Source organism: Bordetella sp. FB-8 (assembly GCF_000382185.1).
Taxonomy (GTDB): Bacteria; Pseudomonadota; Gammaproteobacteria; order Burkholderiales; family Burkholderiaceae_B; genus Bordetella.
Genome location: NZ_KB907784.1, coordinates 1960892 through 2017025, shown reverse-complemented (window position 1 = coordinate 2017025; position 56134 = coordinate 1960892). Strand labels below are relative to the sequence as shown.

Annotated in this window: 53 protein-coding genes and 1 pseudogene (2 of these 54 cut by a window edge); 30 read left to right on the top strand and 24 right to left on the bottom strand. The window is 62.7% G+C overall.

All coding sequences use genetic code 11. The annotated features are described in order from the left end of the window. The 3 genes and pseudogenes from H143_RS0109660 to H143_RS23260 form a co-directional block, all read right to left on the bottom strand. Nucleotides 1-1101: the 5' portion of an alpha/beta fold hydrolase gene (locus H143_RS0109660; RefSeq protein ID WP_019938039.1), read on the bottom strand. The gene continues 57 nt to the left of window position 1, outside the view; the window shows 1101 of its 1158 coding nt (coding positions 1-1101); it begins with the start codon at nt 1099-1101; its stop codon lies beyond the left edge, outside the window. 21 nt (nt 1102-1122) lie between these two features. Next, nucleotides 1123-3600 carry a plasma-membrane proton-efflux P-type ATPase gene (locus tag H143_RS0109655; RefSeq protein WP_019938038.1) on the bottom strand — a complete coding sequence of 826 codons (2478 nt, stop codon included), beginning with the start codon at nt 3598-3600 and terminating at the stop codon, nt 1123-1125. Between the two features lie 94 nt (nt 3601-3694). Further along, a pseudogene (locus H143_RS23260) lies at nt 3695-3898 on the bottom strand (SDR family oxidoreductase); the annotation flags it as partial. Nucleotides 3899-4211: 313 nt separating this feature from the next. Here H143_RS23260 and H143_RS0109645 point away from each other — a divergent pair. The 4 genes from H143_RS0109645 to H143_RS0109630 all read left to right on the top strand — a co-directional run bounded on the left by H143_RS0109645 (nt 4212) and on the right by H143_RS0109630 (nt 6355). Further along, entirely contained in the window at nt 4212-5054 is an 843-nt protein-coding gene (locus H143_RS0109645; RefSeq protein WP_026349893.1) for a PA4780 family RIO1-like protein kinase, read from the top strand. A gap of 99 nt (nt 5055-5153) precedes the next feature. Beyond that, nucleotides 5154-5735, top strand: coding sequence for an RNA polymerase sigma factor (locus H143_RS0109640; RefSeq protein WP_019938035.1), 582 nt, complete (start codon nt 5154-5156; stop codon nt 5733-5735). A 12-nt stretch (nt 5736-5747) separates the two neighbouring features. Further along, nucleotides 5748-6056, top strand: coding sequence for a hypothetical protein (locus H143_RS0109635; protein ID WP_026349892.1), 309 nt, complete (start codon nt 5748-5750; stop codon nt 6054-6056). Between the two features lie 2 nt (nt 6057-6058). Next, on the top strand, nt 6059-6355 hold the full coding sequence (locus tag H143_RS0109630; protein ID WP_026349891.1) for a 4Fe-4S dicluster domain-containing protein: 297 nt from the start codon (nt 6059-6061) through the stop codon (nt 6353-6355). A gap of 179 nt (nt 6356-6534) precedes the next feature. On the opposite strand, the gene H143_RS0109625 is transcribed toward H143_RS0109630, so the two are convergent. Further along, entirely contained in the window at nt 6535-7503 is a 969-nt protein-coding gene (locus H143_RS0109625) for a LysR family transcriptional regulator (protein ID WP_019938032.1), read from the bottom strand. Between the two features lie 81 nt (nt 7504-7584). Between H143_RS0109625 and H143_RS20355 the strand changes: the two genes are divergently transcribed. The 7 genes from H143_RS20355 (at nt 7585) to H143_RS0109590 (ending at nt 15788) form a co-directional block, all read left to right on the top strand. Then, nucleotides 7585-7917: a hypothetical protein gene (locus tag H143_RS20355; RefSeq protein ID WP_019938031.1), complete on the top strand. Its 333-nt coding sequence runs from the start codon at nt 7585-7587 to the stop codon at nt 7915-7917. Nucleotides 7918-7922: 5 nt separating this feature from the next. Then, nucleotides 7923-8870: an alpha/beta fold hydrolase gene (locus tag H143_RS0109615; protein WP_019938030.1), complete on the top strand. Its 948-nt coding sequence runs from the start codon at nt 7923-7925 to the stop codon at nt 8868-8870. Between the two features lie 33 nt (nt 8871-8903). Then, complete coding sequence (locus H143_RS0109610) at nt 8904-10184, top strand: CitMHS family transporter (RefSeq protein WP_019938029.1); 1281 nt, start codon at nt 8904-8906, stop codon at nt 10182-10184. A 566-nt stretch (nt 10185-10750) separates the two neighbouring features. Next, nucleotides 10751-11038 (top strand): co-chaperone GroES, encoded by a 288-nt coding sequence (locus tag H143_RS0109605; RefSeq protein WP_019938028.1) that lies wholly within the window; start codon nt 10751-10753, stop codon nt 11036-11038. Nucleotides 11039-11076: 38 nt separating this feature from the next. Beyond that, a complete protein-coding gene (gene groL / locus H143_RS0109600; protein ID WP_019938027.1) occupies nt 11077-12720 on the top strand; it encodes a chaperonin GroEL in 1644 nt (547 codons plus the stop codon). A 355-nt stretch (nt 12721-13075) separates the two neighbouring features. After that, entirely contained in the window at nt 13076-14101 is a 1026-nt protein-coding gene (locus H143_RS0109595; RefSeq protein WP_051094475.1) for an ABC transporter substrate-binding protein, read from the top strand. 4 nt (nt 14102-14105) lie between these two features. Next, nucleotides 14106-15788, top strand: a complete 1683-nt coding sequence (locus H143_RS0109590) for a GMC family oxidoreductase (protein ID WP_019938025.1) — start codon at nt 14106-14108, stop codon at nt 15786-15788. Nucleotides 15789-15845: 57 nt separating this feature from the next. On the opposite strand, the gene H143_RS0109585 is transcribed toward H143_RS0109590, so the two are convergent. The 6 genes from H143_RS0109585 to H143_RS0109560 all read right to left on the bottom strand — a co-directional run bounded on the left by H143_RS0109585 (nt 15846) and on the right by H143_RS0109560 (nt 22203). Further along, entirely contained in the window at nt 15846-17273 is a 1428-nt protein-coding gene (locus tag H143_RS0109585; protein ID WP_019938024.1) for an aldehyde dehydrogenase family protein, read from the bottom strand. Nucleotides 17274-17313: 40 nt separating this feature from the next. Next, nucleotides 17314-18117, bottom strand: a complete 804-nt coding sequence (locus H143_RS0109580) for an ABC transporter permease (RefSeq protein WP_019938023.1) — start codon at nt 18115-18117, stop codon at nt 17314-17316. Continuing rightward, nucleotides 18114-18983, bottom strand: coding sequence for an ABC transporter permease (locus H143_RS0109575; RefSeq protein WP_026349887.1), 870 nt, complete (start codon nt 18981-18983; stop codon nt 18114-18116). The genes H143_RS0109580 and H143_RS0109575 overlap by 4 nt, the downstream gene beginning before the upstream one ends. Before the next feature lie 20 nt (nt 18984-19003). Then, nucleotides 19004-20338: an FAD-binding oxidoreductase gene (locus H143_RS0109570; RefSeq protein ID WP_026349886.1), complete on the bottom strand. Its 1335-nt coding sequence runs from the start codon at nt 20336-20338 to the stop codon at nt 19004-19006. 2 nt (nt 20339-20340) lie between these two features. Continuing rightward, nucleotides 20341-21051: an HAD-IA family hydrolase gene (locus H143_RS0109565; RefSeq protein ID WP_019938020.1), complete on the bottom strand. Its 711-nt coding sequence runs from the start codon at nt 21049-21051 to the stop codon at nt 20341-20343. A gap of 75 nt (nt 21052-21126) precedes the next feature. Then, nucleotides 21127-22203: an ABC transporter ATP-binding protein gene (locus tag H143_RS0109560; RefSeq protein WP_019938019.1), complete on the bottom strand. Its 1077-nt coding sequence runs from the start codon at nt 22201-22203 to the stop codon at nt 21127-21129. 105 nt (nt 22204-22308) lie between these two features. Here H143_RS0109560 and H143_RS0109555 point away from each other — a divergent pair, with 105 nt between their 5' ends. Genes H143_RS0109555 through pyrF form a run of 4 tightly spaced genes read left to right on the top strand, consistent with a single transcriptional unit; the run spans nt 22309 to nt 26441 of the window. Continuing rightward, nucleotides 22309-23283: a LysR family transcriptional regulator gene (locus tag H143_RS0109555; protein WP_019938018.1), complete on the top strand. Its 975-nt coding sequence runs from the start codon at nt 22309-22311 to the stop codon at nt 23281-23283. 25 nt (nt 23284-23308) lie between these two features. Next, nucleotides 23309-24223: a YihY/virulence factor BrkB family protein gene (locus tag H143_RS20350; protein WP_033365449.1), complete on the top strand. Its 915-nt coding sequence runs from the start codon at nt 23309-23311 to the stop codon at nt 24221-24223. Nucleotides 24224-24278: 55 nt separating this feature from the next. Next, a complete protein-coding gene (locus H143_RS0109545; RefSeq protein ID WP_019938016.1) occupies nt 24279-25595 on the top strand; it encodes an NAD(P)/FAD-dependent oxidoreductase in 1317 nt (438 codons plus the stop codon). 27 nt (nt 25596-25622) lie between these two features. Next, nucleotides 25623-26441, top strand: coding sequence for an orotidine-5'-phosphate decarboxylase (gene pyrF, locus H143_RS0109540; protein WP_019938015.1), 819 nt, complete (start codon nt 25623-25625; stop codon nt 26439-26441). Nucleotides 26442-26462: 21 nt separating this feature from the next. On the opposite strand, the gene H143_RS0109535 is transcribed toward pyrF, so the two are convergent. The 6 genes from H143_RS0109535 to ribBA all read right to left on the bottom strand — a co-directional run bounded on the left by H143_RS0109535 (nt 26463) and on the right by ribBA (nt 31046). Then, the gene (locus tag H143_RS0109535) at nt 26463-26999 is read right to left on the bottom strand and encodes a CinA family protein (RefSeq protein ID WP_019938014.1); all 537 of its coding nucleotides are present in this window, start codon (nt 26997-26999) and stop codon (nt 26463-26465) included. After that, complete coding sequence (locus tag H143_RS0109530; RefSeq protein WP_026349885.1) at nt 26996-27505, bottom strand: phosphatidylglycerophosphatase A; 510 nt, start codon at nt 27503-27505, stop codon at nt 26996-26998. The genes H143_RS0109535 and H143_RS0109530 overlap by 4 nt, the downstream gene beginning before the upstream one ends. 108 nt (nt 27506-27613) lie before the next feature. Further along, the gene (thiL, locus tag H143_RS0109525; RefSeq protein ID WP_019938012.1) at nt 27614-28573 is read right to left on the bottom strand and encodes a thiamine-phosphate kinase; all 960 of its coding nucleotides are present in this window, start codon (nt 28571-28573) and stop codon (nt 27614-27616) included. A gap of 305 nt (nt 28574-28878) precedes the next feature. Continuing rightward, nucleotides 28879-29376, bottom strand: coding sequence for a transcription antitermination factor NusB (gene nusB, locus H143_RS0109520; protein WP_019938011.1), 498 nt, complete (start codon nt 29374-29376; stop codon nt 28879-28881). Beyond that, on the bottom strand, nt 29351-29863 hold the full coding sequence (gene ribH, locus H143_RS0109515) for a 6,7-dimethyl-8-ribityllumazine synthase (protein WP_019938010.1): 513 nt from the start codon (nt 29861-29863) through the stop codon (nt 29351-29353). The genes nusB and ribH overlap by 26 nt, the downstream gene beginning before the upstream one ends. 16 nt (nt 29864-29879) lie before the next feature. Next, a complete protein-coding gene (gene ribBA, locus H143_RS0109510) occupies nt 29880-31046 on the bottom strand; it encodes a bifunctional 3,4-dihydroxy-2-butanone-4-phosphate synthase/GTP cyclohydrolase II (RefSeq protein WP_026349884.1) in 1167 nt (388 codons plus the stop codon). 200 nt (nt 31047-31246) lie between these two features. On the opposite strand from ribBA, the gene H143_RS0109505 reads away from it, so the two are divergent. Then, nucleotides 31247-32824: a CYTH and CHAD domain-containing protein gene (locus tag H143_RS0109505; protein WP_026349883.1), complete on the top strand. Its 1578-nt coding sequence runs from the start codon at nt 31247-31249 to the stop codon at nt 32822-32824. Nucleotides 32825-32869: 45 nt separating this feature from the next. Here H143_RS0109505 and ftsY read toward each other — a convergent pair whose 3' ends face one another. Beyond that, nucleotides 32870-33931 carry a signal recognition particle-docking protein FtsY gene (gene ftsY / locus H143_RS0109500; protein ID WP_019938007.1) on the bottom strand — a complete coding sequence of 354 codons (1062 nt, stop codon included), beginning with the start codon at nt 33929-33931 and terminating at the stop codon, nt 32870-32872. 192 nt (nt 33932-34123) lie between these two features. On the opposite strand from ftsY, the gene rsmD reads away from it, so the two are divergent. Further along, nucleotides 34124-34693 (top strand): 16S rRNA (guanine(966)-N(2))-methyltransferase RsmD, encoded by a 570-nt coding sequence (rsmD, locus tag H143_RS0109495; RefSeq protein ID WP_019938006.1) that lies wholly within the window; start codon nt 34124-34126, stop codon nt 34691-34693. Between the two features lie 85 nt (nt 34694-34778). Beyond that, nucleotides 34779-35276, top strand: a complete 498-nt coding sequence (coaD, locus tag H143_RS0109490; protein ID WP_019938005.1) for a pantetheine-phosphate adenylyltransferase — start codon at nt 34779-34781, stop codon at nt 35274-35276. Nucleotides 35277-35321: 45 nt separating this feature from the next. On the opposite strand, the gene H143_RS0109485 is transcribed toward coaD, so the two are convergent. Beyond that, complete coding sequence (locus H143_RS0109485) at nt 35322-35711, bottom strand: MOSC N-terminal beta barrel domain-containing protein (RefSeq protein WP_019938004.1); 390 nt, start codon at nt 35709-35711, stop codon at nt 35322-35324. Nucleotides 35712-35826: 115 nt separating this feature from the next. Here H143_RS0109485 and ltnD point away from each other — a divergent pair, with 115 nt between their 5' ends. The 5 genes from ltnD to denD all read left to right on the top strand — a co-directional run bounded on the left by ltnD (nt 35827) and on the right by denD (nt 40615). Further along, nucleotides 35827-36729 (top strand): L-threonate dehydrogenase, encoded by a 903-nt coding sequence (gene ltnD / locus H143_RS0109480; RefSeq protein WP_019938003.1) that lies wholly within the window; start codon nt 35827-35829, stop codon nt 36727-36729. 14 nt (nt 36730-36743) lie between these two features. After that, entirely contained in the window at nt 36744-38054 is a 1311-nt protein-coding gene (gene otnK / locus H143_RS0109475) for a 3-oxo-tetronate kinase (protein WP_019938002.1), read from the top strand. A gap of 30 nt (nt 38055-38084) precedes the next feature. Then, the gene (locus tag H143_RS0109470; RefSeq protein ID WP_019938001.1) at nt 38085-38735 is read left to right on the top strand and encodes an aldolase; all 651 of its coding nucleotides are present in this window, start codon (nt 38085-38087) and stop codon (nt 38733-38735) included. Nucleotides 38736-38783: 48 nt separating this feature from the next. Next, the gene (gene otnI / locus H143_RS0109465) at nt 38784-39578 is read left to right on the top strand and encodes a 2-oxo-tetronate isomerase (protein WP_019938000.1); all 795 of its coding nucleotides are present in this window, start codon (nt 38784-38786) and stop codon (nt 39576-39578) included. A 71-nt stretch (nt 39579-39649) separates the two neighbouring features. Continuing rightward, nucleotides 39650-40615: a D-erythronate dehydrogenase gene (gene denD, locus H143_RS0109460; RefSeq protein ID WP_019937999.1), complete on the top strand. Its 966-nt coding sequence runs from the start codon at nt 39650-39652 to the stop codon at nt 40613-40615. A gap of 145 nt (nt 40616-40760) precedes the next feature. Here the strand turns inward: denD and H143_RS0109455 are convergent, their stop codons facing one another. Next, nucleotides 40761-41585 (bottom strand): NADPH-dependent oxidoreductase, encoded by an 825-nt coding sequence (locus tag H143_RS0109455; RefSeq protein ID WP_019937998.1) that lies wholly within the window; start codon nt 41583-41585, stop codon nt 40761-40763. Between the two features lie 239 nt (nt 41586-41824). Between H143_RS0109455 and H143_RS0109450 the strand changes: the two genes are divergently transcribed. Next, entirely contained in the window at nt 41825-44035 is a 2211-nt protein-coding gene (locus tag H143_RS0109450; RefSeq protein WP_019937997.1) for a bifunctional diguanylate cyclase/phosphodiesterase, read from the top strand. 133 nt (nt 44036-44168) lie between these two features. Continuing rightward, nucleotides 44169-46538: a PAS domain-containing protein gene (locus tag H143_RS21595; RefSeq protein WP_019937996.1), complete on the top strand. Its 2370-nt coding sequence runs from the start codon at nt 44169-44171 to the stop codon at nt 46536-46538. Nucleotides 46539-46571: 33 nt separating this feature from the next. Here the strand turns inward: H143_RS21595 and H143_RS0109440 are convergent, their stop codons facing one another. Next, entirely contained in the window at nt 46572-47516 is a 945-nt protein-coding gene (locus H143_RS0109440; RefSeq protein WP_019937995.1) for a LysR family transcriptional regulator, read from the bottom strand. A gap of 102 nt (nt 47517-47618) precedes the next feature. On the opposite strand from H143_RS0109440, the gene H143_RS0109435 reads away from it, so the two are divergent. From H143_RS0109435 to H143_RS0109420, 4 genes are all read left to right on the top strand, one after another. Beyond that, entirely contained in the window at nt 47619-48950 is a 1332-nt protein-coding gene (locus H143_RS0109435; protein WP_019937994.1) for an arylsulfatase, read from the top strand. A 24-nt stretch (nt 48951-48974) separates the two neighbouring features. Continuing rightward, complete coding sequence (locus H143_RS0109430) at nt 48975-49934, top strand: tripartite tricarboxylate transporter substrate binding protein (RefSeq protein ID WP_019937993.1); 960 nt, start codon at nt 48975-48977, stop codon at nt 49932-49934. 51 nt (nt 49935-49985) lie between these two features. Further along, entirely contained in the window at nt 49986-50855 is an 870-nt protein-coding gene (locus H143_RS0109425) for an N-formylglutamate amidohydrolase (RefSeq protein ID WP_019937992.1), read from the top strand. A 174-nt stretch (nt 50856-51029) separates the two neighbouring features. Beyond that, nucleotides 51030-52154, top strand: coding sequence for a succinylglutamate desuccinylase/aspartoacylase family protein (locus H143_RS0109420; protein ID WP_019937991.1), 1125 nt, complete (start codon nt 51030-51032; stop codon nt 52152-52154). A 600-nt stretch (nt 52155-52754) separates the two neighbouring features. Here H143_RS0109420 and H143_RS0109415 read toward each other — a convergent pair. Next, nucleotides 52755-53069 (bottom strand): DNA-binding transcriptional regulator, encoded by a 315-nt coding sequence (locus tag H143_RS0109415; protein WP_019937990.1) that lies wholly within the window; start codon nt 53067-53069, stop codon nt 52755-52757. Beyond that, a complete protein-coding gene (locus H143_RS0109410) occupies nt 53066-53404 on the bottom strand; it encodes a hypothetical protein (protein ID WP_019937989.1) in 339 nt (112 codons plus the stop codon). The genes H143_RS0109415 and H143_RS0109410 overlap by 4 nt, the downstream gene beginning before the upstream one ends. A gap of 222 nt (nt 53405-53626) precedes the next feature. On the opposite strand from H143_RS0109410, the gene H143_RS0109405 reads away from it, so the two are divergent. Then, a complete protein-coding gene (locus tag H143_RS0109405; RefSeq protein ID WP_019937988.1) occupies nt 53627-54346 on the top strand; it encodes a hypothetical protein in 720 nt (239 codons plus the stop codon). Between the two features lie 149 nt (nt 54347-54495). Here H143_RS0109405 and H143_RS0109400 read toward each other — a convergent pair whose 3' ends face one another. Both H143_RS0109400 and H143_RS0109395 read right to left on the bottom strand, forming a co-directional pair. Continuing rightward, complete coding sequence (locus H143_RS0109400; RefSeq protein ID WP_019937987.1) at nt 54496-55722, bottom strand: IS256 family transposase; 1227 nt, start codon at nt 55720-55722, stop codon at nt 54496-54498. Nucleotides 55723-55854: 132 nt separating this feature from the next. Continuing rightward, nucleotides 55855-56134, bottom strand: the final stretch of a protein-coding gene (locus H143_RS0109395; protein WP_019937986.1) for a tyrosine-type recombinase/integrase. The gene runs 905 nt beyond the window's last position; only the last 280 of its 1185 coding nucleotides appear in the window; its start codon lies off the right edge, out of view; its stop codon occupies nt 55855-55857.

Sequence of the window (56134 nt, the reverse complement as noted above, 5' to 3'; positions counted from 1 at the left end):
CATGAACAAGCCTATGTGCCCTCCAGGCACCGTCTTCGAAACAACCCGATGCGCAGATGTCCCGACGTACTTACGTGTGTCCAGAACCTGCTCAGGCGTCGTAATATCGTCCGCGGCACCGGCGAGCAAATAAACCGGGCATTTTATGTCGCGCAGGCTGAGCTTGCGGCCAAGCCCGACGAACTCGCCTTTGACCAGCCGGTTTTCCTGAAATAGCTGCCTGATCGCCTGCAAATACCAACGCCCGGGCAAATCGATCGGATTTTCATACCAGCTCTCGAATGCCTCCTCCTTCGCAAGATACCCCGGGTCGTCGATATGCTCGTAAAGATCGATCTGGTCCTGCACATAATGCTCGACGGGGTGCATGTTCTTCCACCCTTGCAGCATGAATCGGCCTTCCATCAGACCGCTTCCCAGCGCCACGAGTTCCTCGTAAAACGACAAGGGAGATTCATGCACCAGGCGCCGGATCGGGCCGTTGCCGGCATCGGTATCAATCGGCGAGCCCGCAAGAACCAGCGCGTTGACCTTGTCGGGAAAACGCGATGCGATCATCGCCGAGGTCCATCCACCCTGGCACAGCCCCACGAGATTGACTCGCCCGCCCAGATCGTCGATTGCGACAACAAGTTCCGCAAGATAGTTGTCAATTTCCAGATCTTTCATGTCGATCGTCGCCGACTTCCAGTCGGTCAGCGCCACATGGCCGACACCGTTGGCCAGCAGCGTTTCGATAAGACTTTGTCCTGCCTGATAGTCGGCGATCATGGCCGTGTGGCCAGCGTATGGCGCATTCACCAATGTCGGAATGCCAGACCCTGGCGAGCCATAATCGCGCAACGTCATGGTGCGCAAATCCAGACGAACCTGGTTCGGCGTTGCGAGCTTGGGGCGCAACTGCCCGTGGATCTTGACCTCCTCGCCAATGAACTTGAGATTCTTTGCATAAAGCTCGCGCTCCTGGTCGATCAGCGCTTTGGCCATCACCATCGGCCAGAAGGCGGGCACGCTCAGAAGCGAGATCTCGGAAGACTTGACGGAGGATTTTTTTGGCATGACTGTGTACTTTCGATCGACGCGCCGGCACAGTGCCAGCATGAATATCTATGCAAGGCCCCGTCAGCGCAGCTTTGTCGAGTGGGGTGTCAAGCGTTGCTCCACGCGAGTCAAATGACGGGACTGAAGAGCCGCGCGATAGTCCAGGAGCTTGTACACCCCGATCTTGAGCGCACTCGCGATACCGAACGAGACCAGGGCATAAGCCCAAACAAGCAACGCATACCCCCAGCCGGTTGGCGCCATGAACCAGCCGTACACGACGACCAACGTACCGACGACCTGGGTCATTTCACAAGGCACGACAAGCTTCAGGCTTGGCCAGGGGCGTTGCCAGACCAGGCCTTTATTGCGCGTCAGATAGATCGTCATGTGGCCCGACACGAGCAATTTCAGAAAGATTAATGCCTGCACGAGCGGCAGCGGCAAGGCGAGGTAGTCGCGCACGATCCAGAACAGCACAAAGCTCTCAAGCACGCCGTAGATACCCAGCGCTGTGGCAATGGTCAATACCTTTGCCATGTCCCACCGTACGGGCCTCATCGCAAAGGGTGCATTGTCGTAAGCGATCATCATGATCGGCAAATCGTTGAGCAGCGCGAGCAGCACGACCATGATCGCCGTGACCGGATAGAAGTTAAAAAGCAGGATGCTTGCCGTCATGAAAAGCAGCAGGCGGATTGTTTCCGCGATGCGATAGATCGCATAACTGGTCATGCGCTCGAAGATCTGGCGCGCCTCCTTTATGGCCGTCGTGATCACCGACAAACCCGGCGCGGTCAACACCAGGTCCGCCGCAGCACGCGCCGCGTCGGTCGCCCCGCTTACCGCGATACCGACGTCAGCCTGCTTCAACGCCGGAGCGTCGTTCACGCCATCGCCGGTCATTCCGACTATGTGGCCGGCGCCTTGCAGCGCCCTGACGATCTTGAACTTGTGTTCCGGAAAAACACGCGCAAACCCGTCCGCGGCGACGATACGCTCAAGCTGTTCGCTCTCGTTTTCGTGCTCGAACACCGAATCGGCCACAACGATGTTCTGCCCCAGCTTGAGCTGGCCCGCTATCTCCTTTGCAATCGCTTCGTGGTCGCCCGTCACCATTTTGACGTCGACGCCCATTTCCCGGGCTATGGCGATTGTCTGTGCACAATCGTCACGCGGCGGATCGGACAAGGGAATCAGCCCCAAGTAACGCCATTCACCCGAGTCGTCGGTCTGGGCAACACCCAAGGTGCGAAAACCTCTGGACGCGGCCCGTTCGATGCTTGCCGCAATCGCGCGTCGTGCGTTGTCGGCGGGATGGCAAAGGTCGACGATGACCTGCGGTGCGCCCTTGGTGACCTTGAAGCGGCGGCCCTCGTATTCGACCTGCGCCTGGGCTCGTTTGGCGACCGGATCGAAGGGCTGAAAGCTTTCTATCGTGTACTGCTTCGTGGACATTGAGGATGGCATGCCGGCGAAGATGGCCGCGTCGATGGCGTCGGGCGCGTCGCGGCGCGAGGCGAGCGCCGCCGCCAACAAGACGGCCTCTGACTCGACTGCCTGAGCGGGCTCTATCTCCCCGAGCTTGAGTTCGTTCTTGGTCAGCGTGCCGGTTTTGTCGCTGCACAGCACGTCCATGCCGGCCATTTCTTCGATGGCGACCAGACGCGAGACAATCGCTTTCAATGCCGCAAGTCGTTCGGCACCGATCGCCATGGTCACCGAGAGCACCGCCGGCAATGCGACAGGAATGGAAGCGATGGTCAATATGAGTGCAAACTGAATGGTTTCAACCAACGGGTCGCGACGAAACAACGCGGCCAGTCCGATCACCAGCACCAAACCGATCGTCATCATGATCAGAAAGTTGCCAATGCGCAGCACTGCGCGCTGAAAGTGGGAGATGTTTCCGGCCTGCTCGACAAGGCTGGCGGTTTTTCCGAAATAGGTGTTCATTCCGGTTGCCGTCACCTCGCCGCTCATTTCGCCCTGCTTCGCGACGGATCCGGAATAGGCGTCGTCGCCGACTTTTTTGTCCACAGGCAGTGACTCGCCTGTCAACGCGGCCTGGTCGACACTCAGATAGGCGCCCCCCACAAGCTTCAGATCGGCCGGTATTACATTGCCGAGCTTGACAAGCACCAAGTCGCCTGGAACGAGCAAACGCGCCTGAACGTCCTTCCAGACGCCGTCGCGACGAACCCGCGCCTGCAGCGCGAGTCGCCGCTTGAGCAGGGCGATCGCATTGTCGGCTTTGAACTCCTGCCAAAACCCGACCCCCGCATTAACAAACAGCATCGCCAGGATGATTGCGAGATCAGCCCAATGCTGCAAAAAACCCGAGAGCAACGCGGCGATCTCGATCATCCACGGAATGGGTCCCCAAAAAAAGCGAGCGAGTCGTCCAAACAAGGTTACATGATGCTCGATGAGCACGTTTTCACCATATTGGGCAAGCCGCCTGGCCGCCTCGGCCTCGGTCAGCCCTTGGACTTGCGGGCCAATCGAAGTCTTGGTCTCGATCCCGTGCTCTTGCTGCGCCGCCTGTTCCTGCGTCATGTCAATTCCTCCCATGAGAGCCATTTCACCGCGCCCGGCCGGGACGCGATCCAGGATCAAAGCGATTCATCCCCAAGCCATCGACAGATTGCCGTCAGCCGGCTGAGTGGTAGCGACGGTCGATGAATTCGATATTGCCGGTCAAAGCGGCGGCCGTGTTGCGGTCAAGACATGCGGCAACATTGCCGACGTCCTCGATATCGGCCAGTTGGTGCCTCGGCGCGCGCTACCGCGTTCGTTCCAGCAGTTCGTCGAAGCGGCCGTTGCCCAACGCGGCATGTGTTTTCAGAGGCCCCGGGCGAAAGCGCGTGCCCTCATATGCGCCTGGCGGCCAGGAAACTATCGATCCATTTGACTATTCGGTAGTTGACCCAGGTCAAAGATATCCGGCGGGCGAGAGCCGATTGCCCATCTCTGTCGATTCCACCGTCGGATACGGCGGATATAGGGTCTATGCGTTCACGAAAGATCGCCCGGAATTCAATTGTTTGCAAGATAACGCGCATCAGGCCTTTCAGGTCTACGTGCACCTAGCCTCTATAATCGTGCATGAACTATTTTCCCCACCACTCCGGCCGTTCGTGCGCGAACCGGCCTTTGCCGGAAACCGCGTGAAGACGCCCAAGCGGCTCATGCCGCTGCTCCAGGAAGGTCTCATCGACGAAGTACTCGGTCAACTGATGAGCGGCAAAGAGGCCACGGTATACACAGTGCGCTGCGGCGAGTCCGTGCGTTGCGCCAAGGTCTACAAAGACGTAAAGCAGCGCAGCTTCCGGCAGGCCGCGTCGTATCTGGACGGCCGCAAGGTCAAAAACAGCCGCGAAGCGCGCGCCCTGGAAAAAGGCACCCGTTACGGCCGCCAGGTGCAGGAAAAACTCTGGCAGACGGCCGAGGTCGATGCCTTGTTCCTGCTGGCCAACGCCGGCGTGCGCGTGCCGCAGCCCTACATCTGCACCGACGGTGTGCTGCTGATGGAACTGGTCACCGACGAGGCCGGCGACGTCGCGCCCCGGCTGGGCGATGCGCCAATGACCGAGACCCTGGCCCTGGATCTGCATGCCCGGCTGCTCGATCAGGTGGTGCGCATGCTGTGCGCCGGGCTGATCCACGGCGATCTTTCGGAATACAACATTCTGCTGGCCGCCGACGGCCCCGTCATCATCGACCTGCCGCAGGCCGTCAACGCCGCCGGCAACCTCGAGGCCCGCGCGATGCTCGAGCGCGATGTAGACAACCTCAAAATCTTCTTCGGCCAGACCGCGCCCCCGCTTCTCACCACCCATTACGGCAAAGAGATATGGGAGCTGTTCGAGCGCGGCGGACTGCACGTCGGTGTGGCCTTGACCGGGCACGTCGAGATCGACACGAGTCCCGTGGCGCTCGATGCGTTGCTGGACGACATCGAAGACGCACGGCTTGAGATGGAAGCGGCGCTTACCCGGTCGGTGGATTAAGCCGTGAAGTAGGCGGGCGCTGCGCAGGCAATCGGCTGGCCAAGGAAAGATTTCCCACGCTCGCCACAATATTCGCGTTCCTGAAACGTCTTCAGGCACATGGAACCGCCGCCCACCTCGCACACGACGATCGACCGAGACAGCGACATCACCGCGACCGTGGTGCGTGAGCGGGCAAGGCTCGTCAATTTCATCCGGCGCCGAATACGCGACCCTGAAGATGCCGAAGATATCCTGCAGGATGTCTTTCACGAATTTGTGCAGGCCTACCGGCTTCCCTCGCCGATAGAGCAGGCGAGCGCGTGGCTTTTCCGTGCTGCGCGCAATCGCATCATCGACCGTTTCCGCAAAAAGAGAGAACAGCCTCTGGCGGATCTGCCGCAGGCCGATGACGATGCCAGCAACGAGTATCGCCTGGACCTCATCCTGCCGGCATACGACACGGGCCCGGAAGCCGTCTACGCCCGAACCTTATTGCTCAAGACCTTGCAGGACGCGCTCGATGAGTTGCCGGCCAATCAACGCGAGGTATTCGTCGCGCACGAACTGGAAGGCCGGTCCTTCAAAGACATGGCGAGCGAAAGCGGGGTCGCGCTCAATACGCTGCTCGCACGCAAACGCTACGCAGTCTTGCATCTGCGAGCCCGGCTGCAAACCATTTATGACGATCTGGATATTTAAAGGAGCCGACAGATGAATTGTCGAATCAAGTGTGCAAGTAAAGCGCTGCTCATGGTGGTCGCCATCGGCGTGCTCGGGTGGTTGGTGATGATGCTATGGAACTGGGTGATCCCGGCCCTGTTCGTCGGCGTCCATACGATCGACTTCATGCATGCGCTGGGCCTGCTGGTGCTGAGCCGCATCCTGTTCGGCGGTTTCCGAGGACACGGCGGCTGGCACGGACGGCGCCACTGGCGCAAATGGGAAGCCATGACGCCCGAAGAACGGGAGCATTTCCAGACGGCATGGCGATCGGGCCGCGACCGGCGCGCGGGAGAATGAACATGCGCGATGGGTCCACGTCCGACTGCAAACAGAAGCCGGGCGTGATTGCGCCGGTCATCGACTTAAAGCGTTGCGAAGGCAAGGGCGGTTGCCTGGAAGTCTGCCCCGAGAACGTGTTCGAGATCCGGCGCATCGCCCAGGACGATTATCTCGGACTCGATTTGATGCATCGCCTCAAGCTGCGCGTGCATGGAATGAAAGTTGCCTACACGCCGAACGCGAACGCCTGCCGCTCGTGCGGCCTTTGCGTGACGGCGTGCCCTGAGCGCGCGATCAAACTGATCAGGGCAGCATAGGGCCGAATGTCTTCGCTGATGGCGCAAGAGAACTGCGCAAGGCAAAATCCGGGAGCGGCCTGTTACTCGGCCGAACGTCTGATGTGCACCCAAGATTGAGGATTTTCTAGAATCGACGGCTTAGAAGCCCTCTTGAGGGGAGTGCTACAGCACTGAATTGAAGAGCGCGACGTTGAAATTCATCGCGATGGAGGCTGGCGCCCGGTACGCAGCCGTCTCGATGCTGAACTCGTGCGATGGACTTGCAGCGCTTGTCGCAACTGCTTCCACAGGTATAGGGCCGGCTCAGTCAGGCTCGTATCTTTTCTGCGGATGAGGCCGATCTCGCGCGCGATCACCGGTGCTTTCAGCGCAATTGAAACCAGATCCCAATCGCGGCAGGCTCCTAACGCAAGGTCTGGCATGACCGCGGCGGCCTTCCCCTGTCTCAGCAGGCCCAACATAGCGGGTATGTTTTCTACCTCATCGAACCAAGGGGCTTCGATTCCGACGGCCCGAAGCGCCTGATCGATTTGCTGCCGGTTGGCGCTGGTCTTACGCAGACCGGTGAGCGTGATGCCATGCGTCCCGATCTGATGCAGATCGACCCAGTTCATGCCACGTTTTGATTGGGGCAGCACGCCCCTGGGAAGGACTAGAACGTAGGGATCCATGACGATAGGCTCCACGTGCAGATCGCTGTGCTGAAAGCCTAGCGTGGTCAACGCGAACAGACAGTAGCGGTCCAGAACGTTGTCGGTGACCCGGCGCCCCGTGTCGTCGATGATCTGTATGCGTATGTTGGGGAAGCGCATGCGAAAGGCCTCCAGGGCCTGAGGCACGACGGAGAAGGCGGCACTACTAAGAGTCGAAATGCAGATCGCACCATGTTCGCCTCGACCCTGCCGGACACTGTTGAACACGGCGTCGTCCAGAGCGGAAATCAGCGGCGTGGCCGATTCGTATAGGCAGCGCCCCGCCTCGGTCAAGGCCACGGAGCGCGTCGTGCGGTCAAGTAGCCGCACCCCGAGGGAATCTTCCATTTCCTTGATGCGGCGACTTACCGCGGAGGGCGACAAGTGCAGACGTTCTGCAGCGGTGTGAAAGCTGCCCAGCCGCGCGATTTCAAAAAAAGCGTGCAGGTCGTCGAGACTGTAATTAATGCTCATAGGAGAATAGTTATTCAGATTTAATTGATTGTATGCATCAATTGCCCTGCTTACAATTCGCGGCCAATAGGAGGTAAGACCATGCCAGTCGTGACTTTGACCGTGGCCGATGCACCGCATTATTCGCCCCAACAGTTCGATCGATTCGTCGAGTGCGCCGAGCAACTCTGCCTAGAAGTACTGAAGGCTGATGCCAATAAAGTTCAGATTCAGGTCATCGGCGCAATCCATCCCCTGCACGGCAGAGCAGCTTATCTGTCGGTGCAATACCGCAATAGTGCGCATCGGGCCGATGCCGTCATGCAACGCTTTATGCAAGAGCTGGATGCGCTGTGCAGGAATGCCCTGGGCATCGACTGCACGCGCATTCGTTGTTTTCCACAGGAAAGCCATCAGCTCTATGCGAGGAACTGAGCGCCATGGCCTTGAACTTGAAAGGACTGGTGAGTTTTCACATCGGCGGAAAAAGCGCGCAGATATCGGACCGACCCGTTCAGAGCCGGCGTCTGGCACAGGGGGCGTCTTCGCGACCGGTGGATCCGAACGGCGATTACGAGACCGGGCAGATGTACGTGCAAGGGTATTTGCAGGCACAACCCCGCCATCCGTTTCCGGTCCTCTTGTGGCATGGCGGCGGCATGACAGGTGTGAATTGGGAAACAACGCCCGATGGGCGTCCAGGCTGGCTGCATCGCTTCCTGGAGGCCGGGTTCGATGTCTATGTCAGCGATGCGGTGGAACGCGGACGTTCTGGCTGGAACAGCTTCCCAGAAATCTACAAGGACGAGCCCCTGTTTCGCAGCAAGAACGAGGCCTGGCAAATGTTTCGGTTCGGCACTTCGCAGGGCTATGCAACAAACCCCGATCAACGTCGACCACATCCAGGCGTCCAGTTCCCGGTCAATGCATTTGATCAATTCGCCAAACAATGGGTGCCTAGATGGGCCGGGCATGAAGACATCACCATGCAGGCCTACTTGGCGCTTTTGCGTCGAGTGGGACCTTGCTTTGTAATCGGACATAGCCAGGGCGGTGGCTTCGCATTGAAGGCCGCCCGGCAAGCCCCCGAGTTCGTGCGCAAAGTGGTGGCAATCGAGCCATCGGGCGCGCCGGATCACGATCCCGCGATTTCCGGGCTTCCCCCTCACTTGGTGGTATGGGGAGACTACATCGCGGGTCATGTCACGTGGCAGACATATCGCCATACCGTCGACGGTTATGTCGAGAGATTGCGCGACACAAAGACCGCAGTGAGCGTTCTAGATTTGCCCGAACAAGACATTCGGGGCAATACCCACTTCGTGATGCTGGACAGGAATGCCGATCTAATCGTCCGGGATGTCATCGCCTGGTTGACCACGGCTTGATCCCGATAGACAACAAAAATACAGGAGACAAATATGGTGCTCGTCGCCGCGGTAATGATTCTTGCCACGCTGGTTCTGCTGATGAGCAGCCGCGCGGCTCCCGTTGTGGTGTTCGTGTTGGTCCCCCTTGTCATGGCCGCGATTGCGGGCTTCCCACCCACCACGATTTTCAAGTTTTCCGTGGCGGGCATGAACTCGGTCTCTCCGATCGTGGCGCTGTTCGTTTTCGCGATTCTCTATTTCAGTTTGATGAGCGAGCAAGGCCTGTTTGACCCGCTGGTACGGGCGGTCGTCAGGAAAGCAGGCGCCAACCCATCCCTGGTAATGATGACTACGGTTCTGGTCACGGCGATCTGCCATTTGGATGGCGCGGGCGCCACGACTTACGTCGTTACCATTACTGCTTTCCTGCCCATCTATCGTCGATTGAAAATCAATACCCTGCACTTGCCGATGATTGCAGGAATGACCGCGGGCATTATGAATATGCTGCCATGGACGCCCGCGACGCTACGCGCCGCCAGCGTCCTCAAGACCGATCCCGTATATCTATGGCGTCCATTGTTGATTCCGCAACTGATCGGTCTTGTGGCCACCATGACCCTTGCATGGTGGCTAGGAAGGAAGGTCCGCCCCACCGAGCCCATCGATGCCGCCGATGCGCAATCCGGACTCAAGTCGAGCTTGACGGTGCCGAAGTTGCGGTACATCTTTAATCTAAGCCTGACGGCTGCAGTCATCTTCTGCCTCGTCGCGTTCCCGCGCCTACCTGGTGTATTGGTTTTTATGGTGGGGCTGGCCCTTGCATTGCTAGTCAATTATGGCGGGGCGAAAGATCAAATGGATATGATCAAACGCCATGCTTCAGAGGCTTTGTTGCTGGCGGCGGTATTGTTTTCCGCCGGGATATTTCTCGGGGTGCTGACGCACAGCGGCATGCTGGATCAATTGGCCAATGCTCTCGTGTCGGTCATGCCCGCCGCCTTGGGGCCCTATGTCCACCTGGTCCTGGGTGTCTTCGCCGCACCGATCGGTATGGGAATCGGCTCGGATGCTTACTACTTCGGGATCCTCCCCATCGCCGTGAAAATGGTGACGCCGTACGGTATTTCACCGGAATCCGTGGCACACGCCATGATGATTGGCGAAAACGTTGGCTTCGCCATCAGCCCGATGGTCGGCAGCGCGTATCTTGCCGCGGGGCTTGCCGAGGTTGACTTCGGACAACACCTGCGCCACGCATTTTTTTACACCTGGGTTATTTCCTGGGTGGTGTTGCTAGCCGCGGTCGGTACGGGCGCCATCCAAATCTAGGCCTGCAGGATCGTGTCACTGTACAAAGCCACAAGCGGGTCGTGCGTAAGCACGCCTCAGGGGTTCGGTCAGCGCTTGTACAACCAGCAGACGGTCGAACGGGTCTTTGTGATGATGAGGATGGGATCCGGAGGCCGAGGCACCCAAGCGGCAACGCCTCTTGAAGCTCTCATCTAAGTCGAAATTCAATTCTCGGATTTATTTTGTTACATTTTTTCTAGACTAAATGCCCTTCGGAGTGACTAATTTTTGGGTCGAAAAGGCCGATTCAAGGAAGATATTTCATCTCTTAAAATCGGCCGGGAAACCGCATGAAATAAGGATCTAGCACTTGGGGACAGTTCTATTTTCAATGAAATAAATTCCAACTTGAGTGAAATTCGACAAAAGATTCGACCGTAAGAATTCTGCCCCCCTCTTGAACCTTCCCGTCCTGCCCCTATAATTAGCACTCGTCATCGGTGAGTGCTAACACCTCCCGTCGCCTTCTGGCTCCAGGAAGTCTGCCTCCCGTGTCACCCGCACCAATCCCATTGGCTTTTCTTTTACAGAATTAGGAGTTCCAAATGGCCCTGCGTCCCCTGCACGATCGCGTGATCGTGAAACGCCTGGACAACGAGCGCAAGACTGCCTCAGGCATCGTCATCCCCGACAGCGCCGCTGAAAAACCCGATCAAGGTGAAGTCCTGGCCGTCGGCCCCGGCAAGAAAACCGAAGACGGCAAGGTCCTGCCGGTCGACCTGAAGGTCGGCGACAAGGTGCTGTTCGGCAAGTACGCCGGCCAGAGCGTGAAGGTCGATGGCGACGAAGTGCTCGTCATCCGCGAGGACGAAGTCCTCGCCGTGATCCTGTAATTTCGCTTTAACCCGAATTCAAATAAGGAAGCTGAGAAATGGCTGCCAAACAAATTCTGTTCGGCGATGACGCACGCGTGCGCATCGTCCGTGGCGTGAATATCCTCGCCAACGCCGTCAAGACCACCCTGGGTCCCAAGGGCCGCAACGTCGTGCTCGAACGCTCGTTCGGCGCCCCGACCGTGACCAAGGACGGCGTGTCCGTTGCCAAGGAAATCGAACTGAAGGACAAGTTCGAGAACATCGGCGCCCAACTGGTCAAGGACGTCGCCTCCAAGACCTCCGACAACGCCGGTGACGGTACGACCACCGCCACCGTGCTGGCCCAGGCCATCGTTCAGGAAGGCCTGAAGTACGTCGCCGCCGGTTTCAACCCCATCGATCTGAAGCGCGGTATCGACAAGGCTGTCGCCGCCGCCGTGGTTGAACTGCAGAAGATTTCGAAGCCGGTCACCACCAGCAAGGAAATCGCCCAGGTCGGCTCGATTTCGGCCAATAGCGATGCCTCGATCGGCCAGATCATCGCCGACGCGATGGACAAGGTCGGCAAGGAAGGCGTCATCACCGTCGAAGACGGCAAGTCGCTGGAAAACGAGCTGGACGTCGTCGAAGGCATGCAATTCGACCGCGGCTACCTGTCGCCCTACTTCATCAACAACCCCGACAAGCAAGTCGCCACGCTGGACAGCCCCTATGTCCTGATCTACGACAAGAAGATCAGCAACATCCGCGATCTGCTGCCCGTGCTGGAACAAGTGGCCAAGTCGAGCCGCCCGCTGCTGATCATCGCCGAAGACGTCGAGGGCGAAGCCCTGGCGACCCTGGTGGTGAACAACATCCGCGGCATCCTCAAGACCACCGCCGTCAAGGCGCCGGGTTTCGGCGACCGCCGCAAGGCCATGCTGGAAGACATCGCCATCCTGACCGGCGGCACCGTGATCTCGGAAGAGACCGGCCTGTCGCTCGAGAAGGCGACCCTGGCTGAACTGGGCCAGGCCAAGACCATCGAAGTGGCCAAGGAAAACACCACGATCATCGACGGCGCCGGCGACAGCAAGAACATCGAAGCGCGCGTCAAGCAAGTTCGCGTGCAGATCGAGGAAGCCACCTCCGACTACGACCGCGAGAAGCTGCAAGAACGCGTGGCCAAGCTGGCCGGTGGCGTTGCCGTGATCCGCGTCGGTGCTGCCACCGAAGTCGAAATGAAGGAAAAGAAGGCCCGCGTCGAAGACGCCCTGCACGCCACGCGTGCCGCGGTGGAAGAAGGCGTTGTGGCTGGCGGCGGCGTGGCCCTGCTGCGCGCCAAGCAAGCCATCACCGGCCTGCAAGGCGACACCCCCGACCAGAACGCCGGCATCAAGCTGATCCTGCGCGCGGTTGAAGAACCCCTGCGCACCATCGTCACCAACGCCGGCGAAGAAGCCAGCGTGGTGGTGAACAACGTGCTCAACGGCAAGGGCAACTACGGCTACAACGCCGCGACCGGTCAGTACGTCGACCTGGTCGAGCAAGGCGTGCTGGACCCGACCAAGGTCACCCGCACCGCTCTGCAGAACGCCGCTTCCGTCGCCAGCCTGCTGCTGACGGCCGAAGCTGCCGTGGTCGAGCTGGTCGAAGACAAGCCCGCTGCTCCCGCCATGCCCGGCGGCGGCATGGGTGGCATGGGCGGCATGGACTTCTAAGCAAGTCCGTCCGCGCTGCCAGGGCAGGCGTCCAGCCTGCCCCCTTCGAGGTTTTTCTTCTACGCCTCAAAAGTTGGAGCATCCAGCTTTTGAGGCGTTAGTCATTTTGGAAAGCCGATACCAGTCGCACCGATGGAAATGCATGCCGACAACATGACTTCATGTAATGCCGGCTCCAACAATTTCGGCGTTGTCACCACGAAATAGGTTCACATATAGTCGATCCAGCCTGTCAAACCAGAACACTGTGAGCGGATGGTGTCCATAAGGGGCAAGGCGTACTGAAGACAAATCCCCCCTTCAACAGAATCAAGGAGCGATCGTGAGCAAATTGCAGAATTTCCCCTTGAAGGCCATGACAATCGCATCGGTCGCAGTTGGATGCATATGTGCCGCGCCTGCCGTGTACGCCAGCGGCAAGATTACCTTCGTGTCGCAAGGCGGCGTATATCAGGAAGCCCAGACCAAGGCGATTCTGGATCCCGCGGCAAAGCTGCTGGGCATCACCATCGTGCAGGACAGCATTCCCGACGCCTGGCCGCAAATAAAGGCCCAGGGGACGACAGGCAAACCCATCTGGGATGTCGTCGACACACCCATGTCCAACTGTCTGCGTGGAGGCCGGGACGGGCTGATCGAGAAGCTGGATTTCTCGAAAATGCCGAATTCGGCTGCCATACCTGCGAAGTACCGCACGCCCTATTCCGTTCCCTACGAGTTCTACTCGACCGTAATCGCCTATAACAAAAAGACGCTCAAGAAAATTCCGCACAGCTGGGCGGACTTCTGGGACGTCAAGGATTTCCCCGGCACGCGCGCGCTGCGCAACGATCCTACGACGGTATTGGAGGCTGCCCTGCTGGCCGACGGCGTCCCGCGCGACAAGCTCTATCCGCTCGACGTGAATCGCGCATTCAAAAAACTGGCGCAAATCAAACCGCATATTGCGGTCTGGTGGACCTCCGGCGGCCAGTCAGCCCAATTGCTGCACGACGGCGAAGTCGACATGGAAATGATCTGGAACGGCCGAGCCAGCGCGGTCATGAAAGACAATCCCGACATTGCCTTCACGTACAACGACGGCATCTTGCAGAACACGCAGCTTTGCATCTTGAAAAACGCGCCGAATCTCGCCAATGCGGTGCGCTTTGTCGATACCGCGGTTTCCCCGGATCTTCAGGCGAATTTTCCGAAATACATTGACTACGGCCCCGGCAACCCGGCCGCGTACAGTACCGGCAAGATCTCGACGCAACGTGCGGCAGAGCTGCCAAGTTCGCCGGCTAACGCGGCCAAGCAGGCATTGTTGTCCGAGCAATGGTGGGCGTCCAAGGATGGCATTGCGGCAAAAGCGCGTTGGCTCAAGTTCATGCAGCAATAGTCGCATGTTCGATTTTCTGATAATTGGCGGCGGCTCGGCCGGTTGCGTGCTGGCCGCCAGGTTATCGGAGGATGCGAACAAGCGCGTATGCCTGGTGGAAGCCGGACGCGATCTGACGCAAGCCACCCTGCCCGACGAAATACGGAGTCGCTATCCGGGCCGCGCCTATCTGGACCCGCGCAATCTCTGGGGCGCACTGCGAGCACAAATGGGCGCCTGGGCTGCGGACCGCCGCTACGAGCAGGCACGCCTTCTGGGCGGCGGGTCGGCCATCAACGCATTGATGGCCAACCGCGGCTCGCCCGCCGACTACGACGAATGGGACGCACTCGGCGCCACCGGCTGGACCTGGGCAAGCTGCCTGCCCTATTTTCTGAAACTGGAACACGATTGCGATTTTTCCGGACCGTTGCATGGCACTAGCGGTCCGATACGCATTCAGCGCGCACGCGCCGAACAGCTGTCTCCCTTTGTGCGCGGCGTGATCGACGCCTTCGGCCGCCACGGCCATCCGCTGCGCGCAGATCAGAACGGGCCATGGGAGGACGGCGTCTTTATCGGATCAATCGCGGTCAGCCAGAATGGCGAACGGATTCCGACATCGGTCTGCTACCTGGACGACTCGGCTCGCGCCCGCCCCAATCTGGCCATCGTAACGGATGCCCAAGTCGAGCGGATTCTATTCAATGGCCACCGCGCAGTTGGCGCAGATGTCAAACGCGCGGATGGCTCATCCGAGACGCTGAAGGCGCGGCATATCATCGTCTGTGCTGGTGCAATCCACAGCCCGGCATTGCTGATGCGCAGCGGCGTAGGACCACCGGACTCGCTGATGAAACTCGGTATCCCGATCGTCGCCGCGCGTAGCGGCGTCGGCGGCAATCTGATGGAACATCCGTCGATTGCAGTATCCGCCTTTCTTCCGCCCCACCTTCGCGCGCCGGTGTCTGGCGAACATCACGAGCAGGCGATTATCCGCTACTCGTCCGGCCGGCCCGGTACACCGGCCGGAGACATGCACGGCGCGATTCTATCGCGCTCCGGCTGGCATTCGATCGGCTATCGCCTGGGCACCATTTTTTTCTGGGTCAACAAATCGTATTCGCGCGGTCGCGTGACGCTTGCTTCCGCGCTCGCCGACGCCGAGCCGGTCGTCGAATTCTCCATGCTCTCCGATTCACGCGACCTCGGTCGGCTGAAGGATGCGGTTCGAACAGGCGCGCAAACGTTCGCCGACCCGATACTCGCCAAGGAGCTCGGGCCGATATTTCCATCGAGCTATTCGCCGCGCGTTGCATCGATCAACAGACCCAGTACGTGGAACGCAATGCAGCGCGGCACACTGAGCTTTCTGCTCGATATCCCCGGACCGCTTCGTTCGCCTCTGATCCATAGAGTGATCACGAAAAATACGACACTCGACGCTCTGCTTGCCGATGACCGGATGCTGACTGAATTCGTCAAGGAATCGGTCGGCGGGACATGGCATCCCTGCGGGACCTGCCGCATGGGATCGATCGATGATCCGCAGGCCGTTACCGGGCCGGACGGCTCCGTACATGGGGTGGAAGGACTGAGCATCTGCGATGCATCGCTGATGCCGTCCATTCCATGCGCAAACACGAATATCCCGACGATCATGATCGCGGAACGCATCGCGGACAGCTTGCGCAAACAGGCTGCTTAGCAGCCTGCCTGGCTCGCAGATGCCATACGACGCGCGCTATCTATTTTTAAAATACGGCTACACGCCATATCCGACGATTCCCTTCACCTCGAGGAAAGACTCCAGACCCCATTCGGCGTATTCGCGCCCATTGCCTGATTGCTTGTATCCGCCAAATGGCGCGCCCGGATCCCAGGCCGGGTAGTTCAGATGGACGCTGCCGGCACGCAGCTGGAACCCGACACGGCGCGCGCGTTCGAGATCAGCCGATTGCACATACGCTGCCAGTCCATAGGGGCTGTCGTTGGCGATGCTGATGGCGTCTTTCTCGTCTCGATATGGAATGATCGCCAGCACAGGGCCAAATATCTCCTCGCGGGCAATTGTCATTTCGGGGCGCACGTCTGCGAATACCGTCGGCTTGACGAAATAACCCGACTCGAAACCTTGGGGCCGGCCGAGGCCACCGATGACGAGTGTTGCGCCTTCCTCGATTCCACGAGCGATCAGTTTCTGTATTCGATCGAACTGGACGGCGCTGACGACCGGCCCCAATGTCGTGTCCGGCGCGTTGGCCGGACCGACCTTGTGCGCGAGCGCTGCGCGCCTTGCAATGTCGACGGCTTCGGCGTGGCGAAAGGCAGCTACAAGCATGCGCGTAGGCGCATTGCACGACTGGCCGCTGTTGCTGAAACAGCTGTTTACGCCTCGAGTTACTGCCAGTTCGAAATCGGCATCATCCAGAAGCAGATTGGCAGATTTCCCGCCCAACTCCTGATGCACGCGCTTGACGGTCGGTGCGGCGAGCTTGGCTATCTGCACTCCTGCGCGAGTCGATCCCGTAAACGACACCATATCGACATCGGGATGCGCGCACAGCGCAGCGCCGACTGTCGCGCCGTCGCCCTGGACGAGATTGAATACGCCATTCGGCACTCCCGCCGCGTCGAGCACTTCGGTAAACAGCACTGCATTCAACGGTGAAACTTCACTCGGTTTCAACACCATCGAACAACCGGCGACCAGAGCAGGGGCAACCTTGCATACGATCTGGTTCATGGGCCAGTTCCAGGGCGTGATCAACGCCACGACGCCGATCGGCTCATGCCGGATGAGTGTAGTCCCCTTGTTGCGCTGCCATGCGAAGGAATCGCAGGTTATCAATAGCTCCTCGAGATGGCGGCGGCCCAACGCAGCCTGCCAGTCGTAGGCCAGCGACCTCGGCGCGCCGATCTCCCGCGAGATCGTCTCGGCTATCTCGTCGTAGCGTTCTATATAGATTTCGAGTATTCGGCGTAAAAGCCCGATACGCTCCGCAGGCGTCGTCTGCGAGAACGAGGCAAAGGCGCGCCTGGCCGCCGCGACTGCGCGGTCTACGTCGTGTACATCACCAGCCGCTATCTCGCTAAAAGGCTGTTCATTGCAAGGATCAATTACCGGAATTCGCTTGTCACCCAGCGGTTCCACCCAAGCGCCATCGATATAGAACTTCAGTGCGTTATTCATGGTTGGGCATACTTGCAAGATAGTTTTCTTGGTATGGGTCTCAGCCACGTGCAGCCTTTGCTGCATTGTCCCGGCGACTGATTACGACGAGCAGAACCAACATGAGAGTCAGGGTAGTGAGCATCGTGCTGATCGCGGCGATTGTCGGGTCGATCTCGTCGCGCAGCGAGATGAACATCCTGCGCGTCAAAGTCTGGTTGTCGCCGCCGGACACGAAAAGCGCGACCACGGTTTCATCAAGAGACTGGATGAATATGAATACCGCTCCGGACACCACACTCGACCGGATCTGCGGCAAAGTGACTGCCATGAAGCTGCGGAACCGGTTCATCCCCAAGCTTCGCGCGGCCATTTCCTGCGCGTGATCGAACGATCGCAGGCTGGCCCCCACAGAGATCAGCACATACGGCAGTCCGAGCATGGCGTCCGCAACGATCAACCCGCTGAGGGTATTTACGTAGCCGAACTGCGAATACACGAAGAACACCCCGACGGCGACAATGATGATGGGGACCATCAGCGGCAGCATCAATACCGTCTTCAGCTGCCGGATCAGCGGATGTGAACCGTGCTCGATGGCATATGCGGCCGCAATGCCGCAGGGTGTTGCGATGATGACCGAGCTGAAAGAGGCGATCATCGTGGTGCGCAGAGCAGCCAGCCATTCCGGATTGCCAAAAAACGCCTCATACCAGCGCAGGGATAGCGCAGGCGGCGGAAATGTCATGAACCTCGTATCGGAAAATGAAAGCGGCACGACGATCAGTACCGGAAGCAGCAGGAATGCGAGAATCAGCACGACCGCTGCGATCAGGATGGCGCGCGCGAGCGGGTTGGGTTTCATTTCGCCCCCAGTGTCTTGTCCAGCGGAATCACGCGGCTGGCCGCATAAAATATTGCGAAGACGCAAACCAGCAGCACGACGCTGACCGAACTGGCTGCGCCCCAGCTGTTGTAAATTTCGACGTTCTGGCTGACGACCATGGACACCATGATCGACCTGCCCCCCCCCATGAGTTCCGGTGTGATGTAGAAACCCAGGCAAAGCACGAATACGAGCGTGCTTCCGGCCACTATGCCCCCCATCGACAACGGCACAAATACGCGCCGGAAAGCATGGAGCGGCGAAGCGCCGAGACTGGCCGCAGCCTGCGATAAATTCACGGGAATTTTCTGCATGGCCGAGTACAGAGGCAGCACCATGAAGGGCAGCAATATATGGATCATTGCGATGATGGTGCCGAGCTGATTGTTCGCCAACGCCAAGGGCCTGTCTATCCACCCAAGCGAGAGCAAGGTCTTGTTCACGACACCAGTACGCTGCAAAAGCACGAGCCAGGCATAGGTGCGAACCAGGACACTGGTCCAGAACGGCAGCATCACCAGGCCCAGAACCAGCGTTGCAAGCCGCGGACGTATCGAGGCGGCCAGGTAGGCTACAGGGTAGCCAAGCAGCAGCGTGATGCCCGTGACAATGAAGCTGATCCGGAACGTCGACAAGAACGTATCGAGGTACGCGCCACTGAAGATACGTCGGTAATTTTGCAGCGTGAAGCCGCTGCTTTCGCGGATAGACTCCCAGGAAAGCCAGGCCAGAGGCGCGACAAGCAAGATCACGACCAGCGCAAGCGCGGGCATCATCAATAGCAGCATCGTGCGATCCTCGCGCCGCCGATGGCTATTTTCCGCGTTGATCAACATATCTTGCATGATGTTCTCCTGGAAACCCGTCATTTCCCCATGGCATCGAGAAATTGGTACCACGCAGCGACAAGTCTGGCGCCCGGCGCACGCAGAACATGGCAGGGAACAGGCCGGTACCCATCCTGTGCAAGCAACGCGAGATCGGGTGCGTCGCCCAACGCGATTGCCGCTGCATGCTGGCCGATGAGACTAGCCATAGCCACCCCGGCGCCGTTGTAGCCCAGACAAAATACGGTCGCGTCGTCCGCTCGTCCGACGTGCGGCAAGGCGTTGAATGTCATACCGACATAGCCCGACCAGCGGTATTCGATTCCTACATCGGCAAGTTCAGGGAACAATTCGACCATCGCGCGTTGCAGTGCGTCGAAGCCGCTGCTTTGCCCTTCCTTGCCGAACGCATCGCGGCCGCCAAACAACATGCGACCATCAGCGCGCCGAAACCACTTCATCATCCGGCGCGTCTCGGTATAGCTGCGCCGCTTTGCCATCAATCTGCTGTCCAGATCAATCGGAAGCCGCTCGGTTGCGATCATCGCGCTGCGAAACGGCACCAGTTCGCGCTGGATCTCCCGTGTTGCAGGCGTAAGACTCGAATATGCATTTGTCGCGACGATAACCTGCCTGGCCCTCACCTTGGCAGCCGGTGTTCGTAGCGTGACGCCCGCCGCGCCGGGCAGGCGCTCAATCGCGGTCACAGGGGTCAGCGTATAGATGGGAACGCCTTTCGCGGCGATGCCGCGGGCGATCCCAAGCACATATTCGAGCGGGAAAACGGTTCCCGCATCGGAGTTGAGAACACCGCCGACGAAACCAGCCGATCCCGTCTCCGCCGCCACCTCGGACCGCGACAGTACGGTCATCGACCGATCGCCCAACGCCGACTTCGCCCATTGCGCCTCGGCGATGATCGCTGCGAGCGCACGCTCGGTATGCGCGCAACGCAGATTTCCTGTCCGCTCGAACTGAGCGCTTTCAATCGCGTATTCGTCGATCAGTTCCTCTACTGTTCGTACGCTATCGTGCGCAAGGCGATGCATGCGCTTTGCGATGTCAAGTCCGTGTGCTTTCGCCATTGCCGAAAACGATGGCCGGAACTTCGACGATATGACGCCGCCATTGCGCCCGCTCGCCCCCCATCCTACCGAATTGGCGTCAAACACTGCGCATGAAACACCGCGCCGCAGCAGTGCGTGTGCCGCGCACAATCCCGAGTATCCCGCTCCGACTATCGCCACATCGACCTGCAGGTCGGACTCGAGCTGACCTGCCCCCGGCGACGTACTCAGGGATCCGGTCTGCGCGGCCAGATGACGCCACAGCGACTCAGGCTGTGGCGACGCAATGGCGGGCGAAAAGGGCATTGTTAGCTCGCCGCCAGCTCAATATCCACCGCATCGGCCATGGCACCGAGAGTCGGAAAACAGAAAGTCGGCTCAGTGACGGCCTGCGGCTCCGGCGTCGCCCCAAAGCCATTCTTGCCTCGGCGGCGCTCGATCCAGCTGGTTGCATAGCCCAGCATGGTCGCGACTCCGATGTCGTGATATTGGCTCTGTGCAGTGTGCAGGATGTCGCCGAACTTGTAGCCGTGGGCGGCCTGGCGGCCTCGGTTGTAGGCAAAGAACTGCGGGTCCGGTTTGGCCACGCCCGTATCGTCGCAGCAGACGGTATCGTCAAACGGGTCGCCTAGCGTGTGTGCATAAGCGGACAAGGCGACGCGGTCCGCATTCGTCATCGCGACCAGACGGAAATGCTTGCGCAGACGCTTCAAGGCTGCGGCGGAATCCTCGAACGCCGGCCAATCGAGCACGTCGCGCTGGAATAGCGTGGCCGACCGGTCATCGTCCGGCAGGCCCAGTTCCTTGGCAAGAAACTGGTAAACGTGGGCCATCGCATGGCTCGAGCGCCCATAGAATTTTTCTCGGCCGCGCATATATGGCTGAAAGATCTGATCATCGGTCAGGTCTTTGGCCGCTGGCCCGCCAAGGCGGCGCACCGATGCGAGCACGCCACGTTCAAAGTCGATCAACGTGCCGACGACATCGAAGGTCAGCACTTTGAAATCAGTCAGCTTCATGGCTTTACTCATCCTTGATTGAGTTGCAGGAGAAATCGGTTGAAGATTCGGAATCATTCGGCATCGGAATGACGCTCAGGCCGGCACAATAATGGTGTCGCGCGGACTCAGGGCCACGTCGATCAAGGCGCCAGGCTGCGGAATTCGCTGACGCGCCGCGTAATTTCCGGGTTGACGCAGACTAAGAGGGGTGCCGTCCTCCAGTGTTGCGAATACGCGCAGGCTCTCGCCCTGATACAGCACTTCCGTGACGCGCATCGATAGGCGATTCGCATCCGGCGGCGTGTCAGGGGTTTCGATCACGAGCTTCTCGGTCTGCACTGCCAGCAGCAACTTGTCCGCTCGCGGCACCGGCTCGCTGGTGCGCAGCACCGCCTCGCCCAGGCGTACCGCGTTGTCATCGGCGCGCGTAACCGGAAGCAGCGTGGCCTCACCTATAAAATTCGCGACAAAGGCATTGCACGGCCGGCCATACAGTCGCTCCGGCGTATCGATCTGAATCAGCTTGCCGTCTCGCAATACGGCAACGCGGTCGCTCATGGTCAGCGCTTCGCGCTGATCGTGAGTCACATAGATGATGGTGGCGCCGAGCCGCCGATGCAGCCGTCGCAGCTCTATCTGCATCGTCTCGCGCAACTGCTTGTCCAGGGCCGACAGTGGCTCGTCCATCAGAATCAATTGCGGCTCGAACACCATGGCGCGCGCCAGCGCCACCCGCTGGCGCTGGCCACCGGAGAGCTCGTCGATACGGCGGTCCTCGTAACCGCGCAGCTCGACCATGGCTAGCGCCTGGGCCACCCTGGCCGACCAGCTTGCCTTGGGCATGCGCCTGGCGCGCAGGGGAAAGGCCACGTTCTCGCCAACCGTCATGTGCGGAAACAAGGCGTAGTTCTGAAATACGATGCCGATGTCGCGTTTATGCGGCGGTGCAAATGTAATATCTCGATTGCCTATCCAGACGCTGCCGCTGGAAGGCTGCACAAAGCCGCCAAGTATCCCGAGCAAAGTCGTCTTGCCTGAGCCGGACGGACCGAGCAGCGATACGAACTCGCCCTGCGCGACGTCGAGCGAAACATCGTCGAGCGCGGTGATACTGCCATAGCGTTTGGCCACCGATCGAATCGAGATACCCGCTTTCGTTTTTTCGCTCATCGCTGCCGCTCTCTCCTGCAGGCCTGACTTTCATCGGAAAAAATATAAGCCTCGGATAGCTGGGCAGCAATTCCCAAATTATTGGATTGGGCATAACATAAAGTCATGCCCAATCTCCGCCGCAAACTCCCGAGCGCGAATGCGCTGTTTGTCTTCGAGGCAGCAGCACGCTGTGGCAATTTCACCCGCGCCGCACAAGAGCTATATGTCAGCCAGCCGGCCGTGAGCAGGATGCTCGCGCGCATGGAAGATCACATTGGCGTGCAGTTGTTCGAACGCGTGCACGGCGGCATCGAGCTAACTGACGAGGGCCGGATCCTGTACCGGAAGATTTCAGAGGGGCTCAACGGAATCCAGGATGCGATCCATGAGATCGAGGCCCGCAAAACGGGAGTCGAACCCATCACGTTGTCCGTGTCGACTGCTTTCACTACGCATTGGCTGATGCCGCGGATGCATAGATTGCATAAGGCGTTCCCCTCGGTCGACTTGCGCTTTCAGTTGATCTCCGGCCGAATCGGCGGCCCTCTGGACAACGTCGATCTCGGAATGCGTTTTCTGCGCAATGGCGAGGCGCACGACGACTGCGTACCCGTCATGCCCGAGATCATGCTTCCCGTCTGCAATCCGCGCTATCGGGAACTCGCACTTACGGACGAGTGGCGGGCGCACGGTGACACGGTGATCGTGATGGACAACGAAGAACGCGGCTGGCACACGCGTTATTCTTCGTTCTCGAACGGTAAACGTCATGTGGCCGGCGTTTTGGGGTTCAACGACTATGCGATCGTCGTTCAGGCCGCGCTGCTCGGCCAGGGAATCGCGCTTGGCTGGCTCAATATTGTGGCGCCTTCGCTCACGCAGAAGACGCTGGTTCCTGTCGAAGACGAGCTGACCGTAACGAACCGGGTATGCTGCCTTTCGTGGGGGCACGATCGGCCGCTGCGCCCGATAGTCGCGGACCTGCGCGACTGGCTGATCGCCGAGATACATGCAGACCTGGCTGCGGTCAATCAAGTCTATCCCTCACTCGGCCTGTCCGAGGCGCTGACCAGGCACCGCGATACCACACAGACTTAGCTTGATTCCAACGAGAGACCGACCCATGTCCGCCATGTCGCACTTTCGCCTACCCCGTCTCTCCGAGCTCGGGGCAATGATGGCCGACTGCGCGCGCGAATGGGTACGCCACCGCGCCGCCAGCAAGGGCGCTGCGCTGGCGCTGTACATGGTCTTCTCGCTGGCCCCCATGCTGATTCTGGTCATCGCCGTGGCCGGCTTTTTTTTCGGCGAAGCGGCGGTGCGCTCCGAGCTGTTCGAGCAGGTGCGCGGCCTCATGGGCCAGCGCGGCGCGGACATCATCCAGACCGTGCTGGCCAGCGCACACGAATCCAACAACGGCTGGATCGCCGCCCTGCTGTCGATCTGCGTGCTGCTGTTTTCCGCCACAACCGCCTTCACGGAACTCAAGGCCAGCCTGGATGAGCTGTGGGAAGTGAAGTACAAGGCCAAGAACGCGCTGCGCGGCATGGTGCAAAGCCGGATGGCCTCGTTCGGCCTGGTGCTGGTGCTGGCGATATTTCTGCTGCTGTCGCTGGCGCTGAACGGGGCGCTGGGCGCGGCGCAGCGCTATTACGGCAATATGTGGAGTCAGGAAACCCTGGTGATGATGGCCAGATGGGTGTCGAACATTTTCTCGTTCGGCCTGGTCACGGCCCTCTTTGCCGTGGTGTTCAAGTTGCTGCCCAGCCTGCAGATTGCCTGGGTGGACGTGATTCCCGGCGCCATCGTCACGGCCGCGCTCTTTCTGGTGGGCAAGTGGGGCATCGGCTTCTACCTGAGCCAGGGCGGCACCGTGTCGGCCTACGGCGCGGCGGGCTCGCTGATCGCGCTGATGCTGTGGATCTACTACTCGGCGCAGATCTTCTTCTTCGGTGCGGTGTTCACGCGCCAATTCGCCTTGCGCTTCAGCCGGCCCTTCCGCGAGCAATACGGCCCGCAGGCAACCATGCAGCCCTGACCCTTCCGTCCCCGCGCGTGCATGCGCCGCGCGCCGAATGCATTGAGGAGAGAACATGGATTCCCCCATCTCATCGGCCACGCCCCGCATCGTGATCGTGGGCGGCGGCGCGGGCGGACTGGAGCTGGCCGCGCAGCTCGGCCATGTGCTGGGCCAGGACAAGGTCACGCTGGTCGACAGCCGCCCTTTCCACATCTGGAAGCCGTCGCTGCACGAGGTGGCCGCCGGCACCCTGGACATACACCAGGAAGGCCTCTCGTACCTGATGCTGGCGCACATGCGCGGATTTACCTTCGCCCGGGGCGAACTGCTGGCCGTGGACCGCGAACGGCGCGCGATCCGCGTGGGCAAGGTCTTGGATGCCGCCGGCCAGACCGTGCTGCCCGAACGCGAACTGCACTATGACACCCTGGTGCTGGCCCTGGGCAGCATCTCCAATTTCTTCAATACCCCAGGCGCCGAGCAATACGCCGTCACACTCGATTCCACCGACGCGGCCGAGGCCTTCCGCCTGAACATGCTCAAGAACATGGCGCTGGTCAACCAAGCCAGGGAACACGATCCGCAGGCCCGCCTGCGTCTGGTCATCGTGGGCGGAGGCGCCACGGGGGTGGAGCTGGCCGTGGAACTGCGCGAGGCCAGCCATGTAATCAGCGCCTATGGGCTGAGAAACTTCGAGCCCGAGAGGGACCTGGCGATCACCCTGGTCGAAGGCGCCCCACGCATCCTGTCGCCTTTGTCGGAAAAGATTTCGCGTGCAGCCCACGCCCGGCTGGCCTCGCTGGGCATCCAGGTCGAGACTCAGTGCCGGGTCGCGCAAATAACACCCGACCAAGTGCGCACCGCCGACGGCCGGAGCTTTCCCGCCGATCTGTGCGTGTGGGCCGCGGGCATCCAGGGGCCGCCGGTGCTGGCCAGCCTGGGCCTGCCACTGAACCGCCTTGGCCAGATCGAGGTCAACGACCGGCTGGAAAGCCCCGATCCGCATATCCTGGCGCTGGGCGACTGCTGCGCGGCGCCCTGGACGCAAGGCAGGAACGTGCCGGCCCGGGCGCAGGCCGCGCACCAGCAGGCCGACTACCTGGCCGGCAGGATCCTGGCCCGCGTGCAGGGCCTGGATGAGAAGGACCAGCCCTATGCCTACCGCGACAACGGCTCCCTGGTGTCGCTGGGCCGCGAAGCCGGCGTGGGCAGCCTGATGGGCAAGCTCAGCGGGCGAGGGCTTTTCGTAAGCGGTACACTGGCGCGCTGGATGTACATGAGCCTGCACCTGATGCACCACCGCGCGGTGCTCGGATTCTGGCGCACGGCCGCGCTGGCACTGGCGCGCTTGCTGATGCGGCGCACGCAGCCCCGCGTCAAGCTGCATTAAGGCCTGTTCACGCTAAGCCTTTCCCCGATGACGTTCCTGAAAAAACTCCAAAACGCCTGGGCCGCCAGCGGCTCGCTGCTGCAGGTGGGCCTGGACCCCGATCCGCAGCGCTTTCCCGCCGAGCTGCGGGGCCGGCCCGATGCCATTTTCGAATTCTGCCGCGGCATCGTCGACGCCACGGCGCCTTATGCCAGCAGCTTCAAGCCGCAGATCGCCTACTTCGCCGCGCACCGCGCCGAAGATCAGCTCGAAGCGCTGTGCCGCCACATCCGGGGTGCCCATCCCGACCTGCCGCTGGTGCTCGACGCCAAGCGCGGCGACATCGGCTCCACGGCCGAGAACTACGCGCGCGAAGCCTACGAGCGCTATCAGGCCGACGCGGTGACGGTCAACCCGTATATGGGCCTGGATTCGGTCGAACCTTATCTGGCCTGGAAGGATCGCGGCATCATCGTGCTGTGCCGCACATCCAATCCCGGCGGCTCCGACCTGCAGTTCCTGCAGATGGCCGACGGCCAGCCACTGTACCTGCACGTGGCCGGCCTGGTGGCCGACACATGGAACAAGAATGGGCAATGCGGCCTGGTGGTGGGCGCGACCTTCCCCAAGGAGTTGGCGGCGGTGCGCGAGCGGGTCGGCGACGCGGTGCCGCTGCTGGTACCGGGCATCGGCGCGCAGGGCGGTGACGTGCAGGCCACGGTGCAATCGGGGCGCAACAGCGCCGGCACCGGCATGATGATCAACTCCTCGCGCAGCATTATCTACGCCAGCCAGGACGAGGATTGGCGCGTAGCGGCCGCCGCGGCCGCCAGGAACCTGCGCGAGGCGATCAACGCAGCGCGCTGACCGAACCCGCGCGATCCGCTCTCAGCTGCGCTGCGTCGGCGCGCCCAGCATGTCGAGCACGCCACGCAGCGCAAACTCCACCGCGCCGTGGCGCACCTGGGTACGGTCGCCCGGGAAAATATGCGTGGCGGCACGGGTGACGATGCCCCCGCCGGTGCGCAGCGCAAAGCCGAAACACACCATGCCGACCGGCTTGCCCAGCGTGGCGCCGCCCGGACCGGCAATGCCCGTGGTCGAGACCGCGACCTGAGCGCGCTCGACGGCCAGCAGTACACCGCCCGCCATTTCCAGCGCTACCGGCTCACTCACCGCGCCATAGTGCGACAGCACGTCCTCGGAGACGTCCAGCTCCTGCGTCTTGGCCTCGTTGGTGTAGGTGACGTATCCGCGCTCGAACCAGCTGCTGGACCCGGCCACCGACGTGATGGCGCCCGCCAGCAGACCGCCGGTGCAGGATTCCGCTGTGCCCATCATCCGGCCCTGTTCCAGCAGGACCGCGCCCAGCCGTTCGGCCAGGCCTTGTAGGGTGGGCAGGATCAGCGATGCGGGGGTACTCATGCGATGACTCCAAAGCGCACGGCCAGCGCCATCACCAGCAGGGTGTAGGCGGCGGCCAGGATGTCGTCCCACATCACGCCGAAGCCGCCTTTGAGGCGCGCGTCGAAATAGCGAATGGGCGGCGGCTTGACGGTGTCGAAGAGGCGAAACAACACGAAAGCCAGGGCCTGCGCGCCCAGCGAGGGCGGCACCAGCCACAGCACAATCCAGAAGGCCACCATTTCGTCCCAGACCATGCCCACATGGTCGGGCTGGTCCAGCTCGTCGCCGGCCCGCGAACAGGCCCAGCAGCCGTAGGCGAAGAACAGCAACAGCAGCACGCCCATAGCGCGGTCGGAAACGATGTGCGGCGCGAACAGCCGCCACAGCGGCCAGGCCAGCAAAGTGCCCCAGGTGCCCGATCCGGGCCGCAGCAGACCGCTGCAAAAGCCGAAGGCTACCAGGCGGTAGAGCCGCGCACAGGTCCAGCGCCAAGTGGGAAAAGCGACCCTGGCGCGGTCGCGCATCGAGGGCGAGATCGGAACGGGCGTCAGGGGATCGGGGCGTTGTTCGGACATGGAATGGAAAATGGCTGCCGTAGGGACTGGACTCGAGGGTTCGCGTGACGAGCCGCCTCAGGCAAAGTGGTCGAACCCTTGGGGCAAGTCTGGCAAAGGCCGCCCCCTATCGTCAAGCACGATCAACCCGCCACGCTCGGTAATGCTGCCCACGCAGCTCACGCGCACGCCCGTTGTTGCGGCAACCTGCAGTATCCGCGCGTGATCGGCGGGGGCGGCGGTAAAGCACAGTTCGTAGACATCGCCACCACCCAGCAGGGCGCGGCGGCGCACCGCTTCGTCCAGGCCTTCGAGCCCGGACGAAGCGGGCAAGGCGCTGTAGCGCAGCGCGGCGCCGACCTTGCTGCGGTCCAGAATATGACCCAGATCCTGCAGCAGCCCGTCGGAAATATCGATCGCGGCGTGGGCCAGGCCGGCCAGGGCGCGCCCCAGCGCCAGCCTGGGCGTGGGCCATTCGAGCGCGCGGCGCACGGCGGACAGGCGCTGCGCATCGGCAGGCAGTTGGCCATCGAGCAGGCGATAGGCCACGTCCGCGGCGCCAATCTCTCCCGACACCCAGATCTCGTCGCCCACGCAGGCGGCATCGCGCCGCAAGGCCTCGCTGGGCTTCAGGACGCCGAACACCGTCACGCTGAGCACGAGCAGGGAGGGACTGCGCGTGGTATCTCCGCCGATCAAGGGGCAGCCCGCCGCGTCGGCCAGCTCATGGAAACCGCGCGCAAAAGCAGCCAGCCAGGCATCGTCAGCGCGCGGCAGAGCCAGGCCCAGCAGGCACCCCAGGGGCTGCGCGCCCATGGCCGCCAGGTCCGAAAGATTGACGGCCAGGGTCTTGTGGCCCAGGGCTTGCGGATCGACGTCGGGAAAAAAATGCCGGCCCTCGACCAGCAGGTCGGTGCTGGTGGCGACGTGATGGCCCGAGGGAACTACGAACAGCGCGCAGTCATCACCCACGCCCAGTTGGCCCGGCGCGGCTGGACGGGTAAAGTGCTTCGCGATCAGGTCGAACTCGGATGCCATGGCAGTTAGAGCAGCAAAACGCGTTGAGTTCTGAATACCGCGCCGGTCGCCGCCGTCTGTCGCGTCGCGCCGGCCCGGTGGCGCACGGCCTGGTCGGCTGACTCGGCCCCTGGACGGAGCCTCGGCCTTCGTCTGAGAAAAATCGGCGGGCTGGAAGCGAACTCGCTTCGCTCAGACAGCACATCCGGAAAGCTCCCGCCGATTTTGCTCAGACTGGCAGCCTGCGACAGGCGTGCGCCACCGGGCCGGCGCGATGCGACAGAGTCGCAGTCCCTCAAAAATACACCCGCACATTCACGACGGCATCAACGCCGCTGAGCCGCCTGCACTTCCGCGCAACGCACATCGGCGGCCAGCTTGTCCAGCACGCCGTTGACGAACTTGAAGCCGTCGGTGCCGCCGAACGACTTGGCCAGTTCCACGGCCTCGTTGATGGCGACCTTGTAGGGCACTTCGATGTGATGGACCAGCTCGTAGCTGCCGATCAGCAGGATCCCGTGCTCCACCGGCGAAAGCTCGGCCAGAGGCCGGTCGACATAGGGCGTGAAACGCTCGCGCAGGCTGGGCGCCTCCTGCAACACGCCGTGCAGCAACGTCTTGAACCACTGCGCGTCGGCCTCGGAAAAATCCTCGTCGTCGCGCAGATGCGCATCGATCTCGCCAGCGTCCTGCGTGCCCGCGCCCCCACGCAGCAGCCAGGCGTATACGCCCTGCAGCGCGAACTCGCGCGCACGGCGGCGCGCGCTGCGGGCGTTGCCGCGCCCCGGGGCGGGCGTCTCAGCGCTCGTCTTCTTGGTCGTCAAAATCTTCGTCCTCGTCTTCGTCTTCTTCGGGCTCGAGCGCGGCGACCAGATTGGCCATTTCCACGGCCACTTGGGCGCAGTCGCGGCCCTTGCCCGCGGCGCGCGCCTGGGCCTGTTCGTCGGTATCGACCGTCAGCACGCCGTTGGCCACGGGAATGCCGGTTTCCAGCGAGATGCGGTTGATGGCGGTGGCCATTTCATTGCTGACCAACTCGAAATGGTAGGTTTCGCCGCGGATCACCGCGCCCAGCGCGATCAGCGCGTCGAACTCGAACGTCTCGGCCATGTGCGAGAGGGCCACGCCCAGCTCGAGTGCGCCGGGAACGCTGGCGATCATGACATCGCGCTCGTCCACGCCCAGCTTGGCCAGCTCTTGGAGACAGGCTTCCAGTTCGGCCTGGCCGATTTCTTCGTTGAAGCGAGCGCGGACGATGCCGATATGCAGGCCTTCGCCGTTGAGATCCGGTGTGAGAACGTAGGGGTTCATAGCTTTAGGCCTTGTTTCAGGGGTTGACGCAGGGAGGGCAATCGTAACCCGTAATGGTGAGCGAGAAACCCGCCATGCTGGGCATCTTACGTTCGCGCGCCAAGAGGCGCATGCGTCCGACGTTCAGGTCGCGCAGGATCTGCGCGCCGATGCCGTAGGTACGCAGGCCGAACCGCTCGCCGTCCGAAGGCGGCGGCACCGCGGCCGGATCGGTCCAGCCGCTGATCTGGCTGAAAAGAGGCTCGGTGGAAGCCTGGCAGTTCATCAGCACCATCACGCCGGCCGGCGAAGCGGCGATGGTGCCCAGCGCCCGGGCGACCGTCCAACTGTGCGCGCCCTGCCCCGCGTCCAGCACGTCGAGCAGCGTGGCCGGTTCATGCACGCGCACCAGGGTTTCACGCTCGGGATCGATGGCGCCATGCACCAGCGCCAGGTGCGGCGAGCCGGAGGCGTCGTCGCGGTAGGCCACGGCGCGGAACTGGCCCCAGGGCGTGTGCATGACGCGCTCGCCCACGCGCTGCACGATGGATTCATGCTCGCTGCGGTACTGGATGAGCGAGGCGATGGTGCCGATCTTCAGGCCATGCTCGCGCGCGAAGACCACCAGGTCAGGCAGGCGCGCCATGGTGCCGTCGGGCTTGAGGATCTCGCAGATCACCGCCGCGGGCGTCAGACCCGCCATGCGGGTCAGATCGCAGCCGGCCTCGGTGTGACCGGCGCGCACCAACACCCCGCCGGGAACCGCGCGCACCGGGAAGATATGGCCGGGCTGCACCAGGTCGGACGGCTTGGCGTTGCGCGCCACCGCCACCTGGATGGTGCGGGCGCGGTCGGCGGCGGAGATGCCGGTTTCGACGCCCTCGGCCGCTTCGATGGACTGCGTGAAGTTGGTGCCGTAGCGCGTGCCGTTGCGGCTGGTCATCATGGGCAGGTCGAGCTGGCGGCAGCGCTCTTCGGTGAGCGTCAGGCAAACCAGGCCGCGCCCATGCGTGACCATGAAATTGATGGCGTCGGGCGTGACGAATTCGGCGGCCATGACCAGGTCGCCTTCGTTCTCGCGGTCTTCTTCGTCGACCAGGATGACGATGCGTCCGGCGCGCAGCTCGGCGATGATCTCGGGCACCGAGGCAATCTGGAAATCGCCGGCGGCGGGGTTGGGGGCGTTCAGAGAATGGACGGACATGGGCGAGGCCTGCAAAAAGCGGCAAAAGACCATTTTACCGCCGCCCGGCCCGCTTTCCCGGGTTTACCCGCCCGACTCCGTGGAACAGTGCTTCCCGCCCGTCCGGCGAAAAAGATGAACGATTTATGACTCGTCATCAAAATTAGCGGCGCAGCCCCGTAAGATTGTTGCCTTCTCCCGTCTGCGAATCGCCACGGCACATGTCAGAACAAGAATTGAAACTTCACGTGTCGCCGGCCCATGCCGCGGCGATTAGGCGTGAACTCCTGGATCACGGCGCACGCCGCATCACCCTGCGCGCTCTGTATTTCGACACGCCCGAACGCGAGCTGGCGCGCGCGCGCATCGCGCTGCGCCTGCGCCTGGAAGGGCGCCGTTGGATGCAGACGCTCAAGACACCCGGCGCCGACGCCATCACGCGGGTGGAGCTCAATCACCCCCGCCCAGACCCGACGCTCGATCTGTCGGTCTATGCCGGGACCCCGTTCGAGGCCGTGCTGTCCAAGCTGCGCGGCCCGCTGGGTCCGCGCTATGAAACCGACGTGCGGCGCCTGGTGCGAACGGTCCGCAGCCGCCAGGGCACCGTGGAACTGGCTTTCGACACCGGCCTGCTGCGCGCCGGCGCCCTGGAACTGCCGATCTGCGAGCTGGAATTCGAACTGATGTCGGGCCGGCCCGCCGCCATCTTCACCGTGGCCCGCGGCTGGCGGCAACGCCATGCGCTGTTGCTGGACACGCGCAGCAAATCCGAGCGCGGCGATGCCCTGGCGACGCTGGCGCAGCAACTGGAGGCGGCCGATTCCGATCAAACCCGCACCAAGCGCGTGGCTGGCTTCTGGGCACCGCGCGGCGCGGCGGGGGTCGCGCTTCGCCCGGCCATGCCGGCCCCGGCCGCCATGGCCGCCGTCGCCGCGGAATGCATCGAGCAGATCACTCGCAATGCCGCCGTGCTGGCCGAGGTCGACACGCTGGGCGTCTATCCGGCCGGCAATTCCGAGCACGTGCATCAATTGCGCGTAGGCATGCGCCGGCTGCGCTCGGCCTGGAGCCTGTTCGAAGGCTGGATCGAGCCGCCCCCGGACGCGCTGGTCGAAGGCCTGCGCGCGCACTTCGCCGCCCTGGGCGCCAACCGCGACCAAGACGTGCTCGAAGAAACCATCGCACCCATGCTGCTCAAGGCGGGCATGCCCGTCATCCCGACCCAATCGAATGGCGACCCGCAGAACGACTCCCAGGCCATTGCCGCGGGCAAGCCGTTCCAGGCGTGGCTGTCCGATTTGCTGGAATGGAGCCTGAACGTGCGCGCGCCGGCTCCGGCCGCCGCGGCCGAGACTGCCGCAACGGCCCAGGGCGAGGCGCAAGACCAGACCGAGGCCGCGCCTAAGCCCAAACGTCTTGCCAAGCGCCTGGCCAAGCGTCTGCATGGCTGGCATGCCAAGGTCGTCGAGCAGGGCCTGCGCTTTGGCGAACTGCACCTGGAAGAGCGCCATGCCCTGCGCAAGCGCGGCAAGCGCCTGCGCTACAGCCTGGCCTTCGCCGAATCCCTGTTACCCGCGTCGCGGCTGAATGTCTATCGCAAGCAGCTGTCGCTAGTGCAGGATGTGCTTGGCGAAATCAACGACCTGGCCGTGGCGCGGGACTACTACCGGGTTCAGTGCGAAACCCACCCGCAAGCCTGGTTCGCGCTGGGCTGGATCGAAGCCCGGCTGGCTGCGCTGAGCGCACAGGCGCAACAGGCCTTCAAGGAGCTGGCCAATACCAAACCGTTCTGGAATTGACCGGATGCTCCCAGCGGGAAAGACCCGTGGCCAGGGCATCGATGATCAATCGGCCAGCAGCGCCGCGGCAAACTCCGACGCCACGAATGGCTGCAGGTCCTCCATGCCCTCGCCCACGCCGATCCAGTAGACCGGGATAGGACGCACGCCCTGGCTGCCCGCCGCCACGGCGGCCAGCGTGCCGCCCTTGGCCGTGCCGTCGAGCTTGGTCACCACCAAGCCCGTAAGACCGATGGCCGCATCGAAAGCGCGAATCTGCGCCAGCGCGTTTTGCCCGGTGTTGCCGTCGATCACCAACAGCACCTCATGCGGCGCGGCCGCCTCGGCCTTGCCGATCACGCGGCGGATCTTCTTGAGTTCTTCCATCAGGTGCAGCTGCGTAGGCAGGCGGCCCGCCGTGTCCACCATCACCACACCGGTGCCGCGCGCGCGGCCGGCATTGACCGCGTCGAAAGCCACCGCGGCCGGATCGCCGCCGTCCTGCGCGATGACCGCCACGTTGTTGCGGCTGCCCCATTCCACCAATTGCTCACGCGCAGCGGCGCGAAAAGTATCGCCCGCCGCCAGCAGCACGCTGGCGCCCTGGCGCTGGAAATCGTGCGCCAGCTTGCCGATGGACGTGGTCTTTCCCGCGCCGTTCACGCCCGCGATCATCACCACCAGGGGCTGCGCGCGCTTGACATCGAAGGCTTTTTCCAACGGCCGCAGATGCTCGGTCAGCAGTTCGCGCAAGGCCGTCTTGACCTGCGCGGCGTCTTCGATGCGCTCTTTCTTGACCCGGGCGCGCAGCGCGTCCAGCAGCAACTGCGTCGCCTCGACGCCCGCATCGGCCATGATGAGCGCCGACTCCAGTTCCTCGAACAGATTCTCGTCGACCTTGACGCCCACGAAGAGGCCGCCCAGGCTCTGCCCGGTACGCGACAAACCCTTCTTGAGCCGGCTCAACCACGAAGCCTTCGGGACCTGGGCGACGGGCACTGCTTGGACAACCGGCGCGGGAACCGATTCGACGACAGGCGCAGGCGCCATCACCCGCGGCGCGGGCTCGGGACTCTCGGCGGGCGCCGCCTCGCCGGGAACCGGCTTTTTCTTGAAGAAACTAAGCATCCCAAAAGTATATTCGCAACCCCGGTCCCCCAGGCGCGGCACGCCCCCGAGAGACACGGCAAGCCGGGAACACCGGAGCAAGCCGAAGCGCGGGGCGTCCGAACGCAGCCGCGCAAGCGGCGAGCATCGAAATCGCGCAGGGCAGCCCCGGCGAATCAAGAATTCAATAAACGCCGGGCCTAAAATCCCCTCATGGCAGCCTCCACCCTCCGCATCATCGCCGGCCAATACCGCCGCACCCCCATCCCCGTTCCCGACCTGCCGGGCCTGCGTCCCACCCCCGATCGCGTGCGCGGGACCCTTTTCAACTGGCTCGCGCACCTCTGGGACAACGAATTCGCCGACAAGCGCGTGCTGGACCTGTTCGCCGGCAGCGGCGCGCTGGGCTTCGAAGCCGCCTCGCGCGGCGTCGCCCAGGTGCAGATGGTCGAACGCGACAAATCCGCCGCCGCGGCCCTGCGCGCCCTGCGCGACAAGCTCCATGCCGACGCCGTGCGCATCCACGTGGGCGACGCGCTCGAAGCGCTGCAGCGCATGGATGCCTCCCGCTACGACCTGGTCCTGCTCGACCCGCCCTTCAAGCAGGACTGGCTGGCGCGGCTATGGCCCCTTCTGCCGGGCTTGCTGCCCGAAAATGGCCTGGTGTATGTCGAAGCCGAAACCGCCTGCGTGGCCCCGGAGGGCTTTGAATTGTTAAGAGAAGGTAAAGCCGGCGCCGTGCACTATCACTTGCTCCAGGTTGCCGCATCGCAACAAACTTAATTGCTGCAATGCAAAAATAGATCAATAATCGAGGGTTCGTAAAAGAGATGGTGCAAACCATTACGAAAAGCGAGGAGCCACCCAAATGATCACTGCTGTCTATCCGGGCACGTTCGACCCGCTCACCCGAGGCCACGAAGACCTGGTGCGCCGCGCCGCCGGCCTGTTCGACCGGGTCGTCGTGGGCGTTGCGCACAGTCGCAACAAGAAGCCTTTCTTCGACCTCGACGAACGCCTCGAGATCGCCAAGGAAGTCCTGGGCCATTACCCGAATGTCGAGGTGCGCAGCTTCGACGGACTGCTCAAGGATTTCGTGCGCGAACAGGGCGCCGCGGTCATTGTGCGCGGCCTGCGCGCCGTCTCCGACTTCGAGTACGAATTCCAGATGGCCGGCATGAACCGCCACCTGCTGCCCGATGTCGAAACCCTGTTCATGACGCCGTCGGACCAATACCAGTTCATCTCGGGCACCATCGTGCGCGAAATCGCCCAATTGGGCGGCGACGTCAGCAAGTTCGTCTTTCCCTCGGTCGAGCGCTGGCTCCAGGCCAAGGCCAAGGCGCACCGCGAACAGCTGGACTGACCCTTCTTCTTCGCGCCTGCCGGCGCATCCCGCCTGAGCCGGACGTCAGGCCTGGCGATCCGGCCAGTACACCTGGCCCATGTCGGGGTGCACCTTAAACAGGCGGCACGGGATGCCGATGAAATTCGACATCCAGGCCGCGGCCAACTGGCCTTCGTCCACCACGTCCAGTTCCTGTGCGCCCAGCGGGATGCGATGGCGCACGCTGTCGTCGTCCTCGATCACGTCCAGTGGGATATCCATGCGCAGCATACCCGGTGCCTTGAGCACCAGATAGCCCATGCGCAACTGCACGGCGATCTCGGCCAGCTTGGGAAACAGCTGGCGGTTGAGCCACTGTCCCGCGTCGTTGGCCACCAGCCAGCGCCTGTCATAGGCCGCCGCCTCGGGTTGCGGGGTCAGGCCGCATTCGGCTACCGGCTGAAATCCACTCATCTTCGCTCCACGGTTTCGGGAAATTGCAGCCCGAATGGTAGCAAAGCATCCAGCCAAAAAGGCTCGGGTACACTGCCCGGACAAGCATCGAACACGCCGCATCGAGGATGGAGACATGACACAAAACGTAGGCATTGTCGGCTTGGGCGCCATGGGCATGGGCGTCGCCCGCTCGCTGCTGCGCAACGGCCTGAAGACGCACGCCTTCGACCTGCGCAAAAGTGCGCTGGACCAGATAGCCGCCGAAGGCGGCATCGTCTGCGCCGACCTGGCCGAGATGGGCCGCCAGTGCAGCGCCGTCGTGATCATCGTGGTCAATGCCGAACAGACCGAGGCCGTGCTGTTCGGCGCCGACGGCAAGCCCGGTCTGGCCGATAGCCTCCAGCCCGGCTCGGTGGTACTGGCCTGCGCCACGGTGGCGCCCGCCTATGCCAGGGGTCTGGGCCAGCGCCTGCGCGAGCGCGGCCTGCTCATGCTCGATGCGCCGGTTTCGGGCGGCGCGCTCAAGGCCACCGCCGGCACCATGACCATGATGACCTGCGGCCCCGAAGAGGCCTATGCCGCCTGTGAGTTCGTGCTGGCCGCCATCGCCGACAAGGTCTACCGCCTGGGCGCCGAGCACGGCATCGGCTCCAAGGTGAAGATCATCAATCAGCTGCTGGCCGGCGTGCACATCGCCGCCTCGGCCGAAGCCATGGCGCTGGGCCTGCGCGAAGGGGTGGACCCGCAAGCGCTCTTTGACGTCATCACGCACAGCGCGGGCAATTCGTGGATGTTCGAGAACCGCGTGCCCCACATCCTGCATGGCGACTACACCGCGCTGTCGGCCGTGGACATCTTCGTGAAAGACCTGGGCCTGGTGCTGGATACCGCCCGCGCCAGCAAATTCCCGCTACCGCTGTCAGCCACCGCGCACCAGATGTTCATGCAGGCCTCGGCCAGCGGCCACGGCGGCGAGGACGACAGCGCCGTCATCAAGATCTTCCCCGGCATCACCCTGCCCGCCGGCAAAGACTGAAGGCGCCAGGCACCATGACACACGACTCGCCCCGCGACACGCCGCTGCTGGGCTGCATCGCCGACGATTTCACCGGCGCCACCGACCTGGCCAATATGCTGGTGCGCGAAGGCATGCGCACCCTCCAGACGATAGGCATCCCGGCCGCGCCGGTGCGCGGCGCCGATGCCGTCGTGGTCGCCCTCAAGTCGCGCACACTTGCCGCCAGCGACGCCGTGGCGCAGTCGCTGGCCGCGCTGCAATGGCTGCGGGAACAGGGCTGCAGGCAGTTCTTCTTCAAGTACTGCTCGACCTTCGATTCGACCGATGCCGGCAATATCGGCCCGGTGGCCGAAGCCTTGCAGAAGGCACTGGGCGCGGACCTGGCCATCGCCTGCCCGGCGTTTCCGGAGAACGGGCGCACTGTCTATCGCGGCCATCTGTTCGTGCACGACACCTTGCTCAACGAGTCGGGCATGCAGAACCATCCGCTCACACCCATGCGCGATGCGAATCTGGTGCGCGTGCTGCAGCGTCAAAGTTCGGGCAAGGTTGGCCTGATCGGCAGCGTCGACGTCGGCCGCGGCCCGGTCGCCGTGCGCGCGCGCATGGCGGCGCTGCGCAAGGAAGGCGTCACACTGGCCATCGCGGACGCCATCGCCGACAAGGACCTCTACACCCTGGGCGAAGCCTGCGCCGGCATGCCGCTGGTCACGGGCGGATCGGGCCTGGCGTTGGGTTTGCCGGGCAATTTCAGGAACGCCGGCATGCTGATCGAGGACGGTGCCGCCACGCGCGCCCTCGACGGCCTGGACCTGCTGCCCCCGCGCGGCGTGGTGCTGGCCGGCAGCGCCTCGCAGGCCACGCAGGGCCAAGTCGCGCATTGGCTCGCCCGCCGCCCTGCGCTGCGCATCGACCCGCTGGCCTTGGCGCGGGGCGAAGACGCCGTGCAGCAGGCGATCGACTTTGCGCAGGCGCATGCCGACCAGGCCGTGCTGATCTACGCCACGGCCGTCCCGGACCAGGTGCAGGCCGCGCAGGCGCAGTTGGGCGTCGAACGCGCCGGCCACCTGGTGGAGCAGGCCATGTCCTCCGTCGCCCAACGCCTGTATGCGCACGGCGTGGCCCGCCTGGTGGTGGCGGGCGGGGAAACCTCGGGCGCCGTCGTCCAGGCCCTGGACGTGCGCGCACTGCGCATCGGCCCGCAGATCGACCCGGGGGTGCCGGCTACGCTGGCCGTCGATGCCGACGGCGGCCCGCTGTGCGCGCTGGCCTTGAAATCGGGCAATTTCGGCACCGTGGACTTTTTTGAGAAAGCCCTGCGCGCGCTGGGCGCCGCGCACTGATCCGACCGAACACGCCGCATGAGCCACATCATGGATAGCCACACCGCCGACGAAAACCGCCTGCGCGAAGAAATCTGCCACATCGGTGCATCGCTGTTCAACCGCGGCTATACCGTGGGCTCGTCGGGCAACATCAGCGCCCGCCTGGCCGACGGCTGGCTCATAACGCCCACCGATGCCTGCCTGGGCAGGCTCGACCCGGCCCGATTGGCCAAAGTGACAGGCGACGGGACACAAGTATCGGGCGAACGCGCATCCAAGACCCTGGCCCTGCACCGCGGCATCTACGCCAACAATGCAACGACGCGCGCCGTGGTGCACACGCACTCGACTCACCTGGTGGCGCTGAGCCTGGCAGGAGTCTGGAAGCCCGAAGACGTCGTGCCGCCCCTCACCCCCTATTTCGTGATGAAGGTCGGCCACGTGCCGCTCATCCCCTATGACCGTCCCGGCGCGCCCGCCGTGGCCGAACAGGTCGCAGCCCTGGCAGGCAAGGTGCGCGGCGTGCTGCTCGAACGCCTGGGCCCGGTGGTGTGGCATGAATCGGTCTCCAGCGCCGCCTTCGCGCTGGAAGAGCTGGAAGAAACCGCCAAGCTATGGCTGATGCTGCAGGGCAAGCCCGCCCCCCTGAACGAGGCGGCCATCGACGACTTGCGGCGGGCCTTCAAGGCCCGCTGGTAATCCACCGCGCACCGGCGCTGGCTGCGCCGCCGTTTTCTGGAGCCGGACATGAGCTTGAAATTCGCCGCCAATCTGAGCTTTCTCTACCAGGACCGCCCCTTGCTGGACCGCATCGCCAGTGCCGCGCGCGACGGCTTCGAAGGCGTCGAATATCTCTTTCCCTATGACTTCCCCGCGCGCGAAATCAAGCAGCGCCTGAGCGATGCCGGCATCGCTCAGGCCCTTTTCAACGCGCCCGCGGGCGACTGGGCCAGGGGCGAGCGCGGCACATCCTCGCTGCCCGGACGCACCGAGGAATTTCGCAGCGGGGTACTGCAGGCGCTGGACTATGCCGGCGAGCTGGGCAACACCCGCGTGCATATCATGGCCGGCCTGCTGCCGGCGGACGCGGACCGCGCCGAGCGCCTGGAGCGCTACCAAGCCAACGTGGCCTGGGCCGCAGGGCAAGCCGCCGCGCGCGGCATCACCATCGTGCTCGAGCCCATCAACCAGCGCGACATGCCGGGCTATCTGCTCAGCTACCAGCAGGACGCCCTGGCCGTCATCGATGCCATCGGCGCGCCCAACGTGCAGGTGCAGTTCGACTGCTATCACTGCCAGATCATGGAAGGCGACATCACCATGAAGCTGCGCGCCATGTTCGAGTTCGTCGGCCACGTGCAGATCGCCAGCGTCCCCGGCCGCAACGAACCCGACGGCCAGGAACTCAGCTATCCCTACGTATTCCAGGTACTGGACGAGCTGGGCTATGCCGGCTGGGTCGGCTGCGAATACAAGCCGCGCGCCGACACCAGCGCCGGACTCGGCTGGCTGCGCGCGTACCGTCAATCCATCGGCCGCTGAAAGCCACGCTGAAAGATCGACGCGCCGCACAGAACAGACACAAAGACAATACCGATACATGGGAGACCGGCATGGCCAACAAGGTACTGATCACCGGCGGCGCCGGCTTTCTGGGCAAAAAGCTGGCCAGAAAGCTACTTGAGCGCGGCCAGCTCGATGGCCGCGTCATCGACAAGCTGGTGTTGCTGGACATGGCGGCGCGCGCCGATCTGAACGACCCGAGAATCGAAACCCTCGTCGGCGACGTCGCCGACCCCGCACTGCTGGAACGCGCCATCGACCGCGACACACAATCGGTATTCCATCTGGCCGCTGTCGTCAGCGGCGCGGCCGAGGCCGATTTCGACCTGGGCATGCGCATCAACCTGGATGCCTCGCGCCATGTGCTCGAGCGCTGCCGAGCGCTGGGCCACGTGCCGCGCGTGATCTTCACAAGCTCGGTGGCGGCCTTCGGCGGCAAGCTGCCCGCGGTGATCCCCGATGATTTCGCCCCCATGCCCATGAGTTCCTACGGCGCGCAAAAGGTCATGGGCGAACTCATGGTCGGCGATTACAGCCGCAAGGGCTTCATCGACGGCCGCACCCTGCGCATGCCCACCATCAGCGTGCGTCCGGGCAAGCCCAATGCAGCCGCGTCGAGCTTTGCCAGCGGCATCATCCGCGAACCCTTGAACGGCGAGGCGGCAGTGGCGCCTGTCTCGCCCGAGACGCGCATGTGGCTCATGTCGCCGCGCCTGGCGATCGAGAACCTGATCCACGGCCACGAAGTGGAGGCGGCCAAGATCGGCTTTCCACGCAGTATCAGCCTGCCGGGCCTGTCGGTATCGGTGCGGGACATGCTGGCGGCCTTGCGCGAGGTGGCGGGCGACAAGGTGGCCGACCTGGTGCGCTGGGAACCGGACGACGCGGTCAAGCGCATCGTCGAATCCTGGCCGGGCGAGTTCGCGGCCACGCGGGCCAAGGCCCTGGGGTTCAAGGCGGATGCGAATTTCGCGGATGTGATCCGGGCTTATCAGACCGATGAGCTGGGGCGTTAAGCCCGGTTCTTGAGTCGTTACCGAGTTCTTAATGCGCTGAGATTGCGCAGCGCAATTGCGCCGCCCGGGGCTAAAACGCGCCTGCGCTTCGGATTGCGCAGTCCTGCCGCCGGCGTTCTACGCGCGCGAATTCAACGATACAAACTCAACGCAACTCGAAGCCCAGATTCGCCAATGCCTCGCGCAAACGATCGCGCCCGCTGAGCGACTCCGGCCCGCGCACGCGCCAGGTCGCCAACTGAGACCAGGACCGCGACTTGCGGTGCTGGCTTGCATTGAAGGCATCCATGCGCGCGTCGTAGTCCTGGATCTGGGCAGGCTCGTTGCTCGCGTCGTAGCGCTCGAAGTGCAGTACCGAAGCTTGCGGCAGGCGCGGCTTGATGCCTGTCTGCTCCGCCGGATCGGGATAGCCCACGCACATGCCGAACAGAACCGTGCACCCCTTGGGCAGGCCCAGCAACTCGGCCACGGCCTCAGGGTGGTTGCGCATGCCGCCGATGTAGACCAGGCCCAGGCCATAGGACTCGAGCGCCACGGCAGCGTTCTGCGCGGCCAGCGCCGCGTCCACCACGCCCACCGTATGCATTTCCAGGTAATCAACCGCCAGGGCGGGCGCATTCATCGCATCGCCCAGCCGGCGCAGGCGCGACAAGTCCACGATCCAGGCCAGGAACAGCGGCGCGTCCACCACGTGCCGCTGGCCCCCGGCCAGCTCGCCTAGCTTGGCCAGCTTGGCACGATCACGCACGGCGATCACGCTCCAGGCCTGCAGGTTGGACGAAGTCGAGGCCGACTGCGCGGCGGCCACCGACACGCGCAGGATTTCGTCGCTTACCGGCTGGTCGGTGTAGGCACGCACCGAGCGGTGCTCCAGCAACTGAGCCGATATTTCGTTGAGCGGGCCGGGCAGCGCGTCGTTGCCATAGCGGGCCCGCAGGGCCTGCGCCGCAACGGACTGGAAAGAAGTCATCAAATCACCTTGAATGGACAGATTTAGGCCACAAACGCATGCCAAATCCAGCCTTGAGTATTACAAATCTTGACATAAAACGTATCAAGCAAGCTTCGCATACTACCGTTATTGACGATGAATACTCCCAAAGGCCCTGACTTGGGAAATGGCATCTTTTTGCAAGTAAATGTTAGTCGATCCGAATAGAATGGGGACAACGTGCAGAAGTCAGCCATGACTGTCCTAGGAGATTTTGCATGGCATACAACGATGAAGCCCTGATCCCTTTTGCCGATGACGCCTTGGCGGATCCAGGCCAGACCTGGTCAGCCGCCGTTTGGCAAGTGCTGATTGTCGACGACGAGCCCGACGTACACGCTGCCTCCAAGCTCGCACTGAAAGGCATACCGGTGGAGGGGCGCAACATCGCCTTCAGCCATGCGCACACCGCGGCACAGGCTTTGACGCTGCTGTCCCAACCCAACGACTTTGCCGTGGCTCTCATTGACGTGGTCATGGAAAGGGACGACGCCGGCCTGCAACTGGTGCGCCAGATCCGCGAGACGCTGGACAACAAGGCGCTGCGCATCATCCTGCGCACCGGCCAGCCCGGCTACGCCCCGGAAATCGACACCATCCGGCAATACGACATCAACGACTACCGCACCAAATCCGAGCTGACACAGGTGCGGCTGTTCACGTGCCTGACCATGGCCGTGCGTTCCTACGCGCAAATCCGGCAACTGGAGGCCGGCCGGCGCGGCCTGGAACAGATCCTGGCGGCGTCGGTCGAACTGGGCAAGCCGGTAGGCCTGAAGAAATTCGCCAGCGGCGTGGTCACCCAGCTATGCGCTTTGCTCAACGTGGAGGCCCAATGCCTGGTATGCGCCGCCATGAACCCGTCCGACCAGACGCCTTATGTCCTGGCCGCCGCCGGCGCCTACGACGCCTGGATCGGCCTGCCGCTGAACCAGATTCCCGAGTCCAGGGTCAGGGACAGCCTGTATCAGACGCTGCACGCGCGCCAGCACTTCCTGCACGACGGCGCCAGCCTGTACTTCCAGGGCTACAACGATCAGGCGCTGGCCGCCTTCGTCGATGTACAAAGGCCCTTGCAGGCGCTGGAAAAAGAGCTGCTCGAAGTCTTCTGCAGCAATATCTCCGTGGCCTTCGAGAACCTGCAGCTCTATCTGAACATCAACGACCTGGCCTATAACGACACGCTGGTGCATCTGCCCAACCGCAACGCGCTGGTGGAAGCGATCGATGCGCGCAATTCGGTGGAGGAAACCGTCGCCCTGCTCGACCTGGACAGCTTCGCCGACATCAACAGCATCCTGGACGACAGCTTCGGCGATGCCGTGCTGCAATCGGTCGCGCACAAGCTGCGCGCCGCCTTCCCCGCCGAAACGCTGGTGGCGCGGCTGGGCAGCGACCTGTTCGGCCTGTACGGCCCGGCGCAGCAGGTCACGCCGGAAAAAATCGCCGCCGTGTTCGACGACCCTTTCGCCGTGGCCGCGAGCGAGCCGCTGCGTCTGTCGGCCACCACCGGCCTGGTGCGCCTGCAATCGAGCGCGCAGACCGGCCTGGTCACCTTGAAAAGCGCGAGCGCGGCCCTCAAGCAAGCCAAGCGTTTGCAGCGCGGTAAATCGCTGTATTTCGAGGCCACCCAGGCCGATGCCGCGCGCGACCGAATACGCATGCTCAACCACCTGCGCACGTCGTTCTCGGAAGAGCGGCTGTTCCTGCACTACCAGCCCTTCATCAATCTGCAGGACGGACGCATCGTCGGCGCCGAAAGCCTGCTGCGCTGGAAAAACACCGAGGGCCAGTTCATTTCGCCGGAGCTGTTCATCCCCATTGCCGAGCAGTCCGGCCTGATGATCCCGATGGGCGAGTGGGTGGCGCGCACGGCGATGAAATGGCGCGCCAGCCTGAAGGGACAGGTGGACGCGAACTTCCGGGTGGCGATCAACGTGTCCCGCACCCAATTCGCCGAACCGGATTTCGCGCAGAAATTCCTCGAGATACTGGACGAAGCCGGCCTGCAGGGTTCGCAGGTGGAAATCGAGCTGACCGAATCGGTGGCCATTGAAAACCTCGAAGACCTGGCGATAAAGCTCCATATCCTGCGCGGATGCGGCATCCGGGTGGCGATGGACGACTTCGGCACGGGCTATTCGTCGCTGAGCGTGATCCAGCGCCTGCAACTGGACCACCTGAAGATCGACCGCGGCTTTGTCAGCGGAAACCAGGTCGGCGAGGAGTCTTTCGAGATCGCGCGCACCATCATCACCATGGCCGACCACCTTGCCTTGACGACCATCGCCGAGGGCATAGAAACGCAGCAACAATGCGATGCCCTGCTGGCTGCGGGCTGCCAGGAGGGACAGGGGTATTTGTTCTCGCGCCCCCTGGCCGAAACCGATTTTCTCGTGTGGCTGCAAGACCTGAGAACCTCCCGCTAGCGCCGCAGCCGCTTTGCCGTTTTCCTGAACATACAAAGGGAAATGCCATGAAGGATCGGACCGCGGCCCTGGCGTTTCCCAAGGCAGGCCGGGCCGGGCATCTAGTGTGCGGCGGCGAAGCGACGGAGGCGGGATGACGCAGGCAGTCCATCAACACGCATCGGCCGATGCAAAGCGCTTTTCCAACATCGACCGCAGGATGGGATTGGCGTTCGGATGCGTCATCTTCTGCTTGATGCTGGCCGTGCTGCTGGTCGGCGGATGGTATGTGCGCGACACACTGCCAGCCGCCATACAGGGGCAATGGCAGCAGACCGCCCTCATCGCGTTCGCGATGCTGTGCGTCCTGCTGATCGCCGGCATCGAGGCCACGTCCTGGATCAGCGCGCGTTTCGGCCGTCCCGTGCGCGAGTTGGCCGCGCAGATGATCCGCGAGCGGCAGCGTCTGACGAACATCCTGACATCCATGCAGGCCGGCACATGGGAATGGAACATGCAGACTGGCCAGGTCACGCTCAACGAACGCTGGGCCCAGATCGTCGGTTACTCGCTGGCAGAGCTGCAACCGGTCGACATCCAGACCTTCATCAAGCTGTGCCACCCGGCCGATCTGGCCCTCAACAACGAAAGGCTCAAGGCGCACCTTTCAGGCAAGACGGACATCTACGCCTGTGAAATACGGATGCGCCACAAGGCGGGGCACTGGGTCTGGGTGCTGGACAGCGGGCGCGTGTTCCAGCGCGACGAGAACGGCGCGCCCTTGGTCATGATGGGCGCGCGCCAGGACATTTCGGAACGCAAGTACGCGGAGGAATCGCTGCGCCGCGAGAGTGCGCGATTCATGGAGCTGGCCCGGGTATCCAATACGGGTGTATGGGAATGGGACGAGTCCAACGCATGCCTGTGGTGCAGCCCGGAGTATTTCACCATGCTGGGCCTGGACGCCGCGGACTATGCGGCGCAGGGAAGCATCACCTTGCAAAATGCCTGGATCGATCTGCTGCATCCGGACGATGTGGACCGCGTCAGGCGCGGCTTCGCGGACTACGTCGCCGCCGAGCCCTCGCACATGTACGAAACCGAGTTCCGCATGCGCCACGCGAACGCAAGCTGGATCTGGATACTGTCGCGCGGCAGCATCCTGCGCGATGCCAACGGCAAGCCCACGGGCAAGGTACTTGGAACTCACATCGACGCCACATCGCTCAAGCAAGCCCTGGCGCAGCTGCGCGAAAGCCAGGAGCGTCTGCAGCTGATCAGCGACAACATTCCCGACAGCGTGGTCTACCAGCTCGATTGCGGCGGACCCCACGGCCCGCGTCGGTTCACCTATCTGAGCGAAGGCATCCAGCGCATACACGGCCTGGCGGCGCAGGACGTGATGCGCGACCCGTCCCTGCTCTATGACCAGATGAATCCCGAAGACCGGGTATTGATGCATGCGCTCGAACTCGAGTGCATCGCCAATATGACCGACTTCAAGGCCGAGACCCGCTGCACCCTGCCAGACGGGCGCCTATGCTGGATCCTGATCGCGTCCTCGCCGCGCAAGATGAGCAACGGCCATATCGTGTTCGACGGCATGATCATGGACATCACCGAGCAGAAGCAGCAGGAAGAAAGAATCCACGAGCTCAACACCCTGCTCGAGCAGCGTGTGCACGAGCGCACGGCCAAGCTCAGCGCGGTCCTGGACGGCCTGCGTCGGACACAGAAAGAGCTGCTGCAAAGCGAGAAGCTCGCTTCCCTGGGCGCGCTGGTGGCGGGCGTGGCGCACGAACTGAACACGCCCATCGGCACCGCCGTCACGGTGGCCTCGACCTTGGTGCAGACCCACAAACGCTTTACGGCGCTGACGGAAAGCGGCCTGACCCGCAGCGGCCTGGCGGAGTATCTGAACGACGTGCAAGAGGGCGGCCTGATCATCGAGCGCAATCTACAGCGCGCGGCCGAATTGATCGGCGGGTTCAAACAGCTCGCGGTGGACCAGACCAGCTACCAGCGCCGCACCTTCTGCGTATACGACGTGGTACAGGAAATCATCCTGTCCATGAAGCCGACGCTGCGCAAGACCAAATTCGAACTGGTGACCGACATACCCAAGGACTTGATCCTGGACAGCCTGCCCGGCCCGCTCGGACAGGTGCTGATCAACCTGATCAACAATGCCCTGCTGCACGCCTTCGGCGACCGGGACAAGGGCACGATCTCGCTGACCGCGCGTGCCACCGAGGCGGGCTGGCTGTCGGTGGCCGTGAGCGACGACGGGCGCGGCATACCCTTGGAACATCAGCGCAAGATATTCGATCCCTTCTTCACCACCAAGATGGGCCAGGGCGGCTCGGGACTGGGCCTGCACATCACCTACACCCTGGTGACGGGTCCGTTGGGCGGGCGCATCCAACTGCACAGCACCCCGGGGCAAGGCACGCGCTTCGTGCTGCATCTGCCGCTGACGGCGCCCACCTTGAGCGTCGAGCCGGACGACGAAAACCGCGCTTGAGCGGCCGGCGCCTGGCGCCGGCCGCATCTGCGTTCACGGGCGCCGCAGCCGCCGGTTCATATCGGCCATATCCATGGGCTTGACCATCGCCAGCAATACATTGCGCAGTTCGGACATCAAGGGCGACCATATGGCCTCCCGCCGGCTGAGCAACACGATTTGACGCCACAAGGGCTTGTCCAGAGTGACGGGCAGCGACACCAGGTCGCTGTGGCGCTCCAATGCCAGGACCATGCTCGGCAACGCAGCCAACAGGTTCGAATTGGCGATCAGGCGCAAGGCTCCCGCCGAGAAATGCGAAACCTCCAGCGCCGCCTGGGGCAGGCCGAGTCCCTGGGCATCGAAGCGCGCGTCGAGCACCTTGCGCGCAATCGAGCGCGAATCCGGCAAGACCCAGCGATAGTCGGCCAGATCCGCCAATTTCAGCTTCCTGCGCACCGCCAGGGCATGCCGGCGGCTGGCTACGATGCTCAGGTCGTCGATCTTGATCGGCTCCTGCACCAGGGTGCTGGGCGTTTCGACATAGACAGGCGCGATCGCCAGATCCAGCGCGCCTTTTTCGATGCGGTCGCGCAAATCGTCCGAAAGCGCGACCTGCAGATCGGCGCGCAAGGCCGGGCGCCTGGGCAACAGCTCGGCCAGTGCCGGCAACACGACCGTATCGAGCGTGGCTCCGGTGGCGCCGATGCGCAGCAAGCCGGCCTGCCCGACGCGCAGTTCGCCGGCGTGGCGGACCGCGTCGCGGTATTCGGCCCACAGCTTTCTGGCGTGCTCCAGAAAGACCAGGCCCGACGAAGTCAGCTGGATGCTGCGTCCGCTGGCACGATCGAACAAGACCAGCCCGGTGTCAGCCTCCAGGCGCTTGAGCGACTTGGACAAGGCCGGCTGGGACACGGCGCAGCTCGCGGCCGCCCGGGCAAGGTTGCCGTGGTCAACGGCGGCCAGGAAGTATTCGACGTCCCGCAGCGACAGATTCATAACATTTATTCATGTTTTATATAACGTTTTGGAATTTTCAGCTCCAGGCTAATCCCTAGAATTTTTCCCATGCACTGTCGATAACCCTCATCGAATCTGGAAATGCCGAAATCTCCCCACATCGTTCTCATCGTCGCCGACAACCTGGGTTGGGGCGAACTGGGCTGCTACGGCGGCGGTGCCCTGCGCGGCGCTCCCACGCCGAACATCGACAAGCTGGCCGCCGAAGGCCTGCTATTGCACAACTTCAATGTGGAAAGCGATTGCGTGCCGACCCGCTCGGCGTTGATGAGCGGCCGGCATCCGATACGCACCGGGTGCCTGCAATCGGTGCCGGCCGGCCTGCCCCAAGGCCTGAACCGCAACGAGATCACGCTGGCCCAGCAACTGTCCGGGCAGGGCTACGCCACAGCCCACTACGGCAAATGGCATCTGGGCGATGTTCCGGGCCGCTATCCCAGCGACCGGGGTTTTGACGCGTGGTACGGCATCCCCCGCACCACGGACGAAAGCCAGTTCACCTCGACACTGGGCTTCGATCCGTCGGTCGTCGAGCTGCCCTACATCATGGAAGGCGAGGCCGGCCAAGCATCGCGGCAGGTCAAGGTCTACGACCTGGACACCCGGCGCGGCATCGATGCGGAACTGGTCGAGCGCGCCACACGCTTCATGACCGAAAACGTGCGCCAGGACCGGCCCTTCTTCCTGTATCTGCCGCTGGTGCACCTGCACTTTCCCACGCTGCCGCATCCGGATTTCGCCGGCCGCACCGGCGCGGGAGACTTCGCCGACTCCATGGTCGAGCTGGATCACCGCGTGGGCCAGATCGTCCAGGCGGTCGACGACCTGGGCATCCGGGACGACACGGTCTTCATCTTCTGCAGCGACAACGGCCCGGAATTCCGGCGGCCGTACCGCGGCACGGCAGGCCCCTGGCGCGGCACGTATCACACGGCTATGGAAGGCAGCCTGCGCGTGCCCTTCATCCTGCGCTGGCCCGGCAAGGTGGCGCCCAATCGCGTTTCGAACGAGATCGTCCACGTCACGGACCTGTTCACCACGCTCTCGCTGATCGGCGGCGCGTCGATTCCGGACGACCGGCCCATCGACGGCGTCGACCAGCGCGATTTCTTTACCGGCGCATCGGAAAAATCCCTGCGCGAGGGCTTTGCGTTCTACATCAAGGACGAGCTGCGCGCCGTCAAATGGCGCAACTGGAAGCTGCACTTCTATTGGGAGCCCGAAGTCAACGAGGGCAAGGGCAAGCTGGAATCGCCTTTGCTGTTCAACCTGACCCAGGACCCCAAGGAAGAAACCGACGTCCTGATTTTCAACACCTGGGTGATGAACCCGGTACTCAAGATGGTGCGCCAGTTCAATCTTTCCTGCGCGGCGCATCCCAACACGGCGCCCGGCGCGCCGGACCAAGACTAGGCCCTTAGGACCTGCGAGGAACATATGAAAAACCGCTACTGGACCGCCGTGCTGGCAGCCTGCGCAATCCTGCCCGCAGCGTCGGCGCGCACACCGCTGGACTGGCCCAGCGACCGCATCGACTGGATCGTCGGCTTCGCGCCCGGCGGCACGTCCGACGTGCTGACCCGCATCGCCGCCAAGGAACTCTCCCAGCGCACCGGCAAGGCCGTCATCGTCGAGAACAAGACGGGCGCCTCGGGCGCCATCGCCCTGCAGTACGTGGCGCACAGCGCCCCCAAGGCCGGATTGCTGTTGACCGTGCCGGGTCCGCTGATCTATCCCACCGCCGAACCCGAGTTGGGCAAGGACCTGCAGCCGGTGGCGCTGCTGGCCGACGGGCCAATGGTGATCGTCGGCCCCGCCCGTTCGGCCAAGCCGTCGATCAAGGCCGTCATCGAAGATGCCCGCGCCCACCCCAATGCCTGGAGCTTTGCCAGCTCGGGCATCGGCACTTCGCAGCACCTGGCCGGCGAGCTGCTGAACCAGATGGCGGGCACGCACATCATGCATGTGCCCTACAAGGGCGGCGGCCAGGCCGTGACGGACGTGATCGGCGGACAGATCCCCCTGGCCATCCTGGGCCCCACGCCCGTCATGGCCGGCATCCGCGCCCACCTGCTCAAGGCCTATGCGGTCACCACCACCTACCGGCTGCCCACCCTGCCCGACGTGCCGACCATGCAACAGGCTGGATTCCCCGGCTACGACGCGAGCCAATGGATGTCGGTGGCCGCCACACCGGGCATCCCCGCCAAGGACCTGGACGAACTGAACCGCATCCTGCAGGACATCATCAAGACGCCCGCGTTCCAGGCCGCGCTGGAGAATGCGGGCATGATCGCCCGGCCCGGCAGCCGCCAGGCGCTGATCGAATTCGTCGCCAAGGACAATGCCAAGTGGCAGACCTTGATCCGGCAGGCGGGGATCAAGCTGACGCGATAGGGCGCGGTCGCGGTATCGCCAAGCAAGCCCACATCAAGGTAGAGTAAGGGCATGCCCACCATTTACCCGCTTTCCTACCGCCTGGACCACATGCCGGCGGCGAACCTCTCGCCGCTGGTACTGGATTCGCCGCACAGCGGCACCGCCTACCCGCCGGATTTCGCCAGCATCGCCCATATCGGCGTGCTGCGCACCGCCGAAGACACCTGGGTCGACGACCTGTGGAGCGGCGCCGTTAACCAGGGCGTGCCGCTGCTGGGCGCAACCTGCCCGCGCGCCTACATCGACGTCAATCGCGGGGTGGAAGATATCGACTCCACGATGCTGGATGCGCCCTGGCCCGGCCCGCTCTCGGATTCACCCAAGGTGGGCCTGGGCAAGGGCCTGATCTGGCGCATGCTCGACGACGGCACGCCGCTGTACGACCGCAAGCTTTCCGTGGCCGAGGTGCAGGCGCGCATCGACCAGTGCTGGCGGCCCTATCACGACGCGCTGCGCGCGCTGCTGGACGACACGCATGCGCAGCTGGGCAAGGTGTGGCACATCAACTGCCACTCCATGCCCAGCGTGGCCGGCGCCTACGCCACCGGCAAGCCCGGCACCGCCCATCCCGATTTCGTGCTGGGCGACCGCGACGGCACCACGGCCGACCCGGCCTTTGCCGCCTTCGTGGCCGACTGGCTGCGCGTACGCGGCTACGCGGTGGCGATCAATGATCCGTACAAGGGCGTGGAGCTGGTACGCGTGCATGGCCGGCCCTCGGAAGGCCGCCACAGCCTGCAGATCGAGATCAACCGCAAGCTGTACATGGACGAGGTCACACTGCGGCCCAATGCGGGGTATGACGGGCTCAAGAACGAACTGGGCGAGCTGACGTCGGCCATGCTGGCGTGGATGCGCGGGCAGGTGGCCGGCGCCTGACTGCCGCCGCGCCTGCCGCGAAGCGCCATACCGTCAAGGTTGGCGCCTGCGCAGCAAGGCGCTTTTGCCAAACGGGTTCTTCACCAGGTATGCGCGCATTGCGCTCAAATATTTCTCATTCGATCTGTATGGCGATTAAGCTCGCCTGACGTTTCCCTCTTCTCTTTTCAGACCATGCATACGCAATCGACATCGCTTATCTCGCCGACGATCGGGACGAGCCGCGAGCTCACCAGCTTTCATTTCGGTCCCGCGGACGCCAGCAGCGCGAAGCAGAAAATCTACATCCAGTCGGCGCTCCACGCCGACGAGACGCCGGCCATGCTGGTAAGCGTGATGCTCAGGCGCCGCCTGGCGCAGCTCGATGCCGACGGAGAAATCTGCGACCAGATCGTGCTTGTGCCGGTTGCCAATCCGGTGGGCCTCGCGCAGCACGTGCTCGGTCATTTCATCGGCCGCTTCGACCTGGCCAGCGGGCGCAACTACAACCGCCATTTTCCTGTCTTGAGCGGCTTCAACGAGCCGCTCGACACCCTTCTGGGCTCGAACGCGCAGAACAATGTTGCCACCGTGCGCAAGATGATGCGCGCAGCGCTCGCGCAGCAGCAGCCCCGCACCGAGTTCGAATCATTGCAGCATGCATTGCTGGATTTATCGCTTGACGCAGATGTGGTGCTTGATCTGCACTGTTCGCTCGAAGCGACGATGCACCTGTTCACGAGCGATGCGGCATGGCCGCAGTTCGAGCCCTTGGCTCGCTATCTCGGGTCGCAAGCGTCGCTGATCGCGACGGACTCGGGCGGACAGTCTTTTGACGAAGCGCACAGCCTGCCCTGGTGGACGCTGCAGGAACGGGTCGACAACGCAACGCCGCTGCCGCCGGGCACGATCGCGGCGACGATCGAATGCCGCGGCCAGAGCGACGTGAGTTACGAAACGGCAGCGCGCGACGCTGACGCGATCATCGATTTTCTGCGATTTCGCGGCGCCATCCGCGGCGCTGCGCGGCCGCTCCCGCCCTTGGTGCACGAAGCCACGCCGCTCGCGGGCAGCGAGCAGTTCTACGCGCCCGCGAGCGGCATTCTGGTGCATCGTGCCGCAATGGGCGACCTGATCGGTGTCGGCGATCCACTGTTCGACATTGTCGATCCCCTGACCGACAAGACGATCACCGTGCACAGCAACACAGAAGGCATTTTCTACATGCGACGATCGATCCGCTTCGTCACGACGGGCGAGCCGCTGGGGCAGGTGACCGGCACGCGCCCGATTCGAACCGGTGTGCTGCTCGACGCCTGACGGTTCGAAAAAATGGATTCGCGCCGCGTAAAAAGCCAAGACTCGGACGTTGATCACACGTTTAAACGTTGATCGGTCGGCAAAGGCCCGTGAGCACTAGGTTACGCGGGGCAGTCGGGCCACGGCCTTTGCGGGAATCGCTGGAAGTCGGCACACCTTCTGGCGGGAATAGGGTCATTGATTCGGGCACATAAGACCTTCATCCCGCAGCGGCACATCTACGATGGGCAGTGCAAAGTGGCAGACTGTCAACCACCGTCGATTAAGGCTGGCTAGGATACGAGCAACATCGCTTTTGTCGAAAATGAGGTAATTCATGGTGCCATTACCTCATTTAAGCCTACCCAGTTACCTATTTTTGTACCACCGACATCTACCTTCAGAGATCGATCGGATTGTCTGGCTGTAGCAGTCATAAGAAAAGGAGGCTCAGCAGCCTCCCTTTAATTTCAAAAAATTTACTCAGTCCGCCCAACGTCACTGAACGTCCCGGAAGTCGCAAAACCGTCAGACGTTGAACGGGAAGAATGGGATACGAACCGCACCAATGCTTGATACCCGCTTTGGCATGGTCATTTCATACCCGCTTTTGAAAATCCGTCATACCACTGCCAGCCGTTCCACCGTGTCAGGGAATTTCTCGACCAGGCGGATCAGCAGGGCGGCCTGGGCGTTGGGCTTGGCCCGGCCCTGCTCCCAGTTTTCCAGGGTGCGGGGGTTGGTGCGCAGGTAACGGGCGAACACCGGGCGCGACAGGTGCAGGCGCTCGCGCAGGGCCAGCAGCTCGTCGGCTGTCACGTCCGGCGCCGGGTGGATTTCCACCTCGTGCGTGCGCAGCGTCTGCTTGCCGGCGCGCGCGTTCGTCAGGGCATCGAAGCCCTCGGCAATCTCTGCAAACAGGTTCCGCTTTTTCATCGCCTCGCCTCCAATTCCGCTTTCAACATACCCTTGAGCGCCTTCTTCTCATCTGAGCTCAAGTCGGTCATTTCGTCCTTGTCGTACAGGGTGAACAGCCAAAATTGCGAGCCGCCATCCCACCAGTAGTAGATCACCCGCAAGCCGCCTCGCTTGCCCTTGCCTCGGCGCGGGTCGCCGTGCCGCAGCTTGCGCAGGCCACCCGTGCCCTCGATCACGTCCCCGGCTTCGGGGTTCTTCATCATGGCCTCTTGCAGACCACGGAAACCCTCGTCGTCCAGATAGTCGGCCCGGTAGCGGGTGAAAGCGGGCAGTTCGACGAAGACAGCTTCCATCGCTCAAATTATACGCAAGTTGCGGATATATGCAATGGGCTTGCAGCACGGGACGGGCGGGCGTAGAGTGTGGCTAGCGGCGCCCGCCCAAGCTCTGGACGGCTTGAAACAGGCAAGGCAGTACCCCTCACCCAGTACTTTTCGCCATGAACCATCCGGGTATCCGGCTGCTCGTGAGCGACAAAACGCCCAGCGCCACGGACAGCGATATTGGAGCCCAACATGGCTACTTTCGTCTCGCCCGCCGCCTACGCGGCTTCTCAGACCCTGGCCGCCCAAGGGCTGTCGGTCAAGCGTTCCCACCTCTCCGAAGTTATCGCGACCCTGCTGGGCTACCGCTCCTACGCGGCCTTGATGGTCGAAGAAGCGGATGCCACCAAGGCTCTGCACCTGGACGATGCTGAAATCATCGTGCTCAACCAGGCGCTGGGCTTGGAGCGGGCCGCCGGCCTTAGCCTGCAAGGCCCGCCGACCGTTGCAGCTTGTGTGGCCGCACTGAAAGCAGCCGCCAACAATGACGATACGCAGGTGTTCGACGGCCTAGCCGAGTTCTACGACCTCCACGCCCGGCAAGAGCTGGTCGAGGCTATTGCCTTCGATGATGCCGTTGCTGGCGTGATGGCCGGGAGCAACGCCATATACCCTGACGATCCCGAAATCGACGACGAATGTCCGCTCACGGCAGACCTATGGAGCGCGGTCGATGAATGGCGTATCGAGGCCACCGGCAAGATGGTGGGCGAGTATGACCCCGAAGATGATCGCATGTTCAACGATGACACGCTGCATTGCCTTGGTTGGCTGGACTACCTGAAGGCTGGGCGAGCGGGTTTAGTGTTCTCGGAGAGCGGCGCCGGCGCGGAATCCGACGATAGCTGGCGCGACGATGAGGGCTACGGGGATCTGAGCGTTCCGCCGGACACCTCTGATAGCTTGGCCTAAGTCATAGGGGCGGGATGTTGATCTCGCCCCTACTTCGGAATCTATGGATTGACCAGGCCAAACTGAAGATTTGCCCACTGCCCTAAGACTGCTATAGCAACGCCAAGTAAAGGGAGTGTCCGAATTTTTGTGTAAACGGGGTATAGGGTTTACAGCGAGGGGACACGCTCGCCGAACAGGATGGTAAATCGGTTCAGCGCGGCCTTCCAATCCCGGATCGGATGCGTCCATTTCTGGCTGATGTTTCGCAGCGCCAGGTACAGCAGTTTGATCAGCGCCTCGTCGGTCGGGAACGCCGCCCGTTGCCGCGTCAGCCGGCGCAAGCTCATGTTCACGGATTCGATGGCGTTGGTCGTGTAGATAACCCTGCGGATTTCCGGCGGGTAATCGAAGAAAGGAATGACGCGCGCCCAGTTACGCTGCCAGATCGGGCTGATGGATGGGTATTGTTTGTCCCAGGCCGCCTCGAATTCCTTGAGCATGGTTTCGGCCTCGTCGGCCGTCGCGCAGGTATAGATGCGGCGCAGATCCTGGGCCACTTCCTTGCGCCGTTTCCAATGCACGTAGTTCAGGCTGTTGCGTACCATGTGCACGATGCACAGCTGCACGGTCGTTTTGGGGAACACGGCCTCGATCGCGTCGGGGAAGCCCTTGAGCCCATCGACGCAGGCGATGAAGATGTCCTGCACGCCCCGGTTGCGCAGCTCCGTGACGACCTGCATCCAGAACTTGGCCCCTTCGGTGGGCGAGAGCCACAGGCCCAGCACCTCCTTGTCGCCGTCCATGTTGATGCCGATGGCAATGTAGGCGGCCTTGGTGCGCACCGCGCCATCGCGCACCTTCACGTGTAGGCAGTCCATGTAGACGATGGGATAGACCGCATCGAGCGGGCGGCTCTGCCAGGCACGCACTTCATCGACCACGGCATCGGTCACCGTCGAGATCAGACTGGGCGAGACCTCCGTGCCGTACATCTCTTCCAGATGTGCCTGGATCTCGCGCACCGTCAGGCCCCGCGCGTAGAGCGACAGGATCTTGTCGTCAAACCCCGCCCAGCGGCGCTGGTGCTTGGGGATCAGCTTCGGTTCAAAAGTGCCGTCCCGGTCGCGCGGCACCTCGATGGGCATCTCGCCCTGCTCGCCCTTCAATATCTTGCGGCTGCGGCCGTTGCGCGTGTTGCCCGTCGGGTTCTCGACCGGTTCATTCTTGCCGTGACCGAGGTGTTCGGTCATCTCGGCATCCAGGGCCCGCTCGACTATCAGCTTGGTCAGCTGCTTGAGTATCCCGTTCTCGCCCAGCAGGTCTTCGGGCTTCTCGTAGTTCGCCAGCAAGCTATCGAGAAATTCCTTCGGTACGTCGTGCTTCTTCGTAGACATCGTGTTTCCAGGTCAGATTGCGGCAGTTTCCTGCCAATGACCCGTTTACACAAAATTCTGCACACTCCCTCTGGAACGGCGAAACCGAACGGCGTAAATTCATCTGAGCACTGGGCTTGAGGACATTCAAAATTAATTTCCTTCTTGTGCGGCTGCTTTCCAACTCTCCAGTTTTTCCGCCCAGTCTTGCATCATTACCCGTCGCTCATCCAGATAGGTGGCATGGTTGTATGTGCGCCGAACACTGTTCGGCTCAGCATGTGCCAGCTGCGCCTCAATGGCGTCAGGCCGGTAGCCCATTTCATTGAGCCGAGTGCTACCCGTGGTGCGCGTGCCATGCGGGCTGTACTTTTTTGCCCAGCCGAGCTTCTTGAGCGCCTGCCGCAGGGCTGCGTCGGCCATTGGGCGCTGG

What these genes read in the sequence shown, in the direction of transcription:
- rsmD (WP_019938006.1), top strand. Translation starts at nt 34,124, where the DNA reads ATGGCAGCCTCCACCCTCCGCATCATCGCCGGCCAATACCGCCGCACC.
- H143_RS0109630 (WP_026349891.1), top strand. Translation starts at nt 6,059, where the DNA reads ATGCGCGATGGGTCCACGTCCGACTGCAAACAGAAGCCGGGCGTGATT.
- otnI (WP_019938000.1), top strand. Translation starts at nt 38,784, where the DNA reads ATGAGCTTGAAATTCGCCGCCAATCTGAGCTTTCTCTACCAGGACCGC.
- H143_RS0109625 (WP_019938032.1), bottom strand. Translation starts at nt 7,503, where the DNA reads ATGAGCATTAATTACAGTCTCGACGACCTGCACGCTTTTTTTGAAATC.
- ltnD (WP_019938003.1), top strand. Translation starts at nt 35,827, where the DNA reads ATGACACAAAACGTAGGCATTGTCGGCTTGGGCGCCATGGGCATGGGC.
- denD (WP_019937999.1), top strand. Translation starts at nt 39,650, where the DNA reads ATGGCCAACAAGGTACTGATCACCGGCGGCGCCGGCTTTCTGGGCAAA.
- H143_RS0109400 (WP_019937987.1), bottom strand. Translation starts at nt 55,722, where the DNA reads ATGTCTACGAAGAAGCACGACGTACCGAAGGAATTTCTCGATAGCTTG.
- H143_RS0109530 (WP_026349885.1), bottom strand. Translation starts at nt 27,505, where the DNA reads ATGCGCGACCGCGCCAGGGTCGCTTTTCCCACTTGGCGCTGGACCTGT.
- H143_RS0109505 (WP_026349883.1), top strand. Translation starts at nt 31,247, where the DNA reads ATGTCAGAACAAGAATTGAAACTTCACGTGTCGCCGGCCCATGCCGCG.
- H143_RS0109580 (WP_019938023.1), bottom strand. Translation starts at nt 18,117, where the DNA reads ATGAAACCCAACCCGCTCGCGCGCGCCATCCTGATCGCAGCGGTCGTG.
- ftsY (WP_019938007.1), bottom strand. Translation starts at nt 33,931, where the DNA reads ATGCTTAGTTTCTTCAAGAAAAAGCCGGTTCCCGGCGAGGCGGCGCCC.
- H143_RS21595 (WP_019937996.1), top strand. Translation starts at nt 44,169, where the DNA reads ATGACGCAGGCAGTCCATCAACACGCATCGGCCGATGCAAAGCGCTTT.
- H143_RS0109405 (WP_019937988.1), top strand. Translation starts at nt 53,627, where the DNA reads ATGGCTACTTTCGTCTCGCCCGCCGCCTACGCGGCTTCTCAGACCCTG.
- H143_RS0109415 (WP_019937990.1), bottom strand. Translation starts at nt 53,069, where the DNA reads ATGAAAAAGCGGAACCTGTTTGCAGAGATTGCCGAGGGCTTCGATGCC.
- H143_RS0109435 (WP_019937994.1), top strand. Translation starts at nt 47,619, where the DNA reads ATGCCGAAATCTCCCCACATCGTTCTCATCGTCGCCGACAACCTGGGT.
- H143_RS0109640 (WP_019938035.1), top strand. Translation starts at nt 5,154, where the DNA reads ATGGAACCGCCGCCCACCTCGCACACGACGATCGACCGAGACAGCGAC.
- H143_RS0109655 (WP_019938038.1), bottom strand. Translation starts at nt 3,600, where the DNA reads ATGACGCAGGAACAGGCGGCGCAGCAAGAGCACGGGATCGAGACCAAG.
- coaD (WP_019938005.1), top strand. Translation starts at nt 34,779, where the DNA reads ATGATCACTGCTGTCTATCCGGGCACGTTCGACCCGCTCACCCGAGGC.
- H143_RS0109610 (WP_019938029.1), top strand. Translation starts at nt 8,904, where the DNA reads ATGGTGCTCGTCGCCGCGGTAATGATTCTTGCCACGCTGGTTCTGCTG.
- H143_RS0109560 (WP_019938019.1), bottom strand. Translation starts at nt 22,203, where the DNA reads ATGAGCGAAAAAACGAAAGCGGGTATCTCGATTCGATCGGTGGCCAAA.
- H143_RS0109595 (WP_051094475.1), top strand. Translation starts at nt 13,076, where the DNA reads ATGACAATCGCATCGGTCGCAGTTGGATGCATATGTGCCGCGCCTGCC.
- H143_RS0109605 (WP_019938028.1), top strand. Translation starts at nt 10,751, where the DNA reads ATGGCCCTGCGTCCCCTGCACGATCGCGTGATCGTGAAACGCCTGGAC.
- H143_RS0109615 (WP_019938030.1), top strand. Translation starts at nt 7,923, where the DNA reads ATGGCCTTGAACTTGAAAGGACTGGTGAGTTTTCACATCGGCGGAAAA.
- H143_RS0109570 (WP_026349886.1), bottom strand. Translation starts at nt 20,338, where the DNA reads ATGCCCTTTTCGCCCGCCATTGCGTCGCCACAGCCTGAGTCGCTGTGG.
- H143_RS0109635 (WP_026349892.1), top strand. Translation starts at nt 5,748, where the DNA reads ATGAATTGTCGAATCAAGTGTGCAAGTAAAGCGCTGCTCATGGTGGTC.
- H143_RS0109450 (WP_019937997.1), top strand. Translation starts at nt 41,825, where the DNA reads ATGGCATACAACGATGAAGCCCTGATCCCTTTTGCCGATGACGCCTTG.
- H143_RS0109545 (WP_019938016.1), top strand. Translation starts at nt 24,279, where the DNA reads ATGGATTCCCCCATCTCATCGGCCACGCCCCGCATCGTGATCGTGGGC.
- otnK (WP_019938002.1), top strand. Translation starts at nt 36,744, where the DNA reads ATGACACACGACTCGCCCCGCGACACGCCGCTGCTGGGCTGCATCGCC.
- H143_RS0109440 (WP_019937995.1), bottom strand. Translation starts at nt 47,516, where the DNA reads ATGAATCTGTCGCTGCGGGACGTCGAATACTTCCTGGCCGCCGTTGAC.
- H143_RS20355 (WP_019938031.1), top strand. Translation starts at nt 7,585, where the DNA reads ATGCCAGTCGTGACTTTGACCGTGGCCGATGCACCGCATTATTCGCCC.
- H143_RS0109430 (WP_019937993.1), top strand. Translation starts at nt 48,975, where the DNA reads ATGAAAAACCGCTACTGGACCGCCGTGCTGGCAGCCTGCGCAATCCTG.
- H143_RS0109425 (WP_019937992.1), top strand. Translation starts at nt 49,986, where the DNA reads ATGCCCACCATTTACCCGCTTTCCTACCGCCTGGACCACATGCCGGCG.
- thiL (WP_019938012.1), bottom strand. Translation starts at nt 28,573, where the DNA reads ATGGCATCCGAGTTCGACCTGATCGCGAAGCACTTTACCCGTCCAGCC.
- H143_RS0109410 (WP_019937989.1), bottom strand. Translation starts at nt 53,404, where the DNA reads ATGGAAGCTGTCTTCGTCGAACTGCCCGCTTTCACCCGCTACCGGGCC.
- H143_RS0109420 (WP_019937991.1), top strand. Translation starts at nt 51,030, where the DNA reads ATGCATACGCAATCGACATCGCTTATCTCGCCGACGATCGGGACGAGC.
- pyrF (WP_019938015.1), top strand. Translation starts at nt 25,623, where the DNA reads ATGACGTTCCTGAAAAAACTCCAAAACGCCTGGGCCGCCAGCGGCTCG.
- H143_RS0109575 (WP_026349887.1), bottom strand. Translation starts at nt 18,983, where the DNA reads ATGCAAGATATGTTGATCAACGCGGAAAATAGCCATCGGCGGCGCGAG.
- H143_RS0109585 (WP_019938024.1), bottom strand. Translation starts at nt 17,273, where the DNA reads ATGAATAACGCACTGAAGTTCTATATCGATGGCGCTTGGGTGGAACCG.
- H143_RS0109590 (WP_019938025.1), top strand. Translation starts at nt 14,106, where the DNA reads ATGTTCGATTTTCTGATAATTGGCGGCGGCTCGGCCGGTTGCGTGCTG.
- H143_RS0109565 (WP_019938020.1), bottom strand. Translation starts at nt 21,051, where the DNA reads ATGAAGCTGACTGATTTCAAAGTGCTGACCTTCGATGTCGTCGGCACG.
- H143_RS0109535 (WP_019938014.1), bottom strand. Translation starts at nt 26,999, where the DNA reads ATGAGTACCCCCGCATCGCTGATCCTGCCCACCCTACAAGGCCTGGCC.
- groL (WP_019938027.1), top strand. Translation starts at nt 11,077, where the DNA reads ATGGCTGCCAAACAAATTCTGTTCGGCGATGACGCACGCGTGCGCATC.
- H143_RS0109555 (WP_019938018.1), top strand. Translation starts at nt 22,309, where the DNA reads ATGCCCAATCTCCGCCGCAAACTCCCGAGCGCGAATGCGCTGTTTGTC.
- H143_RS0109470 (WP_019938001.1), top strand. Translation starts at nt 38,085, where the DNA reads ATGGATAGCCACACCGCCGACGAAAACCGCCTGCGCGAAGAAATCTGC.
- H143_RS0109455 (WP_019937998.1), bottom strand. Translation starts at nt 41,585, where the DNA reads ATGACTTCTTTCCAGTCCGTTGCGGCGCAGGCCCTGCGGGCCCGCTAT.
- H143_RS0109485 (WP_019938004.1), bottom strand. Translation starts at nt 35,711, where the DNA reads ATGAGTGGATTTCAGCCGGTAGCCGAATGCGGCCTGACCCCGCAACCC.
- ribBA (WP_026349884.1), bottom strand. Translation starts at nt 31,046, where the DNA reads ATGTCCGTCCATTCTCTGAACGCCCCCAACCCCGCCGCCGGCGATTTC.
- H143_RS20350 (WP_033365449.1), top strand. Translation starts at nt 23,309, where the DNA reads ATGTCCGCCATGTCGCACTTTCGCCTACCCCGTCTCTCCGAGCTCGGG.
- ribH (WP_019938010.1), bottom strand. Translation starts at nt 29,863, where the DNA reads ATGAACCCCTACGTTCTCACACCGGATCTCAACGGCGAAGGCCTGCAT.